At 62.2% G+C, this 51,949-nt stretch carries 62 protein-coding genes; 19 read left to right on the top strand and 43 right to left on the bottom strand.

The features are described 5' to 3' along the window. Positions 1–87 precede the first annotated feature (87 nt). On the bottom strand, positions 88–306 hold the full coding sequence (locus ACFR9U_RS17360) for a hypothetical protein (protein WP_247378405.1): 219 nt from the start codon (positions 304–306) through the stop codon (positions 88–90). Between the two features lie 162 nt (positions 307–468). Here ACFR9U_RS17360 and ACFR9U_RS17355 point away from each other — a divergent pair, with 162 nt between their 5' ends. After that, a complete protein-coding gene (locus ACFR9U_RS17355; RefSeq protein ID WP_247378404.1) occupies positions 469–2,118 on the top strand; it encodes a rhomboid family intramembrane serine protease in 1,650 nt (549 codons plus the stop codon). Here ACFR9U_RS17355 and ACFR9U_RS17350 read toward each other — a convergent pair whose 3' ends face one another. After that, complete coding sequence (locus ACFR9U_RS17350; protein WP_247378403.1) at positions 2,119–2,742, bottom strand: METTL5 family protein; 624 nt, start codon at positions 2,740–2,742, stop codon at positions 2,119–2,121. A 175-nt stretch (positions 2,743–2,917) separates the two neighbouring features. On the opposite strand from ACFR9U_RS17350, the gene ACFR9U_RS17345 reads away from it, so the two are divergent. After that, positions 2,918–3,283: a DUF4112 domain-containing protein gene (locus ACFR9U_RS17345; RefSeq protein WP_247378402.1), complete on the top strand. Its 366-nt coding sequence runs from the start codon at positions 2,918–2,920 to the stop codon at positions 3,281–3,283. A gap of 28 nt (positions 3,284–3,311) precedes the next feature. Here ACFR9U_RS17345 and ACFR9U_RS17340 read toward each other — a convergent pair whose 3' ends face one another. The 4 genes from ACFR9U_RS17340 to ACFR9U_RS17325 form a co-directional block, all read right to left on the bottom strand. Continuing rightward, positions 3,312–4,397 carry a hypothetical protein gene (locus ACFR9U_RS17340; RefSeq protein ID WP_247378401.1) on the bottom strand — a complete coding sequence of 362 codons (1,086 nt, stop codon included), beginning with the start codon at positions 4,395–4,397 and terminating at the stop codon, positions 3,312–3,314. Between the two features lie 143 nt (positions 4,398–4,540). Beyond that, on the bottom strand, positions 4,541–5,359 hold the full coding sequence (locus ACFR9U_RS17335) for a DUF7537 family lipoprotein (RefSeq protein WP_247378400.1): 819 nt from the start codon (positions 5,357–5,359) through the stop codon (positions 4,541–4,543). 66 nt (positions 5,360–5,425) lie between these two features. Further along, on the bottom strand, positions 5,426–6,478 hold the full coding sequence (gene dph2, locus ACFR9U_RS17330; RefSeq protein ID WP_247378399.1) for a diphthamide biosynthesis enzyme Dph2: 1,053 nt from the start codon (positions 6,476–6,478) through the stop codon (positions 5,426–5,428). 60 nt (positions 6,479–6,538) lie between these two features. Further along, entirely contained in the window at positions 6,539–7,963 is a 1,425-nt protein-coding gene (locus ACFR9U_RS17325; RefSeq protein WP_247378398.1) for a M61 metallopeptidase family protein, read from the bottom strand. Between the two features lie 173 nt (positions 7,964–8,136). On the opposite strand from ACFR9U_RS17325, the gene ACFR9U_RS17320 reads away from it, so the two are divergent. The 7 genes from ACFR9U_RS17320 (at position 8,137) to ACFR9U_RS17290 (ending at position 15,075) form a co-directional block, all read left to right on the top strand. Next, the gene (locus ACFR9U_RS17320; RefSeq protein WP_247378397.1) at positions 8,137–8,523 is read left to right on the top strand and encodes a YlbF/YmcA family competence regulator; all 387 of its coding nucleotides are present in this window, start codon (positions 8,137–8,139) and stop codon (positions 8,521–8,523) included. Between the two features lie 70 nt (positions 8,524–8,593). Further along, positions 8,594–9,283: a histidine kinase N-terminal 7TM domain-containing protein gene (locus ACFR9U_RS17315; RefSeq protein WP_247378396.1), complete on the top strand. Its 690-nt coding sequence runs from the start codon at positions 8,594–8,596 to the stop codon at positions 9,281–9,283. A gap of 44 nt (positions 9,284–9,327) precedes the next feature. After that, a complete protein-coding gene (locus ACFR9U_RS17310; protein WP_247378395.1) occupies positions 9,328–10,161 on the top strand; it encodes an MBL fold metallo-hydrolase in 834 nt (277 codons plus the stop codon). 154 nt (positions 10,162–10,315) lie between these two features. Next, a complete protein-coding gene (locus tag ACFR9U_RS17305) occupies positions 10,316–11,560 on the top strand; it encodes an ELKS/Rab6-interacting/CAST family protein (protein WP_247378394.1) in 1,245 nt (414 codons plus the stop codon). 59 nt (positions 11,561–11,619) lie between these two features. Then, the gene (locus tag ACFR9U_RS17300) at positions 11,620–12,519 is read left to right on the top strand and encodes a hypothetical protein (RefSeq protein ID WP_247378393.1); all 900 of its coding nucleotides are present in this window, start codon (positions 11,620–11,622) and stop codon (positions 12,517–12,519) included. Between the two features lie 40 nt (positions 12,520–12,559). Further along, positions 12,560–13,900: a cytochrome P450 gene (locus tag ACFR9U_RS17295; protein WP_247378392.1), complete on the top strand. Its 1,341-nt coding sequence runs from the start codon at positions 12,560–12,562 to the stop codon at positions 13,898–13,900. A 212-nt stretch (positions 13,901–14,112) separates the two neighbouring features. Further along, positions 14,113–15,075: a hypothetical protein gene (locus ACFR9U_RS17290; RefSeq protein WP_247378391.1), complete on the top strand. Its 963-nt coding sequence runs from the start codon at positions 14,113–14,115 to the stop codon at positions 15,073–15,075. Between the two features lie 2,099 nt (positions 15,076–17,174). On the opposite strand, the gene ACFR9U_RS17285 is transcribed toward ACFR9U_RS17290, so the two are convergent. From ACFR9U_RS17285 to ACFR9U_RS17255, 7 genes are all read right to left on the bottom strand, one after another. Next, positions 17,175–17,411: a hypothetical protein gene (locus tag ACFR9U_RS17285; protein WP_247378390.1), complete on the bottom strand. Its 237-nt coding sequence runs from the start codon at positions 17,409–17,411 to the stop codon at positions 17,175–17,177. Continuing rightward, positions 17,408–17,599, bottom strand: coding sequence for a hypothetical protein (locus ACFR9U_RS17280; protein ID WP_247378389.1), 192 nt, complete (start codon positions 17,597–17,599; stop codon positions 17,408–17,410). Before ACFR9U_RS17280 ends, ACFR9U_RS17285 begins: the two co-directional genes overlap by 4 nt. A 193-nt stretch (positions 17,600–17,792) precedes the next feature. Beyond that, on the bottom strand, positions 17,793–18,014 hold the full coding sequence (locus tag ACFR9U_RS17275; protein ID WP_247378388.1) for a hypothetical protein: 222 nt from the start codon (positions 18,012–18,014) through the stop codon (positions 17,793–17,795). Continuing rightward, positions 18,007–18,624, bottom strand: a complete 618-nt coding sequence (locus ACFR9U_RS17270; RefSeq protein ID WP_247378387.1) for a hypothetical protein — start codon at positions 18,622–18,624, stop codon at positions 18,007–18,009. The genes ACFR9U_RS17275 and ACFR9U_RS17270 overlap by 8 nt, the downstream gene beginning before the upstream one ends. Positions 18,625–19,709: 1,085 nt before the next feature. After that, positions 19,710–20,318, bottom strand: coding sequence for a hypothetical protein (locus tag ACFR9U_RS17265; RefSeq protein WP_247378385.1), 609 nt, complete (start codon positions 20,316–20,318; stop codon positions 19,710–19,712). 69 nt (positions 20,319–20,387) lie between these two features. After that, positions 20,388–21,014, bottom strand: a complete 627-nt coding sequence (locus ACFR9U_RS17260) for a tyrosine-type recombinase/integrase (RefSeq protein WP_247378384.1) — start codon at positions 21,012–21,014, stop codon at positions 20,388–20,390. A gap of 126 nt (positions 21,015–21,140) precedes the next feature. Then, positions 21,141–21,659 carry a hypothetical protein gene (locus ACFR9U_RS17255; RefSeq protein WP_247378383.1) on the bottom strand — a complete coding sequence of 173 codons (519 nt, stop codon included), beginning with the start codon at positions 21,657–21,659 and terminating at the stop codon, positions 21,141–21,143. 187 nt (positions 21,660–21,846) lie between these two features. Between ACFR9U_RS17255 and ACFR9U_RS17250 the strand changes: the two genes are divergently transcribed. After that, positions 21,847–22,107: a hypothetical protein gene (locus tag ACFR9U_RS17250; protein ID WP_247378382.1), complete on the top strand. Its 261-nt coding sequence runs from the start codon at positions 21,847–21,849 to the stop codon at positions 22,105–22,107. 48 nt (positions 22,108–22,155) lie between these two features. On the opposite strand, the gene ACFR9U_RS17245 is transcribed toward ACFR9U_RS17250, so the two are convergent. The 24 genes from ACFR9U_RS17245 to ACFR9U_RS17130 form a co-directional block, all read right to left on the bottom strand. After that, on the bottom strand, positions 22,156–22,398 hold the full coding sequence (locus ACFR9U_RS17245) for a hypothetical protein (RefSeq protein ID WP_247378381.1): 243 nt from the start codon (positions 22,396–22,398) through the stop codon (positions 22,156–22,158). Then, complete coding sequence (locus tag ACFR9U_RS17240; protein ID WP_247378380.1) at positions 22,395–22,589, bottom strand: hypothetical protein; 195 nt, start codon at positions 22,587–22,589, stop codon at positions 22,395–22,397. The genes ACFR9U_RS17245 and ACFR9U_RS17240 overlap by 4 nt, the downstream gene beginning before the upstream one ends. Next, on the bottom strand, positions 22,586–22,762 hold the full coding sequence (locus ACFR9U_RS17235; RefSeq protein WP_247378379.1) for a hypothetical protein: 177 nt from the start codon (positions 22,760–22,762) through the stop codon (positions 22,586–22,588). The genes ACFR9U_RS17240 and ACFR9U_RS17235 overlap by 4 nt, the downstream gene beginning before the upstream one ends. Beyond that, complete coding sequence (locus tag ACFR9U_RS17230) at positions 22,759–23,223, bottom strand: hypothetical protein (protein ID WP_247378378.1); 465 nt, start codon at positions 23,221–23,223, stop codon at positions 22,759–22,761. The genes ACFR9U_RS17235 and ACFR9U_RS17230 overlap by 4 nt, the downstream gene beginning before the upstream one ends. After that, positions 23,223–23,747, bottom strand: a complete 525-nt coding sequence (locus ACFR9U_RS17225; RefSeq protein ID WP_247378377.1) for a hypothetical protein — start codon at positions 23,745–23,747, stop codon at positions 23,223–23,225. Before ACFR9U_RS17225 ends, ACFR9U_RS17230 begins: the two co-directional genes overlap by 1 nt. Continuing rightward, complete coding sequence (locus ACFR9U_RS17220; RefSeq protein WP_247378376.1) at positions 23,747–24,235, bottom strand: hypothetical protein; 489 nt, start codon at positions 24,233–24,235, stop codon at positions 23,747–23,749. Before ACFR9U_RS17220 ends, ACFR9U_RS17225 begins: the two co-directional genes overlap by 1 nt. Then, positions 24,235–24,720 (bottom strand): hypothetical protein, encoded by a 486-nt coding sequence (locus ACFR9U_RS17215; RefSeq protein WP_247378375.1) that lies wholly within the window; start codon positions 24,718–24,720, stop codon positions 24,235–24,237. The genes ACFR9U_RS17220 and ACFR9U_RS17215 overlap by 1 nt, the downstream gene beginning before the upstream one ends. Before the next feature lies 1 nt (position 24,721). After that, positions 24,722–25,414: a hypothetical protein gene (locus ACFR9U_RS17210; protein ID WP_247378374.1), complete on the bottom strand. Its 693-nt coding sequence runs from the start codon at positions 25,412–25,414 to the stop codon at positions 24,722–24,724. After that, positions 25,411–25,797, bottom strand: a complete 387-nt coding sequence (locus tag ACFR9U_RS17205) for a hypothetical protein (protein ID WP_247378373.1) — start codon at positions 25,795–25,797, stop codon at positions 25,411–25,413. The genes ACFR9U_RS17210 and ACFR9U_RS17205 overlap by 4 nt, the downstream gene beginning before the upstream one ends. 3 nt (positions 25,798–25,800) lie before the next feature. Beyond that, positions 25,801–26,142, bottom strand: a complete 342-nt coding sequence (locus ACFR9U_RS17200; protein ID WP_247378372.1) for a hypothetical protein — start codon at positions 26,140–26,142, stop codon at positions 25,801–25,803. A 74-nt stretch (positions 26,143–26,216) separates the two neighbouring features. After that, the gene (locus tag ACFR9U_RS17195) at positions 26,217–26,489 is read right to left on the bottom strand and encodes a hypothetical protein (protein ID WP_247378371.1); all 273 of its coding nucleotides are present in this window, start codon (positions 26,487–26,489) and stop codon (positions 26,217–26,219) included. Between the two features lie 10 nt (positions 26,490–26,499). Further along, positions 26,500–27,219, bottom strand: coding sequence for a hypothetical protein (locus ACFR9U_RS17190; protein WP_247378370.1), 720 nt, complete (start codon positions 27,217–27,219; stop codon positions 26,500–26,502). 3 nt (positions 27,220–27,222) lie between these two features. Next, complete coding sequence (locus tag ACFR9U_RS17185; protein WP_247378369.1) at positions 27,223–27,699, bottom strand: hypothetical protein; 477 nt, start codon at positions 27,697–27,699, stop codon at positions 27,223–27,225. A 2-nt stretch (positions 27,700–27,701) separates the two neighbouring features. Continuing rightward, positions 27,702–28,013: a hypothetical protein gene (locus tag ACFR9U_RS17180; RefSeq protein WP_247378368.1), complete on the bottom strand. Its 312-nt coding sequence runs from the start codon at positions 28,011–28,013 to the stop codon at positions 27,702–27,704. 81 nt (positions 28,014–28,094) lie between these two features. Further along, positions 28,095–28,259 (bottom strand): hypothetical protein, encoded by a 165-nt coding sequence (locus ACFR9U_RS17175; protein WP_247378367.1) that lies wholly within the window; start codon positions 28,257–28,259, stop codon positions 28,095–28,097. Further along, positions 28,256–29,035, bottom strand: a complete 780-nt coding sequence (locus ACFR9U_RS17170) for a hypothetical protein (protein ID WP_247378366.1) — start codon at positions 29,033–29,035, stop codon at positions 28,256–28,258. The genes ACFR9U_RS17175 and ACFR9U_RS17170 overlap by 4 nt, the downstream gene beginning before the upstream one ends. Then, positions 29,032–29,688, bottom strand: coding sequence for a hypothetical protein (locus ACFR9U_RS17165; protein ID WP_247378365.1), 657 nt, complete (start codon positions 29,686–29,688; stop codon positions 29,032–29,034). The genes ACFR9U_RS17170 and ACFR9U_RS17165 overlap by 4 nt, the downstream gene beginning before the upstream one ends. Continuing rightward, positions 29,678–30,223: a hypothetical protein gene (locus ACFR9U_RS17160; RefSeq protein WP_247378364.1), complete on the bottom strand. Its 546-nt coding sequence runs from the start codon at positions 30,221–30,223 to the stop codon at positions 29,678–29,680. The genes ACFR9U_RS17165 and ACFR9U_RS17160 overlap by 11 nt, the downstream gene beginning before the upstream one ends. 94 nt (positions 30,224–30,317) lie before the next feature. After that, positions 30,318–30,866, bottom strand: a complete 549-nt coding sequence (locus tag ACFR9U_RS17155; RefSeq protein WP_247378363.1) for a hypothetical protein — start codon at positions 30,864–30,866, stop codon at positions 30,318–30,320. After that, positions 30,863–32,458, bottom strand: a complete 1,596-nt coding sequence (locus ACFR9U_RS17150; protein WP_247378362.1) for a hypothetical protein — start codon at positions 32,456–32,458, stop codon at positions 30,863–30,865. Before ACFR9U_RS17150 ends, ACFR9U_RS17155 begins: the two co-directional genes overlap by 4 nt. 79 nt (positions 32,459–32,537) lie before the next feature. Beyond that, positions 32,538–32,669: a hypothetical protein gene (locus ACFR9U_RS17145; RefSeq protein ID WP_282594301.1), complete on the bottom strand. Its 132-nt coding sequence runs from the start codon at positions 32,667–32,669 to the stop codon at positions 32,538–32,540. Beyond that, positions 32,666–33,058, bottom strand: a complete 393-nt coding sequence (locus ACFR9U_RS17140) for a CopG family ribbon-helix-helix protein (RefSeq protein ID WP_379814825.1) — start codon at positions 33,056–33,058, stop codon at positions 32,666–32,668. Before ACFR9U_RS17140 ends, ACFR9U_RS17145 begins: the two co-directional genes overlap by 4 nt. Before the next feature lie 163 nt (positions 33,059–33,221). Further along, positions 33,222–33,788, bottom strand: coding sequence for an SWIM zinc finger family protein (locus ACFR9U_RS17135; protein WP_247378360.1), 567 nt, complete (start codon positions 33,786–33,788; stop codon positions 33,222–33,224). A gap of 778 nt (positions 33,789–34,566) precedes the next feature. Continuing rightward, the gene (locus ACFR9U_RS17130; RefSeq protein ID WP_247378359.1) at positions 34,567–34,872 is read right to left on the bottom strand and encodes a hypothetical protein; all 306 of its coding nucleotides are present in this window, start codon (positions 34,870–34,872) and stop codon (positions 34,567–34,569) included. 520 nt (positions 34,873–35,392) lie between these two features. Between ACFR9U_RS17130 and ACFR9U_RS17125 the strand changes: the two genes are divergently transcribed. The 3 genes from ACFR9U_RS17125 (at position 35,393) to ACFR9U_RS17115 (ending at position 38,045) form a co-directional block, all read left to right on the top strand. Further along, positions 35,393–35,794, top strand: a complete 402-nt coding sequence (locus tag ACFR9U_RS17125) for a DUF5805 domain-containing protein (RefSeq protein WP_247378358.1) — start codon at positions 35,393–35,395, stop codon at positions 35,792–35,794. Next, positions 35,791–36,831 (top strand): tyrosine-type recombinase/integrase, encoded by a 1,041-nt coding sequence (locus ACFR9U_RS17120; RefSeq protein WP_247378357.1) that lies wholly within the window; start codon positions 35,791–35,793, stop codon positions 36,829–36,831. Before ACFR9U_RS17125 ends, ACFR9U_RS17120 begins: the two co-directional genes overlap by 4 nt. Positions 36,832–37,334: 503 nt before the next feature. Further along, positions 37,335–38,045: a dolichyl-phosphate hexose transferase gene (locus ACFR9U_RS17115; protein WP_247378356.1), complete on the top strand. Its 711-nt coding sequence runs from the start codon at positions 37,335–37,337 to the stop codon at positions 38,043–38,045. Positions 38,046–38,099: 54 nt separating this feature from the next. On the opposite strand, the gene ACFR9U_RS17110 is transcribed toward ACFR9U_RS17115, so the two are convergent. The 6 genes from ACFR9U_RS17110 to ACFR9U_RS17085 are packed head-to-tail and all read right to left on the bottom strand — an operon-like array spanning position 38,100 to position 45,950. Continuing rightward, positions 38,100–38,705 carry a gluconate 2-dehydrogenase subunit 3 family protein gene (locus ACFR9U_RS17110; protein ID WP_247378355.1) on the bottom strand — a complete coding sequence of 202 codons (606 nt, stop codon included), beginning with the start codon at positions 38,703–38,705 and terminating at the stop codon, positions 38,100–38,102. Then, positions 38,702–40,738 (bottom strand): ArnT family glycosyltransferase, encoded by a 2,037-nt coding sequence (locus ACFR9U_RS17105; protein ID WP_247378354.1) that lies wholly within the window; start codon positions 40,736–40,738, stop codon positions 38,702–38,704. The genes ACFR9U_RS17110 and ACFR9U_RS17105 overlap by 4 nt, the downstream gene beginning before the upstream one ends. After that, positions 40,719–41,879: an ABC transporter ATP-binding protein gene (locus ACFR9U_RS17100; RefSeq protein WP_247378353.1), complete on the bottom strand. Its 1,161-nt coding sequence runs from the start codon at positions 41,877–41,879 to the stop codon at positions 40,719–40,721. The genes ACFR9U_RS17105 and ACFR9U_RS17100 overlap by 20 nt, the downstream gene beginning before the upstream one ends. 2 nt (positions 41,880–41,881) lie before the next feature. Next, entirely contained in the window at positions 41,882–43,534 is a 1,653-nt protein-coding gene (locus tag ACFR9U_RS17095) for an ABC transporter permease (RefSeq protein WP_247378352.1), read from the bottom strand. Then, positions 43,531–44,739: an extracellular solute-binding protein gene (locus ACFR9U_RS17090; RefSeq protein WP_247378351.1), complete on the bottom strand. Its 1,209-nt coding sequence runs from the start codon at positions 44,737–44,739 to the stop codon at positions 43,531–43,533. The genes ACFR9U_RS17095 and ACFR9U_RS17090 overlap by 4 nt, the downstream gene beginning before the upstream one ends. Before the next feature lie 41 nt (positions 44,740–44,780). Then, a complete protein-coding gene (locus tag ACFR9U_RS17085; protein ID WP_247378350.1) occupies positions 44,781–45,950 on the bottom strand; it encodes an alpha-1 4-glucan-protein synthase in 1,170 nt (389 codons plus the stop codon). Positions 45,951–46,188: 238 nt separating this feature from the next. On the opposite strand from ACFR9U_RS17085, the gene ACFR9U_RS17080 reads away from it, so the two are divergent. The 6 genes from ACFR9U_RS17080 to ACFR9U_RS17055 all read left to right on the top strand — a co-directional run. Next, positions 46,189–46,932 (top strand): beta-ketoacyl-ACP reductase, encoded by a 744-nt coding sequence (locus ACFR9U_RS17080; RefSeq protein ID WP_247378349.1) that lies wholly within the window; start codon positions 46,189–46,191, stop codon positions 46,930–46,932. Positions 46,933–46,939: 7 nt separating this feature from the next. Further along, positions 46,940–48,520 carry an acyl-CoA carboxylase subunit beta gene (locus ACFR9U_RS17075; protein ID WP_247378348.1) on the top strand — a complete coding sequence of 527 codons (1,581 nt, stop codon included), beginning with the start codon at positions 46,940–46,942 and terminating at the stop codon, positions 48,518–48,520. After that, entirely contained in the window at positions 48,517–48,840 is a 324-nt protein-coding gene (locus ACFR9U_RS17070) for a hypothetical protein (RefSeq protein WP_247378347.1), read from the top strand. The genes ACFR9U_RS17075 and ACFR9U_RS17070 overlap by 4 nt, the downstream gene beginning before the upstream one ends. A 131-nt stretch (positions 48,841–48,971) precedes the next feature. Further along, positions 48,972–49,853 (top strand): ABC transporter ATP-binding protein, encoded by an 882-nt coding sequence (locus ACFR9U_RS17065; protein WP_247378346.1) that lies wholly within the window; start codon positions 48,972–48,974, stop codon positions 49,851–49,853. A 96-nt stretch (positions 49,854–49,949) separates the two neighbouring features. Further along, on the top strand, positions 49,950–51,080 hold the full coding sequence (locus ACFR9U_RS17060) for an ABC transporter substrate-binding protein (protein ID WP_247378345.1): 1,131 nt from the start codon (positions 49,950–49,952) through the stop codon (positions 51,078–51,080). A gap of 9 nt (positions 51,081–51,089) precedes the next feature. Further along, positions 51,090–51,949, top strand: an 860-nt coding sequence (locus tag ACFR9U_RS17055; RefSeq protein WP_379814818.1) for a FecCD family ABC transporter permease, incomplete at its 3' end; no start/stop codon positions are given.

The following is a 51,949-nucleotide window of genomic DNA, read 5'->3' as shown; positions in this document are numbered from 1 at the left end:
CAGCAGTGAACCGGCGCGCAAGCGCGCCGGATGCTTGCGACTGACTCGGTTGGAATCGGAGAGAAACTCGCCCAGCGCAGTTCGGTATCAGCTCGCCGACGCCGAGCCCCGCCAGTTGTACAGCGCGATGCCGATCCCCAGTCCCACGAGCCCACAGACGAGCGTGGTGACGACCGATAGCAGCACCGTCGGCGCGGCCTGTACCCCGAGAAACGTCCCACCCACCAGTCCGATCCCGAACGGAACCTGCAGCAGCAGCCATCCCTGGAACTCCTCGTGCGCTGGTCCGGGAACCTGAACTCGCATTAGTTCATCATGTGAGCGCTCGGGTATAAGCAGGGGTGACTCCCTGTGCACGCGGCATTGGGTTCGAAGCCGACGGCCGTCGGATCGGGTCTGGACGTCTGCGTCGACCGGGGCCACAGTCAATAAGGACTATACCGGAGCGCCCCGCCGATGTGGATAACGATGGGGGCGTTGCAATTTGTCGTCGGACCGGCGTGGTTGCCAGTCTGGCCGATGCTCGTTTGCTCCGGCGTTCTCCTGTCGCTCGGCATCGCGCTCCGGATCGCACGGCCCCAGGGCGCGTGGGGACGACGCCTCCGGTCTCGGTTCTTCCTCGGGATTCCGTGGGGGTCGCTGCTGACCCTCGTCGGCGTCGGCGGGGTCTACCTGTTCCTCCAGGGCGGCCTCGCCCATCCGCGACGGCCCCTGGTCATTCCGTTTCGCGCGTGGTCGTACTTCTACCCCTTTGGCATCGTGACCGCGCCGTTCACGCACGCTGGCCTCGCACACGTGACGGGAAATCTGATGGGGACGCTCGCGTTCGCTCCAATCGCCGAGTACGCCTGGAGTCACTTCCCGACCGCCCGCGGGAGCCAGTCGTTCAGTGGGTGGCGCGCCAATCCGTTCGTCCGCATCCTGGTGTTCCCCGTCGTGGTGTTCGTCGTCGGCCTGCTCACCGGCGTCTTCGCCGTCGGCCCGGTCATCGGGTTCTCGGGCGTCGTCTTCGCGTTCGCCGGGTTCGCACTCGTTTCGTATCCCATCACGACCGTCGTCGCGCTCTCCGGAATGCAGGTGTTGAATCTCGTCTACCGGGCGATGCTGAATCCGGTCACGACCGCACAGGCCGGCCCGGGGGGATTCAGTGCACCCTGGTGGTCACAGATCGCGATCCAGGGCCACGCGCTCGGGCTGTTGCTCGGTGTGTTGCTCGGCGCGTACGTCGCGTACCGGCGCGACCGCACGCCGACGGCCGGTCGACTGTGGATCGCGACGGTGATCTTCGTGGTCGCACAGTCGCTGTGGGCCGTCTACTGGTTCCGCGGGGGCGGCAAGTACGTTCTCTTCCGGGCGGTGGGGGCGTTCCTCGTCTTCCTCCTCGCGGCGCTCGTGACGGCGGCGGTGACTGCGTCGAGCCGAACGCTGGTCGGACCCATCGACCTCCGGAGCCGCGAGGCTGCGATCGGCCTCCTGATCTCGGTCACGCTCGCGATCAGCGTGGCTGCCGTGCCGGTCAACCTCGTGACCGTCTCCGAGGAACCGTTCGACGCCAGCGTGGACGTCGAGGACTACACCGTCACCTACGCCGAAGACGTCGAGGACCAGTACGTCTCCGCGTTCGACGTCTCGTTGCTCGGCGAGACGACCGACCTCAACACGAGCGGCGTCATCGTCGTCAGCGAGCGCCGAAGCATCTTCCAGACGGTCGTCTCGAAGACCAGACTCGCGTACAACGGCCGTGCCAGGGTCGTCGTCGGCGGTCCCGGTTGGCGGGAGACGGTCGTCGTCAATCGCACAGGCTGGCAGGCGGCCGGGAACAGCAGCGTCTACAAGGTCTTCCTGAACCCGTCCGACGGTGACCGCCGGCTCGCCTTCCAGTCCAAAGCAACGACCATCGAACCGCGCATCGCCGGCCGCCGAATCCTCATCCAGCCGACCGCGACGTCGTTCAACTTCACCGTGATCGACGAGAATCAGACGGTCGGAACGACGGCGGTGCCGGCTCCCGGCGCGAACGTCACTGCTGGCGGGCTGCGATTCAACAGGACGGACAAGAGCGTGTTCGTCGAACGAAAGGGCACCAAAGTGCGCGTCGCCAGAAAAGAGCGCAGTTGATCAGGCCCACTCGATTCGGAACACTTCCGCGTCGATCGTCCGCCGGGCTTCGGTGTGGTGGTCGTACTGATGCGGGAGATCGAATTCGGCCCGGAACGCGTGTGTCACCTCGCCGCCGTTGTCGGCCGCGAATGATTCGACGAATTCGTCGCTCCCAGCGTTGTGGATCGAGTACGACACGTCCGCGATCTCGGCCGTCGTGGCCAGGAACGCTCGATCGGCGTGTTCGTTGCCCGACTGTGCGCCGAACGGCGGGTTCATGACGACGGTCGTCTCTCCGTCGGGACAGAGCGACGCTCGCGTCGCGTCCGCCCGCACCCACTCGACGTCAGTGGCCGTCGCGACTTTGCGCTCGTTGTCGCGGGCCGTCCGTAACGGCGCCGGATCGACGTCAAGGCCGACGACGTGTGTCGGTCCCCGAAGGGCGGCCCCCAGCGCGAGCATGCCCGTCCCACAGCCGAGGTCGAGGACCGTCCGATCCTCGACGTCTCCCTGGAGATCAGCTGTGTGAACCAGATGCGCTGCCAGCTCCGGTGGCGTCCGGTACTGTTCCAGGGAGACGTCCGGGTCCTCGAAGCCGGCAACGATCGCTAATCGCTGTGCCAGTGCGCTCTTCGTACTCATGGCTCTCCCCTCCACGTCCGCTCTCGCTGCCGATCGACGCTCCCGGTCATCTCCCCCGATGATACACGCCATTCATTCAAAAATGTTTGTATATGACCCAAGGTTATTCCACACTCCCTCCTGACAGCGTGGGGAGGCGAGTCACTCTTTTTGACGTCCAGACGGACTGGTGAGTATGCCTGCTGCAACGGAATCGCGAGAGCGAACTGGCCAGCATCCCTCGCTCGAACGCGCACGCTCGGTCAGTCAGGCACTCGACAATTCGATCGAGCTTCCCGTCGTCAACTACCGGATCGGTCTCGATCCCATCCTCGGTATTCTCCCCGTGGCCGGCGATTCGGTCTCGTTAGTGCTCTCGCTCTACGTCGTCTTCGAGGCGATCCGGGTCGGCGCGTCAGCGAGGCTTGTCGCACTCATGCTCGCGCTACTGGCGATCGACTTCGTCGTCGGGTCGATTCCCGTGTTCGGGACGCTGTTCGACGCCGTCTGGAAGGCTAACGTCTGGAACGTCCGACTCCTGGAGCGCCACCTCGACTCCTAAAAAAAGAGGGGGTCAGTGGGTGTGACAGTCAGTACCCGTCGTCGTTCTCGTCCTCGTCGTCATCGTCATCGTCGTCGTAGCCACCGTCTCCGGGTTGCTCTTCAGGCGGCCCGTACGCGGTCGCGTTCGCCGGCACGTCTTCGACCCAATCGGGTTGTTCGACGGAGTCAACGCCGAGTTCTTCGAGGGTGAAGCTGTACTCGGTTTCGCTGCCGTACTCGTCGGAGTCGACGCTCACGTCGGCCGAGTGGACGACTCCCGTTTCGTCGACCAGGAGCGTGACCTCGCCGGTGAAGTTGCCTTCAGCCTCGTCGTCGATCTCGACCGGTGCGGTCAGCGTGTACGCCGTCCTGTCGTCGATGGTCGTCTCGTTCTCGACGGTGAAGTTCTCGGTGACCTTGTCGAGGAACAACACCGCGTATCCGGGCACCGGCATTTCACCGGGACCCATTCCGTGGTGCATGCCCATACCCATCTGCATGCCCATGCCGTCGTTCATCTGGCGACCGTCGTCGTGGGGGCCGTAACTACCATCGTTCATGTGCGGCCCGTCACCGCGATGTGGGCCCTGTCGGTCGTCGCCCATGTGCGGGCCGTATTCGCCATTCTCACCGTGAGGACCGTAGCGACCGTCGGTCTCGTTCCCGTTATCTTCGGATGGACCTGCGAACTCCGGTGGTCCACGTCGGTACACCCGGTACGTGGTATTGTCGTCCCTGACGATCCGCACGATCTTCTGTGACTCGTTCGCCCACACGCCGATGTCGTAGTCGAGTCCGATGACCGTGAACGTCGTCGTCGCCGAGACGTTCTCGTTGTCCGGAGTGCCAGCCGTCTCCGTCTCGGCGGTCAGGAACTCCGAGTCGTTAAGTACGACGTCGAGACTCTCACTCGTCTGATACCCCTCGTCGAGGAGACCTTCCCTGTGCGCTTGATATAGCGCTGTCGTGTTTACCGACCCGTTCTCGTAGACCCCTGGTGCGAGCTCGCCCGTCTCGTCAGTTTGATTCTCCGCTGCCTGTGTTCCCGCAGCAGTCGCTGCTCCCGCCGTGGCTGGCGCCGCAACCACGACCAGCGTAATTGCTACTGCGAGAAGTGTGTGGTTTCGTGCCACGGCGTGACTTTCCACGCGCACGGAAGTATGAACTATTGCGACCTTGTTGTGCCTTGGCGCGACCTTCTCTCTGGTTCCGTTCGTCTGTCCAGAGACGCTCCACAACCGGGGAGAGAACGACTCGCTGATCCAATGCCAGGTACTTAGCGCGTGGTTGGTCGCGGGCCGGCGGGCGGCGTCCGAACGGTGGCGTTCGCTGGGATCTCCGAGAGCCAGTCCGGGGGCTGGACGGTGTTGACACCGAGTTGCTGGAGGTCGTACCTCGTTTCGACGACCTGTCCGCTCCCCTGTTGTCCGCTGACGATGGTCAGCGACCGGATGACGCCCTGCTCGTCGACGATCATGGTCACGTCGGTTTGCGGGGTCGTTCCGTTTCCGCCGATCGTCGCTGTGAGTGTCGTCCGGCGCTGTGCGTCCGTGCCGGTCGTGTTCTCGACGGTGAAGGTACGGGCTGCCTCACCGAAGACGGTGAGCGTGGCGCGGGAGATCGGTGGGACGGACTGGGACTGCACCCGCTCGCGGACCTGGTAGGATTCGTTGCCGTCGGCCTCCATCCGAACGAGCGTGTTGGTCTCGTTGACGTACACGTCGGCGGTGACGTTCTGGCGTCCGGCGGCCGAGCGGTGCTGTTGGACCACCACTCTCGAGAGGTTCGACGTGGCCCTGACCTGCTGGCCGCTGGCGACGACGACGGAGTCGTTGGCGCGCGACGTGACGGTCGTCTCTGTGAGAAAGCCCTGCTCGCGAAGCTGCGAGCGGTGTGCGACGAGCAATCGCGTGACGTTCACCGAGTCGTTCGCGTACACGCCCGGGGCGAGTTCCCCAGTTTCGGGCTCGCCCTGCCCGAACGGATTGACAGGGTCGCCCGTTGTCGCGAGTACCGCCGCCGCTCCGACGATCGCGAGCACCACGACGACGCCACCGACGAGCGCCAGCCTGGTACGACGGGTAGTTCGATCCACACGAACGTTTCACTCCGCGTGAACGTAGGAGATTTTGCCGGACAGTTCCCCGGCGATACCCCGTCGCTACCAGGTTCCGTGGAAGGTATCGAAGGAGAGTTCCTCCATCGGTTTCTGACCGGTGGCGATTTCGTACTCACCGGGGGTGAGCATCGGCTGTTTGAACTGCGGGCCGTCGTCGGTCGTGATCCGCGGACAACCAGTGTTGACGTAGGCGTCGAACCCGAAGTTCGTCAGCCGATCGGGCGTCACCTCGTCCATCGTGACCAGGTACGCGTCGTCGTTGTTCTCGATGATCTCCTGGGCCTGTTCCCAGCGACCCTGGCCGATCTTGGTGCAGAAGATGACGCCCCAGTTCTCGGCGTCCATCGCCTTGTGGACCGAGGCGTAGCGCTGCTTGAGGAACTTCTCGGGGTCGGCGATGGTGACGACGTTGTTGACCGGATCGGCGATGACGACGTGTTTGTCCGGGTGCTCCATCGCGAGGCCGAGCGGGTGGAACTTCCCGCCGCCGACGTAGAGGATCTGATCGGCGTCCACGTCCGCGCTGGCGTAGTTACAGCCAAGGACCTGCCCTTCGTGGGTGAGGCGGTCGTCGCCCCGGCGCGTGTGGACCTCGTAGCCGCGCTCTTCGAGCCACTCGCGCATGTCCTCGAACTTGTTCATGTGCTGGGCCGTCGTCACCAGACCGACCGCTGGCTCCTCGTCCGGATCGGCGAGTTCCGCGAGGGACTCCTCCATGATCGGCGTGACTTCCACGTTGGAGAACAGCGGGACGTAGATGATCTTCTCCGACTCCTTCATCGGGCTGTGCCCGAAGTGGACGAACACGTCGGTCCGCCGCATCAGATAGGTGTCCAGATCACAGGCCCCGTAGCAGGGCTGGCCCGAGGTCATCACGGTCACGTCGTCCGGGAGATGCTCCCGGAGGTCGTCGGTGACGGCTTTCGCACGGCGTTTCAGTCCCTCGGGGAACTGGAGCCCGACTGTCTCTGCGTCGCGTTCGCTGACGGCGTCGACGATGCGGTCGAGTTCGTAATCCCACTCGCGGTCGTGTTTGAGCGACATCCCCGTGTTGCGGAGGTCCCCCTCGGAGTACTCCGACCGGTCCTGACTCATTTGACTCCTGTATCGGCTCGGCGCGTAAAACGGCGACGTTTTTCCCTACGGGCTGGACAGTCAGGAAACCCGTGGCGGACGGGACCGAAGGGCGTCCGGGTCGAACCGCCGAAGGAACGTGTACAGCGGCACGCTGGCGACGATGCTGAACGCGGTCGCGACGACGAAGAAGACGAGTGCGCTCCCGCCTCTCTGCATCGTCTCCTCGATGGGCGCGAACGGTCCCGCGCGTTCGGAGTCGTGATCGTAGAAACTCGCGACGGGCCGCGTCCCCGCGACGTATCGGTCGAGCCAGGCGTCCATCGAGTGGCCGGCGACTGCTGCCACGATCCGTTTGAAATCGGTGTAGCTCACCGTCCCCTCGTGTTCGTTCAGACGGCGGAACACGTCCTCGAGCGAGCGCTCACCGTCCGTCGAGGCGCGGACGTTCTCATCGACGAGCGCGAGGACGCGCGCCCCTTTTCGATAGGGGACGCGGGAGTTGTCCCAGGTCGAACTGTCGGTCAGCGCGGCGTCGATCCCGCGGCCGTCGATGTGGTCGTGTAGCTCCTGTTCGCTGGCCAGCCCCTGTTCGTACGCGAGCCGCGCGGCGTAGTACTCCGCGCTGGCCTCGCGGAACCACTGCATGTCGTCGGCGAGCCGGAACGACTGCCGGGTGTGAACGTACTCGTGCAGCCAGACGCTGTTCGGGGTGTCGACGGGCTCGTTCGCCGACACCCACCCTTCGTCACGGATCGGGAACGACTCACCGCCGCGTCGGGCCGGGTCCGGCAGCGCCAGCAACAGGACCTCGTCGTCGCGGTCGCCGACGGCCAACTGGCGCGACGCAGTCGCGAGTACTGACAACAGGCGGTCCCGGTCCGGGTCGAGTTCCGTCCCCGTCGGCGAGACGAGGCGTATCCGCTGGCCGTCGACCGTCCTCGTCCGTTCAGTCGTCTCGCCCAGGAGCGCGTACCGATCGCCGTAGATCCCGACGCTGTCGTCTTCCAGGGCACCCACGGGTTCTCCCAGGGGCCGTGCGTGCCGGACGGTCGAGGAACCGACTGCCCGCCACTGGACCTGCACGAACGGGACGCTGCCGAGCGACCAGTCCTCCCCGTTGAAAGACTCGCCCGACTCGGTGCCGCCGGCGGTCCCCGTCCGTCCCGTTTCGACGACGAGGCGGACGCGGTCCGACTCACCGGTCCAGGCGAGTCTGGTCCGCTGACCGCGAGCTTCGGATTCGAGACCCGTGGCCGTCACGACGCGGCCGCTGCTGCCGACGAAGACCGTGAGTCGTTCGAGTCCGGCCGTCGACGCCATCGTGAGTTCGTAGCGAATCCGGTCACTGTCCGCTAGCTGCGAGACGTTCACCGCAGTTTCGGGACCGTCGCCGCCGAGGGCCGTCGCGTTGGTTCCGGCCGGCTCTGCCGCCCCGAGTCCAGTGAGTATCGGACTCGATACTGAAAGAGAGACGAGCACGACCACCAGCATTCCACTCTTCATGGCGGATAGTCTGATCTTACTTACCGGATCCCGACCAGACAATATATTCCTATCTCTCAAATTATCTAAACTGATAGCTGGAGTGAAATCAACATTTCGGAGCGGGAACGAAAACGGGGGTCGGACTGGATCGTTCGGCAGGTTAAAACGGATGAAACCCCAACGGGTGTCTAATGAGTCTCGAATCGGAGTCCCCCGAGTCGACGGTGACGGAACTCAGTCGCGAACTCGGCGCGGCGATCGCCGACCTTCCCGCGTACCAGACCTTCGCAGAAGCGAAAGAAGCAGTCGAGCAGAGCGAAGAAGCTCAGGAGAAGATCCAAGACTTCGAGCAGTTCCGCGAAGAGTTCATGCTCGCCCGCCAGACCGGAGAGGCGACCCAGGAGGACCTGCGCGAACTGCAGTCCAAACAGGAAGCGCTCCACGACATCCCGGTGATGTCGGAGTTCCTCCAGGCCCAGAACGAACTCGAACTCCGCCTGCAGGAGATCAACGAAGAGATCTCCGAGCCGCTGGTGATCGACTTCGGAGAGAAGGCCGGCGGCTGTTGTGAGGACTGAGACGGCGGCTCGGCGAGGGTATTAAACCCCCGTACGTTCTATCAGGCGAACAGAGTTAGTGATCCGATAGATGGCGCTCGCGTTCAACGTCTACACCGTCCCGCTGTTCGTCGCTGCAGCGATTTCGCTCGTCCTTTTGCTGGTGACGCTTCCGCAGCGCGGTCGTCCGGGCGCGTGGCCGATGATCGGATTCCTGGGCGCGATCGTCGTCTGGACCGTCTCTTACGGGCTGATGCTCGGCACCGGTTCGCCGGTACAGCGTCTCTTCTGGCACAACCTTCGGTTCGTCGGACCGACGCTGACGACGCTGGCGATCTTCGTCTTCGCCCTGGAGTACACTGGTCGGTCCGAACTCGTGACGACGCGGCACGTACTGCTGTTGGCGGTCGTGCCGATCCTGACGAATCTGCTCGTCTGGACGAACCAGTTCCACCACCTCGTTCGTGCGACGACCACCGTCGTCGAGCCCGCGGGCAACGTCGTCCGACTGGCGTTCACCTGGGGACCGTGGTACTATCTGCACGTGGTGTACTCCTACCTGCTGGCCATCGGGTCGATGGCGCTGTTCGTCGAGAAGTTCCTTCGGCTCGGTGAATCGACCACGGCCGTCAAGCAGGCGCGCACGATGTTCTACGCGACGATCGCACCGCTGTTCGGCAACCTCGTCTACCTGCTGGGTATCACGGAGGTCGATTTCGCGCCGTTCGGGTTCACTCTGAGCGCCGTCCTCATCGTCACGGCGATCGCGATCTACTCCTGACTGGGTGCGTAACGCTCTTTTCCCTGCCCGGACCACCTCGCGCTATGGCAATTCACAGCGACTGGGGCGACTGGCTTCCGACGGCCGTCGCCGACGCGAGTCCCGACGGCGTTGCGCTCTGGTATCTGGGCTGTAACGGGTTCGTCCTGAAGGCGAGCGACGGCACGACGCTCTTCGTCGATCCGTATCTCGGCACTGGCGACCCGCCGCGTACCGTTCGCATGATCCCGGTTCCGTTCGAACCGGGGGACGTCCAGGAGGCGGACGCCGTGTTCGCCACGCACGAACACTCCGATCACGTTCACGGGGCGAGTCAGGCACCGATACTCGCCGAAACCGGCGCCGACTACGTCGGGCCGGACGACTCCCTCGCGATCGCCGAGACCGAAGGCTGGACAGACGAGTGGGCCGTCGAGGACGACCAGTTCGCGGAAATCACGGAGGGCGACACCCTCGCGATCGGCTCGTTTACCGTTCACGTCGAACCGGCGAACGACCCCGACGCGACGCACCCGGTGTCGTACGTCTTCGAACACGACGCCGGCACCTTCTTCCACGGCGGCGACGCCAGGCCCGGCGCGCCGTTCGAGGCCATCGGTCGTGACTACGACATCGACCTCGGGGTCCTCGCGTACGGAACCGACGGGATGATCCCGGACAAGCAGACCCGGGAGCCGAAGTACACCAAGTGGTACAGCGACGAAAACGAGATCTGCGAAGCGGCCCGCCAGCTCCAACTCGACCGACTCCTCCCCACCCACTGGGACATGTGGAAAGGCCTCACCGCCGATCCGACTGCGCTCCACGACCACTGCCGAAGCTTCGAGTACCCGAACCGGCTGGAAATCGTCGAGATCGGCGACCGCGTCGACCTCTGACCCGGCGCTTCCGCCGATTCTCAGCGGTGCGTCGCCTTCTGTCGATTCTCTGGTCTGTCGCGGTTTCCGAGGAGTTGATTTCGTGTGGTGGGGGTTGCCGAAGAAAGAAAAACGGTACGTAGCTTTAATATCATTGGTAAACGGACTTGTAAGCATGAGCGAATCGGAGAGTTACGAGGAGGTCACCGTCGCCTCTAACGGGATCACCGTCATCAAGACGTTCGAGGCGGACGCCTTCCCGGTCCCGGCGATCGCATTCCGCATCAAGTCGGACCGAACCGAGGCGGTGACGGTCCGAATCGTCGACGACGTGCCAGAAAACGTGGCCGTCGAAGACCTCGGCTTCCATCCCGAGTACGGAAGCGAGTTCTGGACCATCGAAGACGACGTGATTACCTTCGAGCGAGAGATCGAATCGGAAGAACAGTACACGACCGTGTACGGGATTCGCGCCACCGGGACGGACAACGTCGAGCAGTTCCTCACCGAACCGGACGTCGCTGACGTGGATCCGCCGCTGGAGGACGAAGACGGCGTCGTGGGTGGGAGCGGGAGCGACGTCGTTCGCGACGTCATCTCTGGCAACACTGATTCTGTCCCGGGGTTAGACGACGAGGAGACCGACGAAGACATCGGTACTCTCGATCTGACTGATCCGAACGCCGAAGAACAGAACGGGGAAGCTGATACTAACGGGGAAGTCGAGGAAGACGACGAAGAGGAGGCCGAGTCCGACGCCGAAGCGGATACGGACGACGAAGACGAAACGGACGAGGCAGACGCCGAGACAGCGGAGACCGAAGACGACAGTGCCGAGCAGTCCACGGCAGCGACGAACGGCTCCGCCCCAGCCGTCGAGAGCGTCGCGTCGGCGCTCGCGACGGAGATTCGCAACGGCGAGGTGTCCGACGACGACCTCGACGTCCTCCGGGACGAACTGGATCTGGACGGCGCCAGTGAGAACGGGGCCGAAGACGCGCGGATCCAGAAGCTTCAGACCGACGTTGCCGACCTGGAAGCGTACACGGACGCGCTCGAAGAGTTCCTCGAAGAGAACGGGACCGGCGCTGACCTCATCGACGACGTCCAGTCGGGGCTCGACGACGTCCAGTCGAAGCTCGACGGGCTCGAATCGGACATCAGCGACAACTCCGAGCAGGTCGATTCGCTCGACGACAGCGTCGGGGGCATTCGAGACGACCTCCAGTCGCTGAAAGGCGACATCAAGGACCTCGACGACGACCTCGAGGACGTCCAGGAGACGATGACCGATCTGGAAGACGATATGGCGGACGTCGACGACGTGGCGTCCCAGGTCGACGAACTCGACAGCGAAATCGAGGAGCTCAAAGAGTGGCGCGAACAGCTCAGTAACGTGCTCGGTGCGACGGACGGGTAAGACACCAGACGCATCGGAAACCGGACCCGTTTTACTTCCTGCTCGTTTGCGTACCCATAATGACCACTGTGCGCGTCGCCGTGCCGCGGAAAGGGCGCCCACTCGAGGCCGTCCTCGAACGGCTCGCCAGCGCCACCGGCACGGCCGACCTCGCCGACGAGATCATCTCGACGCTCCAGTACGAGAAAGCCATCACCAAGGGGAAACAGACGGCGACGGCCGACGTGTACGACCGCCTCGCCGACTACAGCGACATCGACGAACGCGGCGCACCCGAGTACAGTCTGCTCCGCGACGACCGGCAGGGCATGCCCCGTCGGATCGTCTTCGACAGCGTCACCATCCCCGTTGGAGACATCGACATCCAGTTGATCGGCCGTGAAGAGCCGTTTCGGGCCCTCCGCAAGCACGAATTCGCGCTCGGCTTCGACAGCGCCGATCTCGTCCTCGAAGAGGTCGTCGGACTCCAGCCGGAGCCGCTGACGTCTCTGGCGGACGTCAACGAGCGGATCGACCCGCTGGACACCGACGTGCGCGTCGTCTCGGGCCTCGGTGACACCGTCTGGCACACGTTGCTGGCCACGCCGGAGACGACCGATCAACTCGACGAGGACCTCACACGCTCGTTCATCGAGGCCTACGACGGAACGCTCTGCATCTCACCGCGGTACGAGCGGTTGGTCGAGGCAGTTCTCGGCACGCGTGCGATCGAAGACGTCTCGTTCACGTACCCCGATCCCGGCACGACCGAAGAAGCAGCGATCGCCGAGACGGGGATCGGCGTTTATCTGACCGTCACTGGCTCGACGGCACACGATCACGGCCTGGAACTCGGCGAACAGTTGTTCCCGAGTGAGACCGTCCTCCTGGAAAATACGGCGGAGGGAAGCGACGCCGTCGAGGAAGCGACGGACGTCATCGTCGGCGCTGATCTGGAGACCCAGCTGGCGTCGTCCTGAGCGGGGCGTTTTTTTGTGACGTTACCGAACTGTTCGGACGATGGGAGAGAACCATCCCTCGGGGGAGCCGCCGGGGCCACGCCAGTGGCCGGTGGTGGGGAACACCCTGCAGTTCGCACGTGCGCCGTTCGCGTTTCGCGAGTACTGTGCAGCGACGTACGGTGACGTCGTGGCACTCGAAATCGCGGGCGACCAGAGCTACATGGTGACAGACCCCGGCGCCGTTCGCCAGGTACTGGTCACCAAGCACGACTCGTTTCGGAAGGGCGACGAACTCCAGCGGCGGTTGTCCAGCCTCCTCGGCGACGGGTTGTTGCTCAGTGAAGGCGCGTTCTGGCAACGCCAGCGGCAGTTGATACAGCCGATGTTCTATCGGGAGCGTCTGGCGACGTACACGGACATGATTACGGGGTACGCCGATCGGCTCACTGACGACTGGGCGGACGGGGATCGCCGTGACGTTCAGTCGGACATGGTCGACGTGACGCTCCAGGTGCTCGCGAAGGCCCTGTTCGACGAAGACATTCACGGCGAGCGGTCGGTCATCGGCGAGGCGGCGGACGTCATCGTCGACAAGTTCGACCTCGCACGAGTGTCGACGTATCTGCCCGAGTGGACGCCCACGCCGACGAACGTGCGATATCGACGGGCGATTGCGGAGTTGGAGTCGCTCATCGCAGAGATGATTACCGCGCGGCGTAACGCCGACCAGCCGCCCGACGATCTGCTCACTCGTCTCATCGAGGCAGGAGACGACGACGAGCGAGCGATGTCGGACGAGACGCTCCGCGACGAGGTGATGACGTTCCTGCTCGCTGGTCACGAGACGACGGCCCTCGTGTTGACGTATTCGCTCTATCTGCTCGGAACGAACCCGGCGACCCAGCGTCGGGTACAGGCGGAACTCGACGCCGAACTCGCTGGCACGCACCCGACGATGGCCGACCTCCCAGACCTGGCGTACACGGAGCGCGTCATCAGGGAGTCGATGCGTCTGTATCCTCCGATCCACACGTTGCTTCGGGAACCGACCGAGCCTGTGGAGATTGGTGGGTACAGGATTCCAGCGGGGGCACTCGTCTCGACGCCGCAGTGGGTCGTCCACCACGACGCGCGCTGGTACGACGATCCCTGGCAGTTCGACCCGGACCGGTGGCATGACTCGAAACACCCGGATCGGCCGGAGTTCGCGTACTTCCCTTTCGGGGGAGGCCCGCGGCGCTGTATCGGAGAACAGTTCGCGACGATCGAAGCCCAACTGGTACTCGCGACCATCCTCCAGGAGTTCACCGTCGAGGTCCCGAACGATGACCTCTCACTCGCCGCCTCGCTCACGACGCGCCCACGAAGCCCCATCGAGGCCATCGTTCACGAGCGATAGTCGCTTTCACTTTTCGCTGCCTGGAGGGTCAGCAAAGATTACTACTGGCTCCTGTAGTCCGAGCGCTCTGATCGTGACAATACTCCTAACGTTGCTACTGTCACCCTCGGCCGACCTGGGCCACACCTCCGGCGAGTTGCGAACGACAGAAATCGTTCACGAGAAGTGGACATGACGATGTAATTATTACATTGTAATTATATAATCTAATCATGACAGATGGTATGTCTCGACGGCAGATGGTCCGTTCTACCGTTACCACGGTTACTGCGGGCATCGCTGGAGGGGTGGCGGGCTGTACGGGGCTCCTCGAATCAGATGGCGACGGGTCGGACGGGGCGGACGGAACAACCACATCCCACACCAGAAACGGTGCATCGTCGGACGGATCTTCGATCCCGCTCGAATACACTCGGTGGCTCTACGCCCCGACGACGAGCGGTCGCGATGCATACTATCCGTTCCTGTTTTCTCACGATACCGCTCTCCAGGCGAATAAGCAACGTTTGGGCGAGACCTACCAGCGGTTCGCAGGCAGAGAGATTTCGTTCCCCTTGCTCGACATGGATCTCTCCTACAATAGCGTGGATGCTACACTCAGTTTCCCCAGCGTTGGCAGGTACTTTGAAGGGTCGTTTGCCCCAGGAGAGGTTCGAAGCGAACTTGAGGAGTTGCGGTACGAGCGTATCGGCGAGAAGGCCGAATTCACTGTGTACCGAGACGATGTCGGAAAGGAGATTGCAATTACGGACGGTGCAGCCGCCGCTGCACGAACGGAGGGAATCGTCACCGCCATTATCGAAGCGGGAACGGGGGGCGGCAAACAGTACGTGGACGCCAACTCGGATCTGTCAACGCTCACCGAGACACTCGGGACGGCGACGCTCGTATTCGGCCAGACACAGCCGATGGTCCAGGGAACCAATGTTAACGACGGACAGTTCGCGGGCGTCGTCGCTACCGGGGCGACTCTCGACCTCTTCGCGGACGGGGTCGAGATGCAGTTCGTCTTCGTTTTCGAGGACGGGGACGCCGTTGAACGTAACGCCGTCGAAAGCTGGGCCGAGCAAACCGACCAGACCGACGCACTCGATGACAGGTCTGTTTCCCGGACTGGCCGGACTGTCGTCATCACCGGAACCGGAAAGGCGGAAGACACGAGTCTTGGTGTCTGAGTCGCTCACCGGTCCCGCTGTAGTGGGGGAGTGGACGGCGCGCTCGTCAGTAGGGACGACCTCAAACGGCAGTCAGAACGGTGAGAGATTCTATATCTCGTGAACGTTTTCACCGGCATTCGCAACGACACTTCTCCAATTCGATATAGCGATATATGATTTATCTGTTCGGCACCAGACGGCCAGTTTAATAAATTTACTACTATATGGGTAAATAATTACCAGAAAAACGGACTCAAACTCCCAGAATCACCGATGTGGGCGATCGACGACCGAGAACCCATCATCTTTTCTGGTGAACCAACTGGCTCACCGACAACACTGTAGGAAGGTGTGTCCAGAAAGCCTGTCTGAGGGATTCATCGGGGTTCCCAGCGTCGTCACCCCACGATACGAACCGGACCAGAGACCACTTGCAGTGGTGCCCAGAGCGCACGAGTATGGCATATATCGGTTTTCGCAGCTGGCATCGGATTCTGCTGAGATACTTGCGCTGAGACAGTGGGCTGCCAGAGCCACCCCTGAAGATGAGGCTGAATGGCCTGTTACGGACTCTCTCAACTCTTTGCCACCTCGACCCCGTCACTGAGTCTCTGCAGTGGCTATGACCCTCTATTCCGACGCCTTTCTCCAACCCAGATTTGAGTCGACGTGAATACGTGACCTGACGTGAGGACCGTATAGCTGCAAACAGTTGGTCGCGGTGAGGTATCTCTCCGTGCTCCAGTGGTGGGGAGAGGCCACGATCCTGAAGCCTCTGTTCATCAACTGGGGAGCTATTCGATGAACCGTCTTGGTAGCTGCGCTGCGTCGATTGCTATCCGGGTTTCGTCTCTGACGACAGCCCCCATCGCGGGCTTCGAGGGCTCGTCGACAGAGTGGAGTGAACCGAACTGCCATCCCTACAGCCCCCTCCCCTCCGTTGAGCGCTCTCTCACAGGTGCAATTGCCTTCCGTCCGGCCTCTGTCGCTGAAAACGACCACTCTGAACTGCACTGATTCTGTCGGACGGCTCAAACCGCTGTGATCGAAGCAAGACTGCGAACGTGACTCAAGAGACCCACTGACTTCTCAATTCTGCCAGATCTATCTAAGGTAGCAACGTCGCTTCTATCGACTCTGTGTGGCTGTGAGATCGTTGGACCCCTTCAGAGGGGGAATCTTACAGTGCATGCGGAATTCAGTGTGTGCGAGAAAAACCAGAGATGTCGCTAGCCCATCGTCAGCGTGATCCCCTACCGAGAGGGTCAGTGAATTCGTGTCCCATTCAGGCCCGTTACAGCCACTCTCGAATCTATCTATGCTGTCTGCACGGCATCCCAGGTAGACGAGGCGAAACTCAAAGACGATCCTCGGGACCTTCTCGAAGCGGGAGTGCCGATACAGACGCCCACATCCACCGTGAATAACCCTGAAATAGGACAGTCACCTGGGAGAAACGCACTCTACCATCATCCTAATCGAATCGTGAGGCTGAGTGATACGACTCCAATATGATTTTTGCGTCCTCAAGTTTCCCGTCGGGGCTCTCTGTTCACGGAACGGTTCGTCAACAGTCCATCAGTGTTCTTCCCGACGCACCTTTCGGGGTCTTCGTTAGCTGTGGCTTCTCCTGGAACGGCAGACGATGGTTTTCTCTCTTCTGCTCTGCGTCGGGGGTTCAATCTCCAATGGTGAATCAACTAATCTGTTCCATGGATAGCGCGTGTCGTCGCGGTCGGCCAGAACGTTGTGGGGTCTACTTCTCTCCAGAGTTTTGTTTTCGCTGAGACTGTGACTCGATCGTCCCCTGATGGCAAGCGGTTTCGATCGCTTTAGCAACGTGTCGATCTCGACTGTGATCTCGTTGCAATTGGCCGGTCTTTGCGAGCCCTGTTTCTGGGCTCGAACCCTTGGGGTCAGGCCCGAAAAAAGCCGTTCCAAGCAGAGGGGGCATTCACCAGTGATCGATAGCCTAGTCTATCTCACTCCCGAATCATATTTACATTTGTATCGAACAGAACTCCGTTGCCGGGTCTAGTAATCTGAATATGTATGTCTGGACTGCCGATATAGGGCATCAGCAACACAAATAAGATAGTTTATTTTGACTTGTGGACTCATGGCTTGGTAGACTGAGGGGATGGCCCCGTTTCTGGGGTGGTCGTGCTCGATGCTGGTTGCCAGGCGAGATCACCGAGTCTCGCACCGACGACAGTAGCCGATACCTCGCTCTGGACGGCTGCCTTTGCCGCGGTGGTGACCGCGACGTTCTCCGAAAACGGCCCGTACTCTCTGACGCCGGCCAGGTCGTCGTGGTCGATCAACACGCGATAGCGTGCGATTTGACGAGTCACGTGTTCGCGCACCTCCGCAACGTCAGGTAGATCGCGGCCAGTTCATCCTTCCGCATCCGGTAGCCAGGAGTGATGTCTCCCGGATTGTAGCCCGAGAGATGCAGCGAACGACGTATCAACTCGGCGCGACCGATAAAGCCGGTCACGTAGTCGATTCGCTGCTCAAGCGGCCAATCGTCGAAATTCATCGGCCACTCGCTGCCCGGCTTCGAACCTGTAAACCGCTCTTCGCTATATCCTCTGGTCACGCTGTGGCCTCCTGATAGCGTGTCTCACCGCAACCGTTGCACTGAATGACGTCGTCACCAACGAGGTCCGACGTGTCCGGGTCTGGCGAGTGGCGCGTTTTCCGGCCGCAATTGTCGCAGAAAGCGTGAATCGTCACGCTGTGCCCACCTCCGACAAGTCGCGCTGGTCGTCGGCGAGATTGCGGCCCTCGTCGGGCTGAATCTCGTTGTAGTCGCCGGCCCACTCGCCCAGCTTCTCGCGGACGGCGTCGACGCGCTCGGTCAGCGTCTCGATGTCCGGCGCGGAGACCTTGCACTTCTGCGTGTCGTCACCACGCTTCAGCTTCACCGTGTAGTTGAAAGCGTCGTCAGACATGGCCTCCCTCCGAGAAGGCTTCATCACTGAGCGCCTGTAGCTGGTCGACGAGCCAGTCCGCAGGACCGGGACACTCGCGCTTCAGCCGGAATGGGTCGTAGTCTGCGAGCGGCCGCCCACCGGGCGAGAACAGTACGTAGAGCGTTTGCGGGCTTTTGAACCCGGCCATCTTCAGCCGCGGGTGATCTTCCGGTTGCACACGGACGGCGAGCGCATCGTAGGCCGTCGCGCCGTCGGGATCGCTGACCTTCCCGGACGCGACCGGGAACTCGTCGGCGACGAGCTCGAAAAACTCAGCCTGGCCGCCGTCGGTGACGATCTCCTCGCCACGGTCGATGTCCGGGCCGTCGTCGTTGACGTTCCAGCCGTTCTGAAACACGACTTCGCCGCCACTGGCCTTTTCGGCGTCCGCGACGGTCTGGTACGTGGATCGCACCGGTTTGTTCGTCTGCTCGTCCTCCTCGAAGGCTTCGCGCCGCCACTCGATGACGATGGTTCCGCTCGGGAACTGTGCGCCGACAGCCGTCACGGTCTCCTCGTTGGCCTCGTCACGAGACCGGTCGGGATCGCGCCGGATGTAGAGCGGTCGAAGTGACTCGATACCGCTCATGGATCATCACCGCCGTCGTTACCCTTTTCCTCGCCGCTGCCATCGTCGCTCGTGGGGGCCTGCGCTGCACTGGACATGTTAGGCGGCTCCCGCGTCACGTTCCACACTGCTGTTCTCGTCCTTACATAGCACCGCGTCCGGTTCATCGAATGGCGAGTCTAACGCCTGGCGAATTAGGTGACGGACGTACTCAGAATACTGCATGTCGTGTTTTTGGGCCTCTGCTTGGATCTCTTCGTCCATCTCCATTGGCATCGAAATGGACACCGACAGGCTTCTCTGTGCCATTGCATTAGCAATCAATTAACCACGAGCAAATATATTTTACGCAACCTAGTGTGTTTGCTTGCAACCGATCCAGTTGCTATCCACAGGAATATTGTCCCTTGGTTAATTAATTAACAACATGAGATACTCCGGGGACTGGATGGTATTGCTGGATGATCGAATATTGGAACATCTGCATGGGACCGAGACAAGTACACCCAAGGAAATCTCAGAAAAAGATTACATAGTCCGAAGCCGACAACAGGTTTCTAACCGCCTGAATAAACTTTCTGAACACGGGTTAGTCAAAGACTTAGGAAATGGTGTTTATCGAATTACAGAGCGAGGTGAGGGGTATCTACGGGGTGAAATAAATACTTCAGAGGATGCACCGGATGAGGTGAATAATCACGCGAGCAACGGCGGTCCAACGGTGGGGGACAATCAGGAGCAAGCGTAGAGTATGCAGGCCATTCGACAGAGAAAGTCGGCTGAATGGATGGTGCAACTTGACGAACGAATCTTAGAAAAAATCGCCTCTGAGGGTTGGTCTACGCCCACTATTATGGAAAAGTCAATCGAATTCTCTGCGACAAAAGGCCATATTCGGAACCGGTGTAAACGACTTCAGTACGCCGGCCTCATCGCGCCGATACACGGCGAGATGTACGAACTCACCGGCGAGGGACGGCGGTATCTTAACGGCGATCTCAACGCGCGGCACCTCCCCTACCCGAACGCTGCTGCCGTGTTCAAAAGATGGTCGTTTCCGCCGGGATGGAATCCTGGTCCTCGTCGTCTGAGGTTGTAGCTACGTTCTATTCCTGCTCTCGATAGGCTGCTGCCACTTCGACTACAGCCACGTCGTCATCGAGATTGCTGGGCGGATCGGCCCATCCAGCATCCGTGTTGTCGACGACGAGCGCGAGATCGCCAGGGTTCAGCGTTTCTGATTGCTGGTCCCCCGTCGATTCTTTTGAATTCATGAGGACGCGGAACCGGTTTCCGCTTTCGAACTGATTGAACTCGTTTCGGGTGGTCACGAAAACGTCAATATCGGGGCCTTGACGAACTGTGAACTGATATGCCACCTTTGCCTGACTGTCCGGTGAGAACGCGTAGACCTGGTATTCATCCTCGTGAACTCGGATTTTCTCGTTGGCTATCTGGACAGCCTCTGGCGTTGGTTCAGGGGTTGGTTCGGGTGTTGGTTCCTCTGTCGGAACCTCTTGGACGATCTCCTCGGCCTGCTCGATACCACTCTCTGTTTCTGTTGCGGTAGCCGTCTGAGTCTGAGTCTGGGTCGGCTGCTGGGTCTTAGTGTTCTGATTGTTGTTCTGGTTGTTGTTCGCTCCGCCCGTGTTGATTTCGACACAGCCAGCCACAGAAGCGATGCCCAATCCCGCAAGCAGTTTGCGCCGTCTCATACACGCACGAAATGCAATGGGGCGAACAAAACAGTTCGTATATCCTTACAGCCAGTCTACTTTTCGCGCTCACACACTGTCGAAGTGGTCGTATTTCTGTTCTGTCGTCGCCAGTCTGGAATGGCGTAGCCGGTTCCTGACATTGTAGAGTGTGTAGCCATCGTAGATGTGGAGCATCCGGTATGCAACGCTGTGGCGGAGCGTGTGGGCCGTCACGTCGTTGCTCTCACCGCGACCGGTGAAGGTGTGCGGTCGCACCTCTGCCCGATCTGCGAGCCGCTTCACGATGTCGTTTATTCCCTTGCCTGTCAGTCGGTCGGACTTCCGCGACGGGAACAACGCCGGGCTGTCGTCGTCACGAGTCGAGAGATACGACCGGAGCGTTCGCGCCGTTCGCAGGTCGCCCTCTTGGTCGATCTCGATGGTCACCGGACTGGGACTGTTCTCGTTCGGGTAGTCTTTCTGGATGTGTCCAGGCAGTCGTAGCTGCTCGTCGTCGAGGTCGAGCATGTCGCGGTTGACCTGGGACAGCTCCTTGCGCCGAAGGCCGGTGTCGTAGAGCAGAGTCACGATCGCGTCGTCGCGCTGACCGTGCCGACCCTCGTGGGCGGCATCGCGCATCTGCTCAATCTGCTTCGGCTTGAGAAAGTGAATGTTCGTTTTCTCGTTTCGGGGGGTGTGCGAGGTGGTTCCCATATAAAGACATACGGGTTCCAGGCATTCGAATGTTTGGGTCTACCTATGAGAAACGAACATTCAAATTTTCCAAACTACAGACCACTCTGATCATCGGTAGTGGATTAATTCGCCGCCAATCACTTCTCATTGGGATTCTGCATGCTCGTTTAGAAGGTTCAGCGCGGCGCGTCGGTTCTTTTTTAATTCGTAGAATGATGTCTCAATCAAACTAAACCATTTATTTCTGGCGGTGGATGCTTGTTGCTTTGCAGCGTGACGGTCTTCTTCGATTTCCCGGTATTGCCGACTTGCTATATGAAAAGCTTCTATATGACTTTGTAATTTTTCAACGGAGCCGTAAAATTGAATCACTGCTGAAGCTTCCTCATCTGTAAGCAATCCCAATTTGTGGCTGCTATTTTCATACACATCCTTTGAAAACGATCCCTTTTTAGGTAAATTACGAGGACCAAGTTCAAAGTCCTCCACGTGATTCATTGTCTCAATCTCGGAGATTAGTGAACTCCGTAATGAAACCATTTCTGAGTGTTCTTGACGGGTTTCCTTCCGTCTTTGAACCAAGTAGTTTCCTAGAGATCCAATAATTCCGCCAATAATCCCTGAACTAAGAGTGGCTACTTCCGTAGAGATTGTAATTTGCATATTTGGGAAATAACCGGTTGTAAGATATGATTTTTGAATATCACTCGAGGCGGCCTCTGTATCAAAAACGCACACGAACTTAAAGACAAAAGCGGGGTCAATTACGCGCAGTCTGTGCGGGAACGACAGTAAGTGAGCAGGGTACCCGCAAGTTTGTAGAGGTGTCCGGAAATAGGAGATAGCGGAAATGACGGATAATTCAGATGAGTTAGAAGATTTTGATTCAATGAGCTTTGATGATGCCCTGGATGCCCTGGATAAAGCCATCGTCAAGATGAGCCGGCGTATCTGGAATGGCGAGTTTGACGAGGAAACAGAACAGCGGAGAATCGACCGTCTAAACGCATTAGCAAATGCTGTAGATGCTCGCCGACGAGCATCTGAAGAAACGCCTGATGTGACTCTGGCGGAGTTACTAAGCGAAGAGCAAGATTCTGCCAACGAATAACGTTGGACTGTTTGTGTCCGACTCTGTCCCGAGACCCGGACACTCGATTCACGTCATGACGCCAGCCAGCCACACCTTCCAGATGTGGTCCAACGGCGTCCAGACGCCGAACACATGGCTCACAGCGTCGTCGGCAGCGATGTAGAGCCCCAGCAGCGTCAGGACCGCGCCGGCTTTGTCGTAGGGGTCCCACACCAACGCGAAGCCGAACAGCATGACGCCAACGCCGATGTAGAGATGGTGCGGGAGGAAGATGCCCCCGTCCGGCACCGCCTCGGCTGGGAACCTCACGATTCGCCCCCCGCGTCGACCTCCTCGATCTCTTCGGCCGGAGCTGTCGGAACCTTGTTGAACACCCACCGGCCGAAGCCCTGCATCTGTCGTAGCCCGTACTCTGTCGGAACGGTCATGCCTGCGAGCAGGCAAAGGACCGTCCACGAGACCGCCGTGATCGTTGCTTGATCGAGTCCGAATGGTGTCATGCCTTGGCCTCCCGTTTCGCTTCGCGTGCTGTCTTGAGGGCTGTGCTGGCCGTCTCGCGTGCCTCCTTGTCCGTGCCGACCTTGCGGGCGTTCTGAACGCTCACGCCCAATACAGCGAGGTCGAGCGCGACCAAGACACCGACGCCCGAAACAAATGTCGCGGTCTCGATCATGCCGAGGCACCTCCTGCCTCCGCGATCTCCGAAGGACCGCCGGCTGAGATGAACAGAAACAGCACCAGCGCCGCGCCAACGGTCATGAACGGGTGTTCTATCAACGGGTTCATCCAGGCCGGCGTGCCTGCCTTCGCAGCGTCGGTTGCCACGTCGCCGCCCAAGTCGATCGCCTCGTCAGCGAACCCGCCGTCCGGCCGATCATCGAACTGGCGAGGGATCGAACCAACGACCTGGTACACAGGTCCCTGGCTGGTCTCCTCCGGGGGGGCGGTCAGGATTCCATCGTCCGTATGATCGCTTACGTCGGCCTGCTCGCCCGGTGACTGTCCGGGGAGGTACGTATCGAGATCAGCGAACCCGCCGCCCGGCGTATCGTCGAACTGCCGTTGTGCGGATCGAGACAGACCCTCAGCGAAGTTATCGTATGCGTCCGCTGCGCCATCGAGCAGGCCGCCCATCAGCGACCCCTCCCGATTGCGACTGCTGCGACCGCGGCCAGTGCGATCGCCGCGAACATCATGGTCTGCTGGTTCTGCTGCTGTTGGGCGGCCTCGTTGACGGCCTGGTCGGCGCTCCCGGTCTGGTAGAAAATCCGGGAGAGAGTCGTTTCCGGCTGCTGGGTCGGCTGTGCGCCGTCCGGGGTGGACTGATAGTCCTCGTCGGTCGGGTCGAGCGTGATGTCTCCGAGCGGGTTGATGTCGAGACTCCCGTCATCGTCCACGACCGTCTCCGAGCCGGCGACCTCGCCGTCTTCCGTCACGGCCGAGTCTGGGGGAGCCGTCACGTCCCCGTCCTCGACCTGCCAGTTGAACGGGTTTTGCACGCCAGTCGGAACGTGCTGGGGAGTCTCGTCGCCGCTATCCGTGCTGTCGCCGCTGCTTCCTCCGCCGCTGCCGGAACCGCTGTCAGACCCGCCGAGATTCAGCGGGTCGGGACCGTCCCAGATAGCGCCGTCATCGTCGGAGGCGAGCCATCCCCCCATCAGGCACCCCCTCCTGCTGCGAAGTATGCAACAGCCGCCGCGGCTGCTCCAACGGCCAGCATCTCCGTCTGTCCCATGCTCGGGATCGTGCCGGCCGCCTGTCCGATCACGGCCTGGCCGTTGGTCCCGGGCGTGGTGGCCTGCTCGGTCGTGGTGACCTGCTCGGTTGCGGATTCGAGCTTCGACTCCACCTTATCGGCCGTCGTGTTCTCGCCACTGTCTCCGATGCCGGTGTCATTGCTCGCGAACTGATCGGTCAGCGCCTGCCGGGTGTCCGACGAGATCAGACCGGCCTCGACGGCCTCGCCGGCTGCAACGTCGGCCTCGACCTCGTCGCCCGACCATTCTTCTGTGGCCTCATGCGCCGCCAGGTTGCTTGAGACACTGCCATCCTCGTTGATGGTCGTGTGGTCGTTTTCCCACGCGTACTCTTCCATCGCCGTTATCTCGCCGTCTCCGTCCGTGTCTGCCTCTGGAATGTACTCCATTAGTTGCTCCTCCTGGCCGCGATCACGACGCCGATAGCGACCGCCGCCGCGATCATATGCGTCTGATTGATTGCCGGTGCCTCCTGCTGCTGATTGCTCGTCTGGCCGCCCGATGCGGGCTGCTGCTGAGTGGGCGTCTGGCCGCTCGTGCGGCCGTCTGGGGTCGAGTCGGGAGACTGACTGCCGCCGCCTGACGAGCGGGCCTGCTCCTGTTGTTCAAGCTGCCGAAGCGCCTCCTGGAGCGCCTCGAAACTGTCGAATTGAGACGGGTTTTTGATCCGTGCATCCTCTCGGATTTCTTGAATGCTGGACCAGCGTCCACCAGTTTCCTTTGAGACAGTGCTCCAGCCGCTATCAATCATCAGATGCCCGCCGGGCTTGTCAACCCAAAACAGGAGTTCACTCGCCGAGTGGTCCTGAATCCAACTGACCTTGTCACCAGGGGGATAGGGCGGCTCCCAGCCGAAACCAGAGTTGACCGGCATGTTAGAACGTCACCCGTGGAATCATCGGATTTTGAACTTTCAGATACGGCCATTCGCCGGCGCTCAGGCCGGTAACATACCCGTTTAGGTCCATTGAGATGGTTTCCCCTGCGTCGATAGTTCCAGACCTGTCCGATTGGTCGGACATAAACACGGTGTAATTGCCACTTTCGTTTTGATTGTAGAGGTCCCAACTTTCGACGTAAATTGGAGGGTGATTAACCCTATCCCCAACCATCCAAACTTCCGGAGTGCCCGCATTGTCGAGGGTTTCAGTTGGCGGTGTGTGGTGCGCGTTCGCACTGCTGGCGTGGTCGTTCAACTCGGTTTGCGTCGCCGGGTCGAACCCGAGTTTCGCCAGCGTCACCGCTGCGTCAGCAAGCTGCGTTGAGCTGACCGCGCCGGCCGCGATCTTCGCCTGTGTGACGGCGTCGTCCGTCAGGCCGGACGTGCGGATCGGGAAGGCGTGGTGACTGTCCTCGGCCACGTCGACTAGCGCGGTGTGCGACTCGACGCCCGTGGGGTGCCATTGCCCGTCAGTCCCGAAGATGTAGTATTCGCCCTCGTTCGTGCCGTCTCCGTCCGGGTCTGCTGAGGGATCATACCACAGTTCCGTTTCGTCGGGGTCCGCCGGGGCCGACGTTTGCACGTAGTCAGGCCCCGAGGAGCCGCCGCCGGTGAAGTTCGCCGTCATCGCTCGAACACCACCGTAACCGTGTCTCCTGCGTTCGGGGTCTGCACCCAGATCGCGTTTGTATCGGCCACGGCAGCCGAGAACGCCTGGCCCTCGCCAGTCAGCGGCACTTCCTGGGCGTCGGAGTCGCCCACCCACACGATGCCCGAATTGCTCGGATAGTAGATGATCGACACGTCGACGCCGTCGGGGACGCTGTTGCTCGGTAGTTGCTCAGCCGCTGTGCCGCTCGTGCTGTACGCGAAGGTCGGTAGGGCGTCCTTGTTCGCGCCCTGCTCACGGACGGATTCTAGCCGTTCGTCCGTCGCCGCATGAGCTTCGTTGCCGTCCTTGTCGAGTGCCTCTTTGATGGCCTCGATCTCGGTAGTTGTCTCCGTTGGCATCGCTCACTCCTCCCAGCCCACGAGTTGCGTGTGATACGTCCGTGGGTTGCTGCTCAGGTTTTTGATGATGAGCTTCACGTCGTTGTTCGCCCGCTTCGCCGGCCGCCACATCCCGGCCATATCGTCCACGTCGGTCGGCGGGAGCGCCGCCGGCCCATACACTGTGTTTCCGTCGAGTTCAACCCGATAGGACGAGTCTTTGAACTTCGACATGGCCGGCGTCACGATGCGCAGCGTCGTGCTCGACTGCTTCGGCGTGACGGTGATCGTGGCTTTCTGGCCGGGATCGAGGGCGACCGTCTCCGGCTCGCATAGCGCCAGCGCGTCGGGTGGCACCTCAGGCATCGTCAGGCGTCCCCCCGAGAATCTTCTCGTGCTCGTCCTCGATCTCCCGCTTGTCCATGTCCTCGACATCTACCTCAGTTCCGTGCATCGCTCACCTCCAAGTACAGCAGCACGGACCAGGCGAGCAGCTGCACCATTGCCGCGACGACGAGCACGTCCTCACGGGTCCAGCCGCTCTGGTCAAAGAACGAATCGAGGTGACTGTTCACCGTCTTCCCGCCGGTCTGCCCGACGTTGACGGACGAGTCCACACCGCTGGGGGCCTGCTGGGCCGGACTCCCCGACCCCGTCGGCACCGTCATGGTGTGGTACTGTCCGCCGCCAGGGTCATCATAGAGTCCTCCCATGATCACCCTCCTACACCATGTCCAGCCGGTTCTTCACGACGGTTTCCAGCGGGTCCAGTTCGTTGTTCTTCCGGTGGATCGGCACCGAGATGAGCGCGTTGCGCGGCTTCGCGTCACCCGTTCCCGACCACTTGACCGGGTACGGCGCGTCGATGTAGATTTCGAGCCGCCAGTCGGTCGGGATCGCGCCGCCGAAGGGGTCCGAGAACTCGAAGGTCAGCGGGTCCCGCGATTGGTCCCGCAGGTTGACCATCCCGGCGTCCCGCTCGTCGAGGTCGGCATAGTAGTTGCTCGGGGCGGTCTTGCGGATTTCCAGCCGGGCCTGGGCGTCTGTCATGTACCAGATGTCGACAGAGGCGTCTGCGTCCGTGTTCGCCAGGTCCACGGTGTTGGCCGCGTAGTCGACGGTCACGTCTGCCGTGGCGTCTGCACCGCCCTCGAAGACCACCACGTCCTCGGACACGCCGTCGGCGTCGATGACGTTGTGATCGAGGTTGATCGTCTCGGTGTCACCCGCCGCGCCGTCGGTTGTGTAGGACTGATACGCCGGGATGTTCACGTCGTACCGGGCATTCTCGCGGACGACAACCGGCCGAATGGCCTTCCGTGTAGCAACGCGTGAGCGGTTGCCCGTCTCGTTGGCCGACAGGTCGAAGTCCGATTGGGTCAGCGGTCGATTCTTCCCCGGCATCTGCTGCATCGCCTGAAAGACGGATTCAGCGTCTGCCACGGTCTACACCTCCTGAACTGCGTTCTCGCTGATGGTGACGCGACTGCCCACCTGCGACCAGTCCATCTGCGCCGAGGATTGGATCGACACGTACAGGGTGTCGATGTCCTCGACGACGAGTTGCCGGCCCTTGAGGATGTGCTTGATAGCGTCGATGTACTCCTCGTTCTGCTGGTCCTTGAGGTCCAGCGTCAGGTAGTCGCGGATGTGCCGGTACGGCTCGGTGACCGTCTGCCGGTCATCGTCGTTGGGTGCCTCGAACTGAAGCGCGACCTTCGTGTCCTGGGGGAGCGGGTCGCCGTTGGAGTCGTAGAAGCCACCGAAGATGGGGATACCCGGCTCGTTGCCACGTGCCACGTTCGGCGAAATCAGCCACGTGAGGCCGTCCTCGGGCTGAAGTTCGAGGATGGGCGTCATCTCACCCGGCGTGTTCTGCATCTGCGTTGCCTCGTCGCTGATGTTGGAAAGCTGGCGTCCCATGTTCAGCTCCCCCCTGCGTTGGCCGCGGCCTGGTTGATCGACTCCTTGACCCCGACTCGCTGCGCGAAGGCGTCGAGCGTGTAGAGCGCGCCGCCAGTCGCCAGTTGTCGGTTGAAGCTGCCGCCGTAGGCGTAGCCGACCGCGGCCACACCGACGCCGTAGGCTTCGTTCGGCACGTCGACGGGAAGCATCCCATCGAGCGCACCCTGTGCGACTGCCGACCCCATGTACGCCCCGCCGACCGCGGCGGTCTGCATCCAGAGTTCTTCGTCTGCCAGTGCGTCGAAACTGTCATCCAATCCTGTATCTGCCATCGCAGGCAGTCATAGCGAAGACCCCGAAAAATAACCCCAGTCGCGCCTCTAAACGGTGATTTTGGAATTAGTGACCGCTGGTTAACGGTGGTGACTCCGACCGCCCCAGTCGCGCATCATCTCACTCACGACGCGAGTCCGGTTCACTTCGTGGCCTGTCTCGGCCTCGATCTCCTCTTTGATTTCGAGAAACCGGTCCGCCATCTCGCCCCGTAGAACGACGGGGAGACGTGTACTGTTGCTCATGAGTCGGCTCCTAATGGTTTCAGTTCGTTACCTTCAGGACTGTAGTGCGTTGACTGCATGGTCAGGTTCCCCGAATTGACCCGTCTCCGGTCGCCGTCTGTCGTCGAGTAAATCCACTCAGACCCCGTCAGAGACCCCCCATCATCGACGAACCGGGTAACTGGTTTGCCGTTGCGGTCGATCTCCGAGGGGACAGTGACGTTATTCACCAGTGGATTATGCACTTCCTCGTTGTAGTCCACTGTACGGCCGATCTTGGCCAGGTCAGAGTCAGAGGTGAACCCACCAAGAATCCGAATATCGGCCTGTGCGATAACGGTCTCGTCAAGTTCTGAGAGCCGCTGGGTGACCCAGAGCGACGTAACCCGCTCGCCCCGCCCGGTCGTCGCCAGACCGCGGATGTCGTCGGGATAGCCGAATCGCTGGGGCGCCAGAAAGTGGGCCTCATCGATCAGCAGCAGCACGGACTTGTTGATGGAGCGGGCAGCAGCCGCGAAGTTGGCCAGTTGCTCTCGCCAGGCCTCGTCGTCGACAGCGCGGGCTACGACTAAGCTCTTGTTCGTCTCAAGCATCCGCTTCCAGCCATCGACAGACAGCAATTCTGTATCGCTGAGACCCACCCACGACGAAAAGCCGGATTTGATAAATCCGCGGTATTCGTCCTTGTAGTCCCAGAGAACGACGCGGTCATGGCTCTCATAGTTCTCCTCAGCATACTGCTGTGCCAACCACGACTTTCCCCAGCCGGATTGTCCAGCAAGTAGCGCCCTGCTCATGCCTGGTTTTCGAGTTCTTGAATCCGCTCGTTCTGCTGCTCGATGCGCTCCTGCAGTCGCTTGATGTGCTCGGCCAGTTGCCGGATGAGACGGTTGTGGTGGTCGATGTTGCCCGCGAGTAGCCGGCGCGTCTCGGCCCCCTGGTCCCAGTTGATAACACGACTTACCAGCACGGAGAGCGGGACACCGAAGCGGTTTTCCGCGACGTTTGCGGCTGTCTCGGCCAGGTCTGCCGGGCCGGCGTCGGACAGGGGCGTCTCGACAAGCCCCCGGCCGTGGGCTTCGGCGTGCCAGGCCCGGATTCGCTCGCGCCACTCCTCGCCGTCGAGTCCAACCAGTTGCTCGGCCTGCTCGGCGTTATCGAACCACCGAGGAGCGACTTCCTCGAACCACCAGCCGCGGAAATTCTGGTTGCTGATCGCGTCCGCAACACCGAGCAGCAACCGCTGGCGGGCCTGCTGGTCGTGATGAAGGGTCTTGTCCTCCATTCCGGCCGCTCGGAGCGCCTGGTTGAGCGCCTGGGCCTGCTCGTGCTCGATGCCGGCCGCAATGTTCGTCCCGACTTGGACGTGAGGAATCTCTGATGGCGTGATTCGCCCGGCTAACCGCTCTGCTCCGGCCTCTCTGACCTTGTCGAAGGGGTTAGAAACCATCGAATCCCTCCATCGCGTTGCTGGCCAGCGCCGGGTCATCCATCGCCACGAGCATGGGGAACATGAGCGTCATCAGCATCGCTGCCTGGCCTGGCGACAGTTCGCTCATCCCGCCCTGCGTTCGGAGCCATTCGTCTACGTACTGGTCGATTTCGAGTTGCCGCGCCAGGTCGGCGTACTCGTCCATCGCATCGGCTTTGTCCTCGTCGAGTTCGCCCCAGCGGTCCCGAGCCACAGCTGCGCCGAGGCCCAGCGCGTTGCAGTAGATGTCTCCGATCGAGGTGTCCATCTGGCCGGGGTCCATCCCGCCGAGGTCGTCGACGTCATCGCCGGCCTGCTCGTCGTCGCCGTCGTCCTGGTCGTCGCCCTCGTCGTCGGGATCGTCGGCTACCTCGTCACCGACGGCCGACCAGTCGGCCATCTCGTCGTCCTCGATCTCGGGTTGCTCGTCGGCGTCGTCGGTGTCGGGAGTTGGTTCGTCAGGTTCGGGAGCGTCGTCGGGAGTGGGGTCGTCGGGATCATCGTTCGTGCTCATGCAGTGGCCTCCGTTGAGTCGGTCGTCGGGCGTTCGCAGATGGGGCAGTCGCCGTCTACCGCGTGGTAGTGGACGTTACACTCGGTGCAGTACTTCATTCAGGAACCAGCCCCCCGCCCGGCCCGTCCGTTTTCCCGCTGATCTCGGTGTCTGCTGGCTGCTCGTCGCTCTCCTGCTGCACTGGCTGACCTGGGTCGTCACCGGATCGGAACCGGTAGACTACCACGATGGACACCACCAGCGCGGCCAGAACGAGCGCCGTCGTCAGGCTGATCGGGATGCCCACCCCGCCACTGCTTGAGGTCGGCTGAGTGGTCTGCTGGTCGTCGCTGTCATCGGTCTGCTGGCTTCGCTGGCGTTCCAGTTCTTCGGGAGTTGGCATGTCTTCGGTGTCGTCCTCGTCGCTCTCGTCGTCGCTCTCTGGGTTTTCCTCGTCCTCCGTTTCGTTCCCCTCGTCGGGGTCGTCGTCCACCTCGTCGGTGTCTGCGTTGGTCTCGTCGGCCTGTCCTTCGACTTCGTCTTTCAGTTCCTCCCAGTCGTGGCCGTCGTCGCCGCTGCTGACGATGTGGCCCCGCACCGATGCGAGACCTTTCCCGTCGTCTTCCGGGCCACAGACCGGGCAGTAGTAGGGTTCTGGTGTCATGCGTAAGCGAGAATCCCGCCGTCGTTGTCTACGGCGGCGTCTTTTGCTTCGGCGGCGGCCGTGTCGATCTGGCCGCTATCGCTCTTGTACGATACCTCATCCGGCTTTACGCGCCGCGTGAACTCGCCGGCTACGTCGGTCGCGGTCGCTCGGTCGGGGAGACCGCTGGCGACGGTAAACGTCAGGTCGTCGGGGCCATCGAGCAGGACGCCAAACTGGCCGTCGTCGCCGACCACTTCGAGGGTGTGCGGTCCGCCGCTGTACTTCACGGCCGCCCCGCTTGGGGCCTTCCGCTCGACGTACCAGGCCGCAGGGACGGCCTGATTGGCCTCCGTGGCGTCTGCACCGGTCAGCGTGACCTGCTTCTCCTCGGCCGTCTGCTCCGATTCTAACCCCACGTTCAGCGTCCCCTGCTGTTCCTGTGCGAACTGGCCCCCTGAACTGGTACCAGATTGGTGTACGGCGGAACCGTCACTGCTGGCCTGTGTTGGGGCCTTCGGAGGGCCAGATTGGCCCCTGCTGGGGAGGTCGTCGGCCTCGATCTCGACCTGCTGCCGGCCGACTGGAGTTGCTGCGGCAGAGCGGTCAAGGAAAGTCACGATGGACTCTTTGGGGCCACTCGCTACCGGGTGATCGTGGTCGGAGTGGTCTGCATGGCACTCGTTGCAGTCGTTTGCTGCTTTTCGCAGGATGTCAGTCAGGACAGCCTGTGTACCCTCTAAATCGGTAAAATGCAGTGGGGGCTGATCGTGGTCTGCCCGGATGCTGTTGACGGCCTTCGCGGCCTGCTGGGCGTTCTCCCACTCATCTCGGACTGTTTCGAGGGACTCAGATAGGGCCTCGACGGCTCCCTGATAGCCCTGCCATGCACGAGATATGGCCCCTCGCTCCCGGTCGGAGAGGGCTGCGGCTTCCGCAGGGGTTGGTTCGACCCGTTCCGAGGGGTCATTTTGGGGTTCGTGATGCTCGGGCAGCTCCTTTTCGTCGGGATCGGCAGGCGGTCGCGGTGCCGGCTCCCGGCGAGCGAGAACCCTGTCCGGGTCTAAATCGCACTCGTTGGCGATGAACTCGCAGGCTTCGGGGTCTCCGTGGGCACAGTGCCCGGCTGCATGGTCGCACGACTCGGATTTGGCCTTCCGAGACCCTTCAGCCGCCTTTTCCTGCGGGTCCGTCTCCTCGTCCATCCGCTTTCCGCGCTCGTCGCGGGCTGCTCGTTGGGCCGCTTGGCGTTGCTCTCCCTCGGTTTGCAGGTCTTCGGACCAGTACGAGAGCCAGTCCGTCACCCCTTCATCGAGGAAGATACCCTTCGCTCGTCGGGCCTTCGAGATGTGAACCTCGGAAAAGTCGATTTGGTCTTTCTCACGGTCTGTTAAGTCCGTCGCGTACCCGCTGGTAGACCCTTCTCGGGAGTCGTCGGCGTCCCTTCGAGCGGCTTCGAGCACGTCGTCGGGCGTGTCCGAACGGAACGTGACGGTCTTGTGAGACCGGTTATCGTCGGGACACAGGTGGTCCGCGTAGTCCTCGCGGGCCTGGTTGGCCGCGCTCAGACTGCCGAACTTTACTGTTGGAATTGTCGCACCTCCATGCCACAACAGAGAGGTATCTACGTGTTAAAACCTATCAACAAACAAATAAATAATCAATTAATCAAATAACGGCCGGGAAGGGTAGTCAGCCGTTGAGGCCGACAACCGTTTCGCCGTGGTCAGGGTGGTCAGCGTTCACCTGATGACGCTTGTGCGCTCGCAGGTCCTCTGCCACGTGCCCACAGTTTGGCGCGAGACAGCGGTAGCCGACAGTCATGCTCGCACCTTCAGTGAGATGTGGCGGCCGTCATCGCTCACCTGCTGGCGAAGGTATCCCATCTGCCGCAGGGGCTTGATGAGCAGGCCGTAGGCGTTGCTCTTGTCGATGTCGGGTAGTTGCTGGGCGAGGTAGCCACACGCCCGATCTCGCTGTACCCAACCGCCGCCCTTCGTAATTCGGAGCAGCGCCCGGTAGGCTGTCGAGAGGTCATCATCGGCAGGCATCTGCCGGGTGGTCATTTCGCAGTCCTCGATGGTCTGCTGCATGTGGTTGCGGATGGCTTCGGAACGCGAGACTCCCCGATCGTCACACACGTCGTCGTACTCATCGAGCAGGTTCTCGGGAACGCGGACAGTGACCCGCTGGGTCCGGTCGGGACTCTCCATCTGCGCCATCACTGCTCACCCCCCGCATGACAATCACCGATTTGCGCATGACGGGCAAAACCGCCACACGTGAGTGGGGCGACGACCGCGAAGACTGTACGCATGACGCCCCCCTGGGGGTCCCCGAAGGACTCGCGCCCGGTCGTGAGTGCGCGCGTGAGCCTCACCGCTCGACACCTCCATACAGCGTGTCCTTGGCGCTCCGTAGCTGGTTGCCGACTGTGCCGGGTGATCTGTCCGTGTGGCGTGCCCACTCACGAACTCCGGCGTCAGTCAACTCGACAGAAAGGTAGGCGTCGGTTTCAGCAGGCGTCAGGTCCTCAAAGACGTGTTTCTGTGCTGGCGCGTCCAGTTCCAGCCATGCTGGTGGCGTTGGATATTCGCGGCCAGTATCGAGGTGGTTGACGACGATCTCGCCGTTGATCCACTGCCACCACAGGCTGGCGACGTGAGCACACCAGCCGCCGTGGAACTGGTAGCCCCGACAGTCACACTCTGCCAGCAGTGTGCGGCCTTTCAGCGCCCACGTGCAGCGATGGACGCCTTCCCCGTCGCTCAGGCGGACCATGCGCTCGGCGTCGTTGATGGGGCCGCCAGTGTCGATCTCCTGCTGTGCTCGCTTCCACGGCGTCGAGCACGTCCAGCCTTCCGGCCGGGAAAACGCAGGCGTCCCACCAATCTGCTCCGGCAGGTCCGGACTCTCGACGTACTCCTGAACTTGTGAACTCATTGGTCACCCCCGCATTGCGTACACACCCGGCGCGTCAGGCCGCCTCGGCTGGTTCTCGTGGTCATCCGACCACCGCACTGTGGGCAGTGTCTCATGGCCGGATCACCCCTGGTTTTGGCCGATTTTTACTTTGGATTACTGCACCCACGGAACCGCTAAGACCCGCGATAACGGCTAATAGAGCGCTTGAGCTACGATAGTTTATTCGGACTACTGTGTTCACGGCCCTTTCAGTTGATCTGTGAATGCTGCTTCGGTGTTCATCGAAGCGTCGCCGCGTTTACTGGGTCGGCCAATCTGGCTCCACCACCAAGACCGAATTGTCAGACTCGCAAGTCAGAGGGGTCCAGATTCGGATTGATTCCTGAACGCGAAACCATCGGTTGGCAGTCACCAGTTACCGACTCGATCCTCCTTTGCTGGGCCTGTCGATTGTCATTCAGAACCGGCACGTGAATCCTGCCTATTCGGGCAGCTGGTGTCGACGCTTGCCGACGTGGGTCCGGCGTAGTATCTGTTTCCTGAGTCCTGTCTGCGGAGTCGATGTACTTCTCGGGGTGTTTCTAGCCGTCTCTGGCCGAACTCATAAACTGCGAGTCGCTATATCCTTCGTCACACTCCCCTCCGAAATAGCTCCTCAACAGATCAGCTGTGTAGTGTGGGGGGTGGCCTAGTTCCACCGAAGCCTCAAACGAGGTTCTGCGCTTCGGTGACGATGATCTCCTGCCTGCACCGATTGTGGCTTTAGGCGGGCTCGTACGCCAAAAATCGGCCTTCGTCAGGCCTCGGTATCGACGTCGTCACGCTTCCGGAGCACGACTGGCTGGTTCCCTTCGATATCCGACCCGTCATCTGTGTAGACGCCAGCCAGGTTTTTCTCCTCGAATTCTTCTCGGAACTCCTCCCACGAGATCTCTTTGAGGTCCTCGTCCGCATCCCCGAATCCGACGCGCAACAGTCCCTGGTCGCCCTGGCCCTCGGATTTCGGAACGTGGGCAGGGTATCCGTCGCGATCTTCGATGATGCTCCGTAGCACTGTCGGGTCAGTCGTGCGATTGACGTCCGTATTGTCGTCGCTCGACATACCTACGATATCGGTCGGAACTCACTTAGATTCGTCGCGGGAGTTCTGGAATATAATCTCTGTTTCAGTGATTAATCGGGCAAGCTAGCGTCACAGAATCTGAAGCTCGACCAAACAAGGGCTGGTTTTGGCGACGCTGATTCGACGGGTCGTCCTCGTGGATAGCACTCGGAAATTAGACGAAAGTGAGTGTGATCTGTCGTACACGCTCGTGTCCGCGCTCGTCCGGTCTCCGATCGATGAGTCTCGAAACCAGGATCACTCGCTTCGGGTGTAGAACAGTCGAACCTGGCACAACTTGCTCCTGATTCCTACAAACAGGTACAGACAGCCCTGTGGCACGGACCAGCCGTGTGTGTCCTCCCTTTCACTCGTCAAGTAGCCTCACGTCGTTCTCTTGTAGGGGTCTGCGTGACGAGTCGTAGTGTACTGATGACGGCGACTGTACAGGAATTTCCGACCTAGTCTTATTCGTATAACTGAGGACAGATTAAAGTCGTCGTCATTAGAAGAAGGTGGTATGGCATCCGAACGAGACACTGACACGTCTCGGGCGGCGGTTCGGACCTACGTGCCGTCGTATCAGAAAGACGAATGGCAACGTCACGCCGACGAACTGGACATGAGCCTCAGCGAGTTCGTTCGCACGATGGTCCAGGCCGGCCGTCGTGGGTTCTCCGGGAGTGAGTCGACAGATAATGGCCCTGCGGCCAGCGGTGGGCCGACGGAGACCAGTGACGACATCGAAGAGCGCGTCTTGACAGTTCTGGCCGAATCAGGGCCGCTCTCGTGGGACGAGCTGTTGGCTGCAGTCACGGGCGACATCGAATCGAGCCTCGACGAAACGCTTCAGGAGTTACAGGCCGCGAATCGAGTCCAGTACAGCGGTCGTGCGGGTGGGTACGTCCTCGGTGAACGATGAGTCACCAGCGTGGCGTCGAGGAACCGGACGATCCGATCGGCTACTTCCTCGAAGACATCGAGTATCAGGGCAAGTCGAAGCGGACCCGTACCTCCTACGAGCGGGTTCTACGCGAGTTCGAATCGTTCCTCGGCGAGAAGGACACGGCTGACGGTCTCGCGTCGATCTCGTATCGAGACTGTATGTCGTGGATCCACTCGCTCAGGGGCACGCACGCTGAAAGCTCGATCGCGACGTACGCGTCCTATCTCCATCGATTCTACTCGTATATGGTTCAGGTGGGTGTCTTCGAGTCGAACCCGATGACGGTCGTCATGGAAGAGATGGACGAATCCATCCACACCGATCCGACCCGGCGTGACATTCCGGTCTCGGAGATGCGTGGATTCATCGGGGCACTGCAGCATCCACTCCATCGGGCGGTCATCGTGACGCTCCTGAAAACGGGCATGCGGTCCGGCGAGCTGTGTAACCTCGACGTCCGAGACGTGAACCTGGATGGAGTCGCGCTGGACGACGCCGGGTTCGACGAGGTACGCCCTCAATTGCAGGGAAAGCCCGACTCAATATACGTAAGCCAGGAGCCTGCCCAGGGCGAAGTCCTGAATGGGGAGGAGCGCTCGGCCTCGAACAAGCGCAAGCGGGCGACTATCGTGCCCGTCGACCCTGAACTGAAACGGACGCTCCGGCAGTGGTTGGCCGTTCGTCCCGATCCCTCGTCACCGGCGAACCCTCTGTTCGTCACGACAGCCCGGAACTGGGGCGACCGGGTAACGATCGACGCCGTTCACCACCTCGTCACGACGAACACTGACCGCATGGGCTGGTACCGGACCGGCGGTGGCCCCGAAGAGAACGTGACACCCCACTACTTCCGACACTTCTTCACGACGCACCTGCGTGATCGGACAGGCGACCGGGGGATCGTCAAGTACCTCAGAGGTGACGTGGCGTCGGACATCATCGACACCTACACCCACAACTGGGGCACCCGCGTTCGCGACACCTACGAAGAACACATCTACGAACTGTTCTGAGTCGGCGGCCGTCACTGTTTTCGCCCGTTTCGTCCGAATTGAATGTTTATTTATATAAAAAATCTGTCGTCTGTGGCGCACGCCAGCCGACGCATAAATCGCATGTCGCTATATGGAAATGCGCCGGGTCGTCGAGAAGGAGGAGTCGATCGAGGGTATTGCAGTTACGCGGTGGTCGTCTGTGCCGTTTCCGAGGCAGGGGGTTCTGTGAGAACCTTCGATGCTTTCCTGCGGACCTTCAGGATGAAAGAAGCGGACCGCAACTCGTCGAGAGCAGCGAGGACGGTTCTCGCTGACGCCCCCGATGGAGAGAACGGTCATTGAAATGGAGACGTTACGAAAGCCATGTACGCGCGCGCGCTCGTGCGCGAACCCATATTCTACGAGTTCGCGACGACGTCGACTCTCTGCCGCTATACGGAACCCGTCACTACCACCTTGTGCGCGTCACTGGTTTTGGCGAACCTAAAACTTCAAGAGGACGCAGTCGGTCCGTTCGGGTAATGAGTACGCAGCTTCCAGGCGAGACCGACGTCACGTACACGTTCGACGACGTCAGCGTCGTGATGGGGACATACAACGAGGAGGACGCAATCGGGACGGTCCTGTCGGACGTCGCCGACGTGACTGACGACCGCGCAGAAGTCGTCTGTGTGGACGGATCGAGCGACCGGACAGCCGAGATCGCACGCGAACACGGTGCACGCGTCATCGAACAGGAGCCGCAGGGGTACGGTGTCGCTGTCCGCGAAGCCGTCCTCGCAGCGGATCGACCCGTCGTCGTCACCACGGACTGTGACGACACCTATCCGATGGAACGGCTGCCCGATTTCCTCGATCGGATCAACCAGGGATACGACGTCGTTAGCGGCGACCGTCTCTACTACGGGGCCGAGACGATGCCGGCGTTCAACCGCCTCGGCAATCACGCGTTCGCCCTGCTGGCCAGTCTCCTCGTCGGAGAACGGATTCACGACACGACCACCGGAATGCGGGCCTACCGCAGGGAACTCATCCAGCAGATCCACTGGACCGAAAACACAGGGCTCTCGGCGGAGCTGCTGTTGCGACCCCTCGTGCGTGAGTACGACGTGTGTGAGATCCCGATCGAGTACGGTGAACGGAAGGGGGAAACCACGCTCGATCCGATAAGCGGCGGGCTCGCAATCGGGAAATCTATCGTGAAAGTCTGTCTCGAGGAGCGGCTGCGGTAGGTAGGCAATCCTCGGGACTCGTTCTCTCTTTTCCGGTGACACTGTGCGCGCCGATCAGGAGCGTGGGCCCGCCCTGTAACTGGTCGCACCGCCGGGGTGTCCCTGCGGGTTCTCGATGCCAACGAGTTTCCCGCCAGTCGGTGAGGCATAGAGGGCGAACAACAGATCGTTGATGCAATAGTACCGTACGCGCTGAACGTTCCCACCGTCGGGATCGGGGGAAACTGTGTCCGCACCCATCCGGTCCAACGTCTCCGCGCGAATCTCTGGAGAGAGCGACCGAAACGTCGACGCGTCGTACCACGTCTCGGCGTATCCATCGAGGTACTCCACGGCGTCGGTGAGCTCCGCTGCTCGGTCCGGATCGTCCGCGACGCGCCCGCGAAGGTACTGTTCGACGAACGCCGCCACGTTGTCGACGGCCGTCGGATACACTACGTCGGCGATCGCCACCATCGTCGACAGTTCGTGCTCGCCCAGCGCGTTCTCGGCAGCGTCGGTCTCCGAACCGGGGACAGTGGTCGCCGCGTCGTCGTTCGCCTCTCTGTCGTCGTCGGCCGACACCAGTAGCGCCCCGCCGCCCGCCGTCACGCCGGCCGCTGCGAGGGCTCTGATCGCGTCACGCCGCGTCAACGTCGCGTCTGTCTCTTCGTTCGTCATGAGTTCTGATCGTCCTCGGTACGTAGTTCCGTTCGGACGAACGTCCCGTCCGGTGTCTCGTTCGGCATGTACGCTGCTTCACCGCCGCACTCCCCAATGGCGACGCAGCGTTCGATCCGCGGCGTCACCGCTCGAACAGTCGTCCCGTTGGTGCGGACGGGGAGCTCGAAGTCGTAGCTGAAACTGGCACCCGGGCCCCGGTCGACGAACACGGAGAGTCGGACGGCGTCCCGTTCGCCGACCGCGATCGAGTCACGAGCGTTCCAGGCCGGCCCGGCCAGTCGGACGCTGTCGTCTTCGACGTGCACTCGGATGTTCGTCGGGTTCGCAGCGGACGCAGCGACGTAAGTCCGGCTGGCTTCGTCCGTCGTGACCGTCGCCGTGACGCTGTCCGTCCCGGCCGGAACGCCGACGGTCGCGTTCAGTGCCACCGACGGACCCGAGACGTGATCGACCTGCTGTAGCCTCGACGTCCGCGGCGACCCGTCGTACGGCGCCCAGCGGCCGCTGTAGACGAAGCGGTACAGCGATCGGTCGGGGTACTCGTCGACGACTGCGAAGGGCCGTTCGTCCATCGCGTACACGACGCGACCGTCGAAGTCCGGGTCGTTACGCAACGCCTGGAACGGGTGGTTGAGCCAGTCCCCGTACGGCGTGGGGAGGAACACGACTGCGTCGTCGAATCGCTCGTTCTCGATGGGCTCGTACACGGCTTCGTACGTGTCGGTCGCGACCGCGTTCCGCTGGATCTGCTCGTCGAGGTTCGTCGCCGTTGCGCCGCCCAGCACAGCAGCGCTGACTACGACTACGGCGACCAGGGTCGCTCGAAGCGTTCGGGAGCTCGTCCGTGGCCCGACAGTTCGTCGGACCGCCTGGAACGCCGCGAGGGCACCGACGGCAGCGAAGGCCCCGAACGGCAGCAGGAGGTCGAAGTGATAGTACGGGCCGTGCGTGGCGATCAACCCGTCGCCGACGCGGTCGAGGTCTCCGAGGATGTTGTAGTTCCCCCAGAAGTACACGTTGCCAACGACGATCGTGAAGAGTTGGCCGACGACGATGGCCTGCCGGGACGAGAGCCCGCGGTTCACCGCAACGGCGAGTCCGACGGCTGCCACAGTTGTGCCGAGCAGCCCGCCCGCGAGCCACGTCGTTGCGAGCGCGGCAAGCACCAGCAGGTTCGACTGCACCGCCAACCCGGGGGTGTACTCGACCTCGTGGCCGAGAATCTGGCGGTGCCCGAACCCGAGTCCGTCGTGGGGCGCGAACGCTTCGTAGGGGAACGTCACCGGCGACCCCGTCACGAGCGCGTTGTAACCGAGCGCCGTCGCGACTCCCAGCAGTCCCAGCGTCGCCGTCACGGCGTGCCGAGGGAGGACCTCGCGGCGGTCGGTGCGCAACGTCCAGAGTGCGTGGGCGACGAACGGCGCGGCGAACAGCACCGCGGTGTACGGTCGCGCGAAGAACGCCAGGCCCACCGCGACGCCGGCACCGGCGGCCCACCGCAGGTCCTGCTCCCGGTCGGCGCGCAGATAGCAGTAGGCGAACGCGAGATTGAACATGGCCGTCGGCGCGTACGGGAGGAAGACGGCCGAATTGACCAGAAAGAGTGGGGAACACAGGACGAACGCCGCGGCCAGGAGGCCGGTGCGGCGGTCGAACAATTCCCGAACGACGAGCGCGACGAGGACCACGTTCGCAGCGCCGACGCCAGCGAGGGCGAGGCGTGGCTGGCCGAGGAACGTCCCGAGGGCGAAAACCGCTGCCGGGACGGGCGCGTACTTCGGGTACAGGTGGCCGCCGTCGCGGACGAAAAACCAGGGTCTGAACGCGCCGTCGACCGGCGGCGTCAGAAAGAGTCGCCCGTCGAGCAACATCGCTGCCTGCTGGAGGTAGACGGCCTCGTCGTGGTTGAGCGAGTGATACGGAAACACGCGGGTGGCGAGCAACCAGACGGCGGTCGCACCCGCGAGGGCGAGCACGAGGAGGGCAACGCGCCACGTCCGTCGCCGCACGTTACTGAGTGCTGCTTGCATCGCTTTCCGTGGGGAACCAGGCGAGCCTGTGGTCCGCCACGAGGTCGACTCTGACTCGCCGGTTCAAGTCGAGATGGTCGGCGTGGTTGTGTTCGCAGTAGACCACGTCACCGCCGTCGAGTTCGATCGTGTAGACGAACGACGGACCGGTGTACTCGCGGTTGCGGATGCGTCCGTCCCCCTTGGACTCCTCGATGGGGATGGCTCGGAGGTCGTCCGGCCGGACCAGCACGTCGATGTCCGCCCCGTCGTACTCCGGGCTGAGCCCCTGGATCATGTCGGTGTCGAGGGTGCCGATCCCGGTCTCGATCGAACCGCGTTCGAGTTGCCCGGAGAGGAATCCGGCCTGCCCGAGGAACTCCGCGACGAATCGCGACTCCGGTTTCTGGAAGACGGCTTCGGGACGGCCGATCTGCTCGATGCGGCCGTCGGCCATGACCGCGACCCGGTCGCTGATCGAGAGGGCCTCTTCCTGATCGTGCGTGACCGAGACGGCGGTGACGCCGGTCTCCTTCAGAATGGCTCTGACTTCCTCGCGCATCTCTTTGCGGAGCGAGACGTCGAGATTCGAGAACGGTTCGTCCAGGAGGAGGACGTCCGGTTCGGGCGCCAGCGAGCGCGCGAGCGCGACCCGCTGTTGCTGTCCGCCGGACAGGTCGTTGGGACTGTGATCGTGGTAGTCGGCGAGTCCGACCAGTGACAGCAGTTCCTCGACCCTGGCGTCGATCTCGTCGTCCGGCCAGTCGTCGATGCCGTAGGCGACGTTTTCGGCGACCGAGAGGTGGGGAAAGAGCGCGTAGTCCTGGAAGACGAGCCCCACGTCACGCTGGTCGGCCTGGACGAACTGTCCCGCTCCGGCAACCACGTCGCCGTCGACGACGATCCGCCCTTCGTCGGGGCGCATGAGTCCGGCCAGGAGACGGAGGGTCGTGGTCTTGCCACACCCCGACGGACCGAGCAGCGTGAGGAGTTCCCCCTCGAAGACCGAGAGCGAAAAGTTCTCGACGGCACACTCGTCACCGAACCGTCGGGTCACGCCGTCGAGTTCGAGGACCGGGTCGCCAGTCCCCTCGGAAGTGTCGCTGCGAGCGTCCACGTCAGTCACAACCTGTTCCGTCTGTGTTTGTGGGTGTCCGTTCATGATCAGTCACCAGTCTCCTGTGCTAGGATGACGGCCATCGAGAGGCCGGAAATCGCGACCAGGACGAGCGCGGGGACCGCCGCCTGCCCGTAGAGGCCGGCCTCCTTGACCCGCCAGATGTATGTCACGAGCGTGTCGAACCCCAGCGGCCGCAACATCAGCGTCGCCGGCAGTTCCTTCATCGTCGTCAGGAAGACCAGGGCCGCGCCGGCGGCGACGCCGGGCAGGATCAGCGGGAGCGTCACCGTCCGGAAGGTGTTCAGCCGGGAGCGACCGAGCGTCTGGGCCGCCTCGATCAGGTGCTGGTCGACCTGGAGCGTCGAGGTCCGTATCGAGCCGATCGCCTGGGGCATGAACCGGACGACGTACGCGAACACGAGCATCGGAACCGTCTTGTAGAACGTCTCCACGACGTCGACGCCGGTCAGGTCCGCCACCGTGGGCAACACGTCGAGACTGAAACTGAGCAGGGCGATCGCCAGGACGATCCCCGGCGTCGCGTAGCCGACGTAGGGGGCGCGGTCGGCCAGCGTCGCCAGTCGCGACTCCGACCGCGCGGAGTTGATCGCGATCGGCAGCGCCACCAGCACGGAAACGGCCGCCGCCAGCAGCGCCAGGTTCGCCGAGTTCCAGCCGTACGACCAGGAAAACGCCATCCGTCCCGCCTCGTAGCCCGGGCCGCCCTGGAGCAGCCACATTCCGAAGATGGCGACCGGCAACGCGATCGAAAGCACGCCCACGAGGACCGGGACCAGCAGCGCGGGATACCGCCAGACGCCGAGGTCGACGTCGAGCGCACCGCGACTGCCACTGCTCTCGTAGGCGCCGGACTCGTCGACGCCGATGCGGGACTCGATGGCCAGGACGACTGCCGTCACTGCCAGGAGCTGCAGCGACAGGACCGCCGCGTAATCCCTGGCGAACGCGTTGTACTGTGCGTAGATGAACTGCGTGAACACCTCGACGCGCATGATGTTCGGGGTCCCGAAGTCCGCCATCGTGTAGAGCGCGACCAGCAGTGCCCCGGCGGCGATCCCCGGCAGAATCTGTGGCAGCGTGATCCGCCGGAACGCCTCCCATCGTCCGGAGTTCAACGTCTGGCCGGCCTCGACGAGCGTGCCGTCGAGCGACAGCAGCGACGCTCGCGTCGTCAGGAACACGTACGGGTAGGTGTACAGCGTCAGTACGAACGCGGCACCAGCGAAACCGTACACGGACGGGACAGCGTCGATGCCGATCGGCGCCAGGAGGTCGGCGAGTTCGCCGTTCGGCCCGAACGCCGAGACGAACGCGAACGCGCCGAGGTAACTGGGCACTGCGAGCGGCAACGCACAGAGGACGGTCCAGAACCGAGAGTACGGGAGGTCACCCTGGACCGTCAACACGGCCAGTGCGACCCCGAGCAGGATGCTGGCGACTGTCACGACCGTTACGAGGGCAACGCTCCGAATCAGCACGGACACCGTCGAGGAAGCGGTGGCGAGTTCCGCCGCCCGCGTCCCCAGGTTCAACGCGTCGACGACCAGCCATCCGATCGGTAACACGAGCACGGCCGCGATCGCCGCGGCTAACAACGTCAGGCTGACGTCGATAGCGTGGGACCGATCACCGGTCCCCCGTTTGGCGGCGTTGCGGACGCGCTCCGGTCCGTTCATACAGGCACGTTGGCTTCTTTCATCAAGTCGAGGGTTTTCTGGAGGTTCGACAGCTTCGAGAGGTCGATGTCTGGCGGGCTGAGCTTGTCGACCGTCGGTAGTCCGGCCACGGGCTTGACACCTTTGATCATCGGATACGCGAAACTGACAGTCGCGAAGAACTCCTGTGCTTCCGCGGACAGCAGGTGGCGCACGAAGTTGTCGACCAGTTCACCCTTGTTCGTCCCTTTGACCTTCATCGCGCCGGCGACGTTGACGAGGGCTCCGGCGTCGCCCTCCGTGAACGCCAGGTCGAGGGGTGCGTTGGGTCGCTGGTTCTGGACGCGCAGCGCGTAGTAGTGGTTCGCGAACCCGGCCGCGTGCCCGCCGTTAGCGACGGCCTGTGAGACGGCGTACTCGTTGCCGTGGCGTTCGGTGCCGGCCTCGCGCATGGCGACCAGCCAGTCTTTGGTCGCCTGTTCGCCCTCCGTCAGGCGCATCGCCGTAATGAACGACTTGAACGCGCCGTACGTCGTCGCCCAGCCCATCGTCCCCCGAAGGGCGTCCGTTTCCGGGAACTGCTGGACTTTGTTCGGGATGTCCGATTCGCTGAGCTTGTTGGTGTTGTACGGAATGGCTCGCGCGCGTCCGGCGACGCCGGCCCAGGCGTTGTCGTCGCCGACGAACTGATCGTTTCCTACGGGGTTGACTGCCTCCCCAGAGAGCGGTTCGTACGCGTCGTTGTCAGCGACGTATCCGAGCGAACTGGCGTCGATCGACCAGAACACGTCCGCCTGTGCCGCCCCTTTGTTCACTTCCTGGACGATCGTCTGTGCCAGCGACGCGGAGCTGTTGTCGGTCGGATACACCGTGAAGTCGGGGTAAATCTCCTGGAGCTTCTCCACGAGCTGATAATAGATCCCGCCTTCGCCACCGCCGATGTAGAGGGCGAGATCACCCGACAGGTCGGGCAAGTCGTTGATCGACGTGCCGCCTGGCGCCGGCCGTCCCTGCGAGAGGTTCCCCGAACCGCGGAACCCCTCGTCGACTATCGAGCCAGTCCCGCGGAAATCGGACGCAGTGACATTTTGGGGCGTGCTCTGGTTCTGTCCGTCGTCCATCAGTCCGAAACAGCCAGCGAGCGCGGCCGCTCCTGCACCGGTCCCGTACTGCAGGAGTCTCCGCCGAGAAAAGACGCGGTCGCCGACTTCCTTATGGTCGCTCATGTTTGAATTTAGGCGACCCTAAAACACTTAACGCTGCCGGTTCAGTCGTCTGCGGTGACCGATGCGCGGTCCTCCGTGGACAGGGTACCGGGCTGGAGTTCGTCGAGACAGGCCAGCCAGTCTTGCATGTACTCGCCACAGAAGTTGATGAACTCGGCGTTCTCGTAGTCGAACTCGCCGGTCGCCATCGCGTCGGCCATCGCCGCGAACACGCCCGCGTACGAGTCTGCGTCTGCGCCGACCTCGTCGATGATCTCCCAGACGTGCTCGTTGAGCTCCAGTCCGGGGACCTCGTTGTTCAGGTCGCCGAACGTCGATCGCGGGGCCTTGTTGTGCTCACAGAGCGGATACCCGTTGACGATCTGCTTGTCGAGCACGTCACAGGCGCGCTTTAAGAACAGGCCGCTCCAGATGTCGTCGAACCGGCCGACGTCCCAGCGGTTGTCGTCCATCGGGAGCTGGTAGAACGCCGGGATGACCTCGCGGCGGAAGGCCAGATTCATCGAGCACACGGTGAGGTACTGCCCGTCGGCGGCGACGAAGTTGCCGTCGTAGTCGTCTGCCGTCGTTCTCGTCTGGGCCTGTCCCTGGAGGTCGCCGTCCATCAGAATGCGGACCGCGTCGAGATCGGGGACGTTCGTCCACAGCCCCTGGGACGCGACCACGTCGTCGACCGTCGCCGTCTCGGTCTCGATCTCCTCGTCCATCGCGCTGTAGGGGTAGCCGCGCGGATAGAGTCCGTGGTCGTCGACGTTCTGATAGAGGACGTTCACCCAGCGCTCGTCGGAGCTGACTGACTCGATCTCGCCTTCGTAGGCAAGATTGTCGAAGTGAGTGCCGAAGAAGTCGAAGTCGGAATGGGGGAGCGTGTCGTCGTCGATGAAGAACCCGTACTCGAAGTCCTTCTCCCACATGTAGAGCAGGCCGAAACTCGTCTGTGCGTGGCTGGCCTCCGGAATGAGATGGGCGTACTGATCCAGGCCGCGTTCGGCGAACCAGTCCTCGCGAGCACTCCCGTCGAAGACGCGCCCCTCAACGCCCTCGTCGTTGAGCATCGCTCGCATCTCGTCGGTGTCACAGAAGTCCTCCGTGACCAGAACGACGTGGAGCCGGTCGAGGTCGAAGCCGTGCGTGCGAGCGTTCTCGAAGTACGAGCGGAGACACTCGTACTCACGTATCGTCGGAACGATAAGACAAACGTCCGTTACCATGTTACCGGACATTGTTTAGGCGAGCCTAAAGTACCTGTCGCTCCGGAGGCCGGGATGTGGGAACGGATACCGAGGTCATTATACACTTTCGATTTCGTTTAACGTAGTTTAAGGGGAACTATTATTTGGCCGTATGTGGGCAGCATTATATGAGGGATACGGGGAGCGAACGGCGCAACGTGTGGTGGTTTGAGAGGGCCACGCGTTCGACCTGGAACCCCCCCTTGTGGTGTCTACAATGATGCTCGAAAATCAGACCTGTGTGGTAACCGGTGCATCGCGCGGCATCGGACGTGGTATCGCGGAAGAGCTTGGTCGTCGTGGGGCAAACGTCATCGTCAACTATCGGTCGTCGGAGGCTGAGGCTCACGACGTGGCCGATGCGATCACGGACGACGGTGGCGAAGCAGTGCCGCTCCAAGCAGACGTCTCGAACCAGGACGAAGTGGACGCGATGGCGGAACGCGTCGACGAACTCTACGGTGGCGCGGACGTGCTGGTGAACAACGCCGGCATCACCATCGACAAGAAGTTCGAGAAGATGACCCGGGAAGACTGGGAGACGGTCATGGACGTCAACCTGGGCGGCGTGTTCAACGCGACGAACGCCTTCTTCGACGACATCAAGCAGTCGTCCAGCGGGCGGCTCATCAACATCTCCTCGGTCGTCGGCCAGCAGGGCAACTACGGCCAGGCCAACTACGCCGCGACGAAAAGCGGCCTGTTCGGGTTCACCCGGACGCTCGCGCTCGAACTCGCCAGCACGGGCTCGACGGCGAACTGCGTCGCCCCGGGCTTCGTCAAGACCGACATGCTCGAAGAGGTGCCCGAGCGCGTCCAGCAGAAGATTCTCGACCGCATCCCGCTCAACCGGTTCGCGACGGTCGAGGACATCGCGGGCATCGTCCGGTTCCTCGCGACCGAGCAGTCGAGCTACATGACGGGTCAGATTCTCGCCGTCAACGGCGGGATGGAATGGTAAGCCAGTCATGAGTCAACAGGAAGAGCCCGAGGCGGACGAGGAAGTGACAACACCGATCGAGGAACTCCGCGAGCGGAAACGGGAGGCCGAACTCGGCGGTGGCGAGGAACGGATCCAGCGCCAGCACGACAAAGGCAAGATGACTGCCCGGGAGCGCATCGACTATTTCGTCGACGAGGGGAGCTTCCACGAGATCGACCCCTTCGTCGAACACCGGGTGCAGGCGTTCGGAATGGACGAGAAAAAATACGCCGGCGACGCAGTCGTCACCGGCTACGGGGAGGTCAACGGGCGGAAGGTGTTCCTCTTCGCCCACGACTTCACCGTCCTCGGCGGGTCGGTCGGCGAAGTCGTTGCCGACAAGATCTGCAAGGTCATGGACAAGGCCATCGAGGCCGGCGTCCCCTTCATCGGCCTCAACGACTCCGGCGGTGCGCGGATTCAGGAAGGCGTTAATTCCCTCGTGGGTTTCGCCAAGATCTTCCAGCGCAACACGAAGGCGTCGGGGCTCATCCCCCAGATCTCGGCCATCATGGGGCCATGTGCCGGCGGGGCGACCTACTCGCCCGCGCTGACGGACTTCACCTTCATGGTCGAGGACACCAGCCACATGTTCATCACCGGGCCAGACGTCATCGAGACGGTCACCGGTGAACAGGTGTCCAAGGAGGAACTCGGCGGGGCGAAGACCCACGCGACGAAATCCGGCGTGGCGCACTTCGCCGCCCGCTCCGAGGAGCAGGCGCTGGACGACATCCGGCGACTGCTCTCGTATCTCCCCCAGAACAACATGGAGGAGCCGCCGCGGGCCCAGCCCTGGGACGATCCCAAGCGGACCTGTGACGACCTCGCGGACATCGTGCCGAACGAGCCCCGCAAGCCGTACGACATGACGACCGTCATCGACCGGATCGTCGACGAGGACTCCTTTTTCGAGGTCCACGACGGCTGGGCGCGCAACGTCGTCACCGGCTACGGCCGGATGGACGGTCGCGTCGTCGGCGTCGTCGCCAACCAGCCCCGCGTCTCCGCGGGGACGCTGGACATCGAGGCCTCCGAGAAGGCCGCCCGATTCGTCCGCTTCTGTGACTCGTTCAACATTCCGATCGTCACGCTCGTGGACGTGCCCGGGTTCATGCCCGGTACGGACCAGGAGCACAACGGCATCATCCGTCGCGGCGCGAAACTCATCTACGCGTACGCGGAGGCGACGGTCCCCTTGCTCTCCGTCATCGTCCGGAAGGCCTACGGCGGCGCCTACATCGTCATGTCCTCGAAGTTCCTCGGCTCGGACGTCAACTACGCCTGGCCGGGGTCGGAGATGGCGGTGCTCGGCCCGCGCGGGGCGGTCAACATCCTGTACCGGAACGAGATCGCCAACGCAGACGAGCCGGACAAGAAGCGCCAGGAACTGATGGACGAGTTCCGCGAGGAGTTCGCTCATCCGTACGGTCCGGCCAAGCGGGGTTACCTCGACGACGTCATCGAGCCACAGGACACGCGGAAACGGCTCATCGACGACCTGGACCTGCTCGAACGCAAGCGCAAGGACACGCCGCCGAAGGATCACGGGAACATTCCGCTATGACGGAACTCGACCTCGACGAGCGAACGAACGGACACAGCGACGAGGTAGTCGAGATCGACTTCGAGGCCATTCTCGACTCGCTCTCGTTCGGGGCGACCGACGTCCCGAGCGACGCCGAGGCGGTCGCCGTCGCGTCGGCCGTGAGCGCGCACCTCACCGACCGAGCACGAGCGGCGGCCGAGGCCCAGGCCGACTCGGCCGAGACGGTGAGTCAGTGGACGTTCGGCGGTCGACTGAACAACGTGGGTGCGTCGAGTCGGCGTCGCCCGCGGCGCGTCGAACGCGGGAGCGAGTGGCAGGCCGCTGCTCGCAGTCTCTAAGCTGACAGGACGCCCACTTACGCGTCCGTTCTATTTTCGAGACGTTCCGCAAGTCGTTAATGTTAGGCTGGCCTAAACTCGGGCATGAGTGGGACTGTCGGCTCAGCACGTCCGGGAGGCGGGACAGCCTGATGAGTACAGAATCAGAGCAAGAGTGGGGGACTGAACAGGGGTCGGTCGGCGGAGACGAGCGCGCTGAGGGGGCAACGGTGACTGCGGAACGTACCAACGGACACGTCTACGTCGAGGACCTCTCGGTGAGCTATCCGGGGATGGCGGAATCGGTCGTCGACGTCGACAGGATCGACCTGCCCCGTGGCGAGATTACGGCGCTGATCGGCCCGAACGGCAGCGGCAAGAGCACGCTCCTGAAGACGATCGCCACGCACGTCGAACCCGACACGGGATCGGTGTTCCTCGACGGGCGGGAAGTCGCCGAGTACGACGCCAAGGCGTTCGCCAGGGAACTCGGCCACCTCTCACAGGAACACGAGTGTCCCAGTTCGGTCTCCGTCGAGGACCTCGTCTTCCACGGTCGGTACCCGCACCGTGGGTTCTTGGACGCCCCGTCCGAATCGGATCGAGCAGCCGTCGAGCGCGCGATCGAGTTGGCTGGCATCGATGATCTCCGCAACACGGAGGTGGGGAGTCTCAGCGGCGGGCAAAAGCAACTGGTCTGGATCGCGATGGTGCTCGCCCAGGAGACCGACGTGCTACTGCTCGACGAACCGACGACCTATATCGACGTTCGCCATCAGCTCCGCGTACTCGAAGTCGTCCAGAAGCTCAACGACGAAACCGGTGTGACCGTCGGCCTCGTGTTGCACGACATCGACCAGGCCGCCCGGTTCGCGGACTACGTCGTCGCCATCGACGACGGTGACCTCTACGACTGGGGCCCGCCGGAAAACGTCGTCACTGAAGCGATGCTCGCCGACGTCTTCGGCGTCGACGCTGCCGTCACGACCGATCCCGACCTCCACGTCGTCCCGAAACGGCCGCTCGACGGATAGTCGACGATCGCGAACGGACTCCGACGATCGAACTCTTTGTTTTAGGCCGACCTAAAAACCGAAGCGCTTTTCCATAGTTAGGCGAGCCTAAACCACATGGTAACTCGCAGGCAACTACTTGCAACGAGCGCCGGTGCATCAGCAGGGCTGTTCGCGGGCTGTGGCGATCTCACTGGGAACGGAGAGGCAGGCACGAACGGCTCGTACACCGTGCAGATGGCGCCAGTGGGGAAGGTCACGTTCGAGTCGGTCCCGAAGCAGTGGATCGCCTACGACGGCGCGTTCGCCGACATGGCGGTGGCACTGGGACAGGCCGACGGGATCACCGGCATCGGGTACAAAGACCGATACTACACGTACGTCTACGAGGGGCTCGACGGCGTCAGCGTCGACGAGCAGACGTTGACTGAGAACAACCTGCTGGACGGAAACAGCACGATTCCCAAAGAGGCGCTGCTCGGACTCCAGAACGACGTTCACCTGATGGACCCGCAGATGCTGCTCAACTGGTTCGGGTGGAAACAGGAAGACGTCGAGCAGATCGAGAACAACGCTGGACCGTTCTTCGGGAACCTCATCTTCCGACGGGAGGACGAGTGGCACGACTACCGGTACTACACGCTGTACGAGGCCTTCCACAAGGTGGCGAAGGTGTTCAAAGCCGAGGACCGCTACCGGCAGTTCGAGACGTACCACGACGAGTTCATCACGAAGCTCCAGACGAAAATGCCGTCGGCCGACCAGCGACCGAACGTCTTGCTGGTGTACGCGGCCAGCGACGAGCCGACCGAGTTCTCACCCTACCGGCTGAACGACAAGGGAACGAGCAAGAAGCAGTGGCACGACCTGGGTGTGAGCGATGCCCTGGCGGGAACGGGTATCACGGGACTCAGCACGACCAACCGCGGGAAGATCGACTACGAGACGATGCTCGAGGTCGACCCCGACGTCGTGATGGTCCGTGGACACGAACGCAAGTCCGCCCAGGAGTTCCGAAACACGGTGCTGTCGTTCATGCGGGACCACGAGGTTGCGAGCCAACTGACGGCGGTACAGAACGGCCGCGTGTACCGCGGCGGCTTCCTCCACCAGGGACCGATCCAGAACTTCTTCCTGACCGAACGAGCGGCACAGCAACTGTACCCCGACGTGTTCGGGGAAGTCACGAGCGACCGGCAGCTGTTCGACCGGAGTCGGATCGCGAGCATCGTCACGGGCGACGCCTGATCTACTGCGATGAGTCGGGAGTCCCACTCAGACGGATCGAAGATGGCCGCAGTCAGGGCCCTCCTCGGCGGCTGGCGGGAGCTGTTCGACAGACAGCTCACAGTGGTGATCGCTGGAAGTATCGCCATCTTCGCCGTGGCCGGGTTGATACAGATTCGGTTCGGGTCCTACGAGATGTCGTTCGGGCAGGTCGTCGGAGCCATCTTCGATCCGGCCGTGATCACGAAGCCGCGGGTGCTCCTCGGACTGTTGCTCGGGTGGGACTTTCCGTCGGTGGCGACGACGACGCTCATCGTCTGGCAGATCCGCATCCCGCGAGTCATCGTGGGCGCCTGCGTGGGCGCGAGCCTCGCAGTCGCCGGGGCGATCTTCCAGGCGGTGACGCGCAACGAACTCGCGAGCCCGTCCGTCCTGGGCGTCAGTCACGGCGCGGGGTTGGCCGTGTTGATCGTGCTGGTGCTCGTTCCGTCGCTGTCAGCGTACCTCCCGCTCGTCGCGGCACTGGGCGGTACGGTCGCGTTCTTGCTCGTTTACGCGATCGCCTGGAAGGGCGGCACCAGCCCGGTCAGGCTGGTGCTTGCGGGCGTCGTCGTCGCGACGATCAGTTACTCGCTCCAGCAGGGGTTGTTCTTCTTCGCGGGCAACACCGGCATCGTCCAGCAAGCACTGGCCTGGCTGACCGGATCGCTGACCGGAAAAGACTGGTCACAGGTGCGGCTCGTGCTCCCCTGGACGATCGGCTCGCTGGCACTGGCGCTGGCCGGTGCCAGACAGTTGAACGTGCTCGTGCTGGGCGAGGAGACGGCCAGTTCGCTCGGGATGTCCGTCGAACGGGTCCGGTTCGGGATGGCGGCGGTCGCGATCGTCGC

Source organism: Halorientalis brevis, assembly GCF_042678165.1.
Taxonomy (GTDB): Archaea; Halobacteriota; Halobacteria; order Halobacteriales; family Haloarculaceae; genus Halorientalis; species Halorientalis brevis.
The sequence above is the reverse complement of the archived record's forward strand: the minus strand, read 5'-3'. Positions and strand labels throughout refer to the sequence as shown.

What these genes read in the sequence shown, in the direction of transcription:
- ACFR9U_RS17130 (WP_247378359.1), bottom strand. Translation starts at nt 34,872, where the DNA reads ATGTCGAGCGACGACAATACGGACGTCAATCGCACGACTGACCCGACA.
- ACFR9U_RS17295 (WP_247378392.1), top strand. Translation starts at nt 12,560, where the DNA reads ATGGGAGAGAACCATCCCTCGGGGGAGCCGCCGGGGCCACGCCAGTGG.
- ACFR9U_RS17155 (WP_247378363.1), bottom strand. Translation starts at nt 30,866, where the DNA reads ATGACACCAGAACCCTACTACTGCCCGGTCTGTGGCCCGGAAGACGAC.
- ACFR9U_RS17090 (WP_247378351.1), bottom strand. Translation starts at nt 44,739, where the DNA reads ATGAGCGACCATAAGGAAGTCGGCGACCGCGTCTTTTCTCGGCGGAGA.
- ACFR9U_RS17235 (WP_247378379.1), bottom strand. Translation starts at nt 22,762, where the DNA reads ATGATCGAGACCGCGACATTTGTTTCGGGCGTCGGTGTCTTGGTCGCG.
- ACFR9U_RS17280 (WP_247378389.1), bottom strand. Translation starts at nt 17,599, where the DNA reads ATGAATTTCGACGATTGGCCGCTTGAGCAGCGAATCGACTACGTGACC.
- ACFR9U_RS17070 (WP_247378347.1), top strand. Translation starts at nt 48,517, where the DNA reads ATGACGGAACTCGACCTCGACGAGCGAACGAACGGACACAGCGACGAG.
- ACFR9U_RS17200 (WP_247378372.1), bottom strand. Translation starts at nt 26,142, where the DNA reads ATGCCTGAGGTGCCACCCGACGCGCTGGCGCTATGCGAGCCGGAGACG.
- ACFR9U_RS17260 (WP_247378384.1), bottom strand. Translation starts at nt 21,014, where the DNA reads ATGGGAACCACCTCGCACACCCCCCGAAACGAGAAAACGAACATTCAC.
- ACFR9U_RS17115 (WP_247378356.1), top strand. Translation starts at nt 37,335, where the DNA reads ATGAGTACGCAGCTTCCAGGCGAGACCGACGTCACGTACACGTTCGAC.
- ACFR9U_RS17170 (WP_247378366.1), bottom strand. Translation starts at nt 29,035, where the DNA reads ATGAGCAGGGCGCTACTTGCTGGACAATCCGGCTGGGGAAAGTCGTGG.
- ACFR9U_RS17305 (WP_247378394.1), top strand. Translation starts at nt 10,316, where the DNA reads ATGAGCGAATCGGAGAGTTACGAGGAGGTCACCGTCGCCTCTAACGGG.
- ACFR9U_RS17265 (WP_247378385.1), bottom strand. Translation starts at nt 20,318, where the DNA reads ATGAGACGGCGCAAACTGCTTGCGGGATTGGGCATCGCTTCTGTGGCT.
- ACFR9U_RS17185 (WP_247378369.1), bottom strand. Translation starts at nt 27,699, where the DNA reads ATGGGACGCCAGCTTTCCAACATCAGCGACGAGGCAACGCAGATGCAG.
- ACFR9U_RS17275 (WP_247378388.1), bottom strand. Translation starts at nt 18,014, where the DNA reads ATGTCTGACGACGCTTTCAACTACACGGTGAAGCTGAAGCGTGGTGAC.
- ACFR9U_RS17195 (WP_247378371.1), bottom strand. Translation starts at nt 26,489, where the DNA reads ATGGGAGGACTCTATGATGACCCTGGCGGCGGACAGTACCACACCATG.
- ACFR9U_RS17310 (WP_247378395.1), top strand. Translation starts at nt 9,328, where the DNA reads ATGGCAATTCACAGCGACTGGGGCGACTGGCTTCCGACGGCCGTCGCC.
- ACFR9U_RS17315 (WP_247378396.1), top strand. Translation starts at nt 8,594, where the DNA reads ATGGCGCTCGCGTTCAACGTCTACACCGTCCCGCTGTTCGTCGCTGCA.
- ACFR9U_RS17325 (WP_247378398.1), bottom strand. Translation starts at nt 7,963, where the DNA reads ATGAAGAGTGGAATGCTGGTGGTCGTGCTCGTCTCTCTTTCAGTATCG.
- ACFR9U_RS17110 (WP_247378355.1), bottom strand. Translation starts at nt 38,705, where the DNA reads ATGACGAACGAAGAGACAGACGCGACGTTGACGCGGCGTGACGCGATC.
- ACFR9U_RS17215 (WP_247378375.1), bottom strand. Translation starts at nt 24,720, where the DNA reads ATGCCGGTCAACTCTGGTTTCGGCTGGGAGCCGCCCTATCCCCCTGGT.
- ACFR9U_RS17175 (WP_247378367.1), bottom strand. Translation starts at nt 28,259, where the DNA reads ATGAGCAACAGTACACGTCTCCCCGTCGTTCTACGGGGCGAGATGGCG.
- ACFR9U_RS17160 (WP_247378364.1), bottom strand. Translation starts at nt 30,223, where the DNA reads ATGAGCACGAACGATGATCCCGACGACCCCACTCCCGACGACGCTCCC.
- ACFR9U_RS17300 (WP_247378393.1), top strand. Translation starts at nt 11,620, where the DNA reads ATGACCACTGTGCGCGTCGCCGTGCCGCGGAAAGGGCGCCCACTCGAG.
- ACFR9U_RS17165 (WP_247378365.1), bottom strand. Translation starts at nt 29,688, where the DNA reads ATGGTTTCTAACCCCTTCGACAAGGTCAGAGAGGCCGGAGCAGAGCGG.
- ACFR9U_RS17060 (WP_247378345.1), top strand. Translation starts at nt 49,950, where the DNA reads ATGGTAACTCGCAGGCAACTACTTGCAACGAGCGCCGGTGCATCAGCA.
- ACFR9U_RS17125 (WP_247378358.1), top strand. Translation starts at nt 35,393, where the DNA reads ATGGCATCCGAACGAGACACTGACACGTCTCGGGCGGCGGTTCGGACC.
- ACFR9U_RS17135 (WP_247378360.1), bottom strand. Translation starts at nt 33,788, where the DNA reads ATGAGTTCACAAGTTCAGGAGTACGTCGAGAGTCCGGACCTGCCGGAG.
- ACFR9U_RS17250 (WP_247378382.1), top strand. Translation starts at nt 21,847, where the DNA reads ATGACGGATAATTCAGATGAGTTAGAAGATTTTGATTCAATGAGCTTT.
- ACFR9U_RS17320 (WP_247378397.1), top strand. Translation starts at nt 8,137, where the DNA reads ATGAGTCTCGAATCGGAGTCCCCCGAGTCGACGGTGACGGAACTCAGT.
- ACFR9U_RS17065 (WP_247378346.1), top strand. Translation starts at nt 48,972, where the DNA reads ATGAGTACAGAATCAGAGCAAGAGTGGGGGACTGAACAGGGGTCGGTC.
- ACFR9U_RS17290 (WP_247378391.1), top strand. Translation starts at nt 14,113, where the DNA reads ATGACAGATGGTATGTCTCGACGGCAGATGGTCCGTTCTACCGTTACC.
- ACFR9U_RS17210 (WP_247378374.1), bottom strand. Translation starts at nt 25,414, where the DNA reads ATGACGGCGAACTTCACCGGCGGCGGCTCCTCGGGGCCTGACTACGTG.
- ACFR9U_RS17205 (WP_247378373.1), bottom strand. Translation starts at nt 25,797, where the DNA reads ATGCCAACGGAGACAACTACCGAGATCGAGGCCATCAAAGAGGCACTC.
- ACFR9U_RS17255 (WP_247378383.1), bottom strand. Translation starts at nt 21,659, where the DNA reads ATGCAAATTACAATCTCTACGGAAGTAGCCACTCTTAGTTCAGGGATT.
- ACFR9U_RS17220 (WP_247378376.1), bottom strand. Translation starts at nt 24,235, where the DNA reads ATGGAGTACATTCCAGAGGCAGACACGGACGGAGACGGCGAGATAACG.
- dph2 (WP_247378399.1), bottom strand. Translation starts at nt 6,478, where the DNA reads ATGAGTCAGGACCGGTCGGAGTACTCCGAGGGGGACCTCCGCAACACG.
- ACFR9U_RS17180 (WP_247378368.1), bottom strand. Translation starts at nt 28,013, where the DNA reads ATGGCAGATACAGGATTGGATGACAGTTTCGACGCACTGGCAGACGAA.
- ACFR9U_RS17350 (WP_247378403.1), bottom strand. Translation starts at nt 2,742, where the DNA reads ATGAGTACGAAGAGCGCACTGGCACAGCGATTAGCGATCGTTGCCGGC.
- ACFR9U_RS17270 (WP_247378387.1), bottom strand. Translation starts at nt 18,624, where the DNA reads ATGAGCGGTATCGAGTCACTTCGACCGCTCTACATCCGGCGCGATCCC.
- ACFR9U_RS17360 (WP_247378405.1), bottom strand. Translation starts at nt 306, where the DNA reads ATGCGAGTTCAGGTTCCCGGACCAGCGCACGAGGAGTTCCAGGGATGG.
- ACFR9U_RS17230 (WP_247378378.1), bottom strand. Translation starts at nt 23,223, where the DNA reads ATGGGCGGCCTGCTCGATGGCGCAGCGGACGCATACGATAACTTCGCT.
- ACFR9U_RS17120 (WP_247378357.1), top strand. Translation starts at nt 35,791, where the DNA reads ATGAGTCACCAGCGTGGCGTCGAGGAACCGGACGATCCGATCGGCTAC.
- ACFR9U_RS17240 (WP_247378380.1), bottom strand. Translation starts at nt 22,589, where the DNA reads ATGACACCATTCGGACTCGATCAAGCAACGATCACGGCGGTCTCGTGG.
- ACFR9U_RS17095 (WP_247378352.1), bottom strand. Translation starts at nt 43,534, where the DNA reads ATGAACGGACCGGAGCGCGTCCGCAACGCCGCCAAACGGGGGACCGGT.
- ACFR9U_RS17355 (WP_247378404.1), top strand. Translation starts at nt 469, where the DNA reads ATGGGGGCGTTGCAATTTGTCGTCGGACCGGCGTGGTTGCCAGTCTGG.
- ACFR9U_RS17080 (WP_247378349.1), top strand. Translation starts at nt 46,189, where the DNA reads ATGATGCTCGAAAATCAGACCTGTGTGGTAACCGGTGCATCGCGCGGC.
- ACFR9U_RS17085 (WP_247378350.1), bottom strand. Translation starts at nt 45,950, where the DNA reads ATGGTAACGGACGTTTGTCTTATCGTTCCGACGATACGTGAGTACGAG.
- ACFR9U_RS17345 (WP_247378402.1), top strand. Translation starts at nt 2,918, where the DNA reads ATGCCTGCTGCAACGGAATCGCGAGAGCGAACTGGCCAGCATCCCTCG.
- ACFR9U_RS17075 (WP_247378348.1), top strand. Translation starts at nt 46,940, where the DNA reads ATGAGTCAACAGGAAGAGCCCGAGGCGGACGAGGAAGTGACAACACCG.
- ACFR9U_RS17225 (WP_247378377.1), bottom strand. Translation starts at nt 23,747, where the DNA reads ATGGGGGGATGGCTCGCCTCCGACGATGACGGCGCTATCTGGGACGGT.
- ACFR9U_RS17105 (WP_247378354.1), bottom strand. Translation starts at nt 40,738, where the DNA reads ATGCAAGCAGCACTCAGTAACGTGCGGCGACGGACGTGGCGCGTTGCC.
- ACFR9U_RS17100 (WP_247378353.1), bottom strand. Translation starts at nt 41,879, where the DNA reads ATGAACGGACACCCACAAACACAGACGGAACAGGTTGTGACTGACGTG.
- ACFR9U_RS17140 (WP_379814825.1), bottom strand. Translation starts at nt 33,058, where the DNA reads ATGGAGAGTCCCGACCGGACCCAGCGGGTCACTGTCCGCGTTCCCGAG.
- ACFR9U_RS17145 (WP_282594301.1), bottom strand. Translation starts at nt 32,669, where the DNA reads ATGACTGTCGGCTACCGCTGTCTCGCGCCAAACTGTGGGCACGTGGCA.